At 41.5% G+C, this 57671-nt stretch carries 53 protein-coding genes and 1 other annotated feature (1 of these 54 only partly in view); of the genes, 47 read left to right on the top strand and 6 right to left on the bottom strand.

What is annotated here, in order from left to right; genetic code table 11:
• From yabA to ADH51_RS08690, 6 genes are all read left to right on the top strand, one after another.
• Positions 1-77, top strand: partial view of a DNA replication initiation control protein YabA gene (yabA, locus tag ADH51_RS08715; protein ID WP_002887582.1) — the end only. The gene continues 244 nt to the left of window position 1, outside the view; only the last 77 of its 321 coding nucleotides appear in the window; its start codon lies off the left edge, out of view; its stop codon occupies positions 75-77.
• Positions 78-79: 2 nt separating this feature from the next.
• Entirely contained in the window at positions 80-946 is an 867-nt protein-coding gene (gene rsmI, locus ADH51_RS08710; RefSeq protein WP_048676189.1) for a 16S rRNA (cytidine(1402)-2'-O)-methyltransferase, read from the top strand.
• Between the two features lie 136 nt (positions 947-1082).
• The gene (locus tag ADH51_RS08705) at positions 1083-2318 is read left to right on the top strand and encodes an ammonium transporter (protein WP_048676186.1); all 1236 of its coding nucleotides are present in this window, start codon (positions 1083-1085) and stop codon (positions 2316-2318) included.
• A 10-nt stretch (positions 2319-2328) separates the two neighbouring features.
• Positions 2329-2670: a P-II family nitrogen regulator gene (locus ADH51_RS08700; RefSeq protein ID WP_002886165.1), complete on the top strand. Its 342-nt coding sequence runs from the start codon at positions 2329-2331 to the stop codon at positions 2668-2670.
• Between the two features lie 90 nt (positions 2671-2760).
• Positions 2761-3417 carry a glucosaminidase domain-containing protein gene (locus ADH51_RS08695; protein WP_002886075.1) on the top strand — a complete coding sequence of 219 codons (657 nt, stop codon included), beginning with the start codon at positions 2761-2763 and terminating at the stop codon, positions 3415-3417.
• Between the two features lie 17 nt (positions 3418-3434).
• Positions 3435-4256, top strand: a complete 822-nt coding sequence (locus ADH51_RS08690; protein ID WP_002885966.1) for a Cof-type HAD-IIB family hydrolase — start codon at positions 3435-3437, stop codon at positions 4254-4256.
• Between the two features lie 18 nt (positions 4257-4274).
• Here the strand turns inward: ADH51_RS08690 and ADH51_RS08685 are convergent, their stop codons facing one another.
• Positions 4275-4781 (bottom strand): YgjV family protein, encoded by a 507-nt coding sequence (locus ADH51_RS08685; protein ID WP_037605533.1) that lies wholly within the window; start codon positions 4779-4781, stop codon positions 4275-4277.
• A gap of 225 nt (positions 4782-5006) precedes the next feature.
• On the opposite strand from ADH51_RS08685, the gene ADH51_RS08680 reads away from it, so the two are divergent.
• From ADH51_RS08680 to ADH51_RS08645, 8 genes are all read left to right on the top strand, one after another.
• Positions 5007-6083: an SH3 domain-containing protein gene (locus ADH51_RS08680; protein WP_048676183.1), complete on the top strand. Its 1077-nt coding sequence runs from the start codon at positions 5007-5009 to the stop codon at positions 6081-6083.
• A gap of 136 nt (positions 6084-6219) precedes the next feature.
• Positions 6220-7851, top strand: coding sequence for a Na/Pi cotransporter family protein (locus tag ADH51_RS08675; RefSeq protein ID WP_004183038.1), 1632 nt, complete (start codon positions 6220-6222; stop codon positions 7849-7851).
• Positions 7852-7935: 84 nt separating this feature from the next.
• The gene (nagA, locus tag ADH51_RS08670) at positions 7936-9084 is read left to right on the top strand and encodes an N-acetylglucosamine-6-phosphate deacetylase (RefSeq protein ID WP_048676412.1); all 1149 of its coding nucleotides are present in this window, start codon (positions 7936-7938) and stop codon (positions 9082-9084) included.
• 105 nt (positions 9085-9189) lie between these two features.
• Entirely contained in the window at positions 9190-10434 is a 1245-nt protein-coding gene (locus ADH51_RS08665) for a membrane protein (protein ID WP_048676180.1), read from the top strand.
• A 453-nt stretch (positions 10435-10887) separates the two neighbouring features.
• Positions 10888-11805, top strand: a complete 918-nt coding sequence (gene glyQ / locus ADH51_RS08660; protein WP_048676176.1) for a glycine--tRNA ligase subunit alpha — start codon at positions 10888-10890, stop codon at positions 11803-11805.
• A 282-nt stretch (positions 11806-12087) separates the two neighbouring features.
• Positions 12088-14124: a glycine--tRNA ligase subunit beta gene (gene glyS, locus ADH51_RS08655; protein WP_048676174.1), complete on the top strand. Its 2037-nt coding sequence runs from the start codon at positions 12088-12090 to the stop codon at positions 14122-14124.
• A gap of 33 nt (positions 14125-14157) precedes the next feature.
• Entirely contained in the window at positions 14158-14415 is a 258-nt protein-coding gene (locus tag ADH51_RS08650; RefSeq protein WP_002886085.1) for a DUF896 family protein, read from the top strand.
• Positions 14416-14584: 169 nt separating this feature from the next.
• Positions 14585-15976: an amino acid permease gene (locus ADH51_RS08645; protein ID WP_048676171.1), complete on the top strand. Its 1392-nt coding sequence runs from the start codon at positions 14585-14587 to the stop codon at positions 15974-15976.
• Positions 15977-16046: 70 nt separating this feature from the next.
• Here ADH51_RS08645 and ADH51_RS08640 read toward each other — a convergent pair whose 3' ends face one another.
• Positions 16047-16682 carry a hypothetical protein gene (locus ADH51_RS08640; protein WP_048676168.1) on the bottom strand — a complete coding sequence of 212 codons (636 nt, stop codon included), beginning with the start codon at positions 16680-16682 and terminating at the stop codon, positions 16047-16049.
• Between the two features lie 306 nt (positions 16683-16988).
• On the opposite strand from ADH51_RS08640, the gene ADH51_RS08635 reads away from it, so the two are divergent.
• The gene (locus ADH51_RS08635; protein WP_048676165.1) at positions 16989-18890 is read left to right on the top strand and encodes a beta-glucoside-specific PTS transporter subunit IIABC; all 1902 of its coding nucleotides are present in this window, start codon (positions 16989-16991) and stop codon (positions 18888-18890) included.
• A 36-nt stretch (positions 18891-18926) separates the two neighbouring features.
• On the opposite strand, the gene ADH51_RS08630 is transcribed toward ADH51_RS08635, so the two are convergent.
• The gene (locus ADH51_RS08630) at positions 18927-19685 is read right to left on the bottom strand and encodes a peptidylprolyl isomerase (RefSeq protein WP_048676162.1); all 759 of its coding nucleotides are present in this window, start codon (positions 19683-19685) and stop codon (positions 18927-18929) included.
• Between the two features lie 287 nt (positions 19686-19972).
• Between ADH51_RS08630 and ADH51_RS10140 the strand changes: the two genes are divergently transcribed.
• From ADH51_RS10140 to ADH51_RS08510, 23 genes are all read left to right on the top strand, one after another.
• Entirely contained in the window at positions 19973-21331 is a 1359-nt protein-coding gene (locus ADH51_RS10140; RefSeq protein WP_048676160.1) for a hypothetical protein, read from the top strand.
• Between the two features lie 334 nt (positions 21332-21665).
• Positions 21666-22172 carry a hypothetical protein gene (locus tag ADH51_RS10235; RefSeq protein ID WP_239682187.1) on the top strand — a complete coding sequence of 169 codons (507 nt, stop codon included), beginning with the start codon at positions 21666-21668 and terminating at the stop codon, positions 22170-22172.
• Positions 22173-22251: 79 nt separating this feature from the next.
• Complete coding sequence (locus tag ADH51_RS10335; RefSeq protein ID WP_048676153.1) at positions 22252-22449, top strand: hypothetical protein; 198 nt, start codon at positions 22252-22254, stop codon at positions 22447-22449.
• Positions 22442-23335 carry an ABC transporter ATP-binding protein gene (locus tag ADH51_RS08610; protein ID WP_048676150.1) on the top strand — a complete coding sequence of 298 codons (894 nt, stop codon included), beginning with the start codon at positions 22442-22444 and terminating at the stop codon, positions 23333-23335. Before ADH51_RS10335 ends, ADH51_RS08610 begins: the two co-directional genes overlap by 8 nt.
• Complete coding sequence (locus tag ADH51_RS08605; protein ID WP_048676147.1) at positions 23332-24072, top strand: hypothetical protein; 741 nt, start codon at positions 23332-23334, stop codon at positions 24070-24072. Before ADH51_RS08610 ends, ADH51_RS08605 begins: the two co-directional genes overlap by 4 nt.
• On the top strand, positions 24065-24643 hold the full coding sequence (locus ADH51_RS08600; RefSeq protein WP_048676144.1) for a hypothetical protein: 579 nt from the start codon (positions 24065-24067) through the stop codon (positions 24641-24643). Before ADH51_RS08605 ends, ADH51_RS08600 begins: the two co-directional genes overlap by 8 nt.
• A gap of 328 nt (positions 24644-24971) precedes the next feature.
• Entirely contained in the window at positions 24972-26210 is a 1239-nt protein-coding gene (locus tag ADH51_RS08595; protein ID WP_048676141.1) for a CD20-like domain-containing protein, read from the top strand.
• Between the two features lie 115 nt (positions 26211-26325).
• The gene (locus ADH51_RS08590) at positions 26326-27231 is read left to right on the top strand and encodes a LysR family transcriptional regulator (protein WP_048676138.1); all 906 of its coding nucleotides are present in this window, start codon (positions 26326-26328) and stop codon (positions 27229-27231) included.
• Positions 27232-27239: 8 nt separating this feature from the next.
• Positions 27240-27701, top strand: a complete 462-nt coding sequence (gene lspA / locus ADH51_RS08585; protein WP_048676135.1) for a signal peptidase II — start codon at positions 27240-27242, stop codon at positions 27699-27701.
• Positions 27685-28575 carry an RluA family pseudouridine synthase gene (locus ADH51_RS08580; protein WP_048676132.1) on the top strand — a complete coding sequence of 297 codons (891 nt, stop codon included), beginning with the start codon at positions 27685-27687 and terminating at the stop codon, positions 28573-28575. Before lspA ends, ADH51_RS08580 begins: the two co-directional genes overlap by 17 nt.
• Positions 28576-28795: 220 nt before the next feature.
• Positions 28796-29317, top strand: a complete 522-nt coding sequence (gene pyrR, locus ADH51_RS08575) for a bifunctional pyr operon transcriptional regulator/uracil phosphoribosyltransferase PyrR (RefSeq protein WP_002890254.1) — start codon at positions 28796-28798, stop codon at positions 29315-29317.
• 648 nt (positions 29318-29965) lie between these two features.
• Positions 29966-31243 (top strand): uracil-xanthine permease family protein, encoded by a 1278-nt coding sequence (locus tag ADH51_RS08565; RefSeq protein WP_048676126.1) that lies wholly within the window; start codon positions 29966-29968, stop codon positions 31241-31243.
• Positions 31244-31267: 24 nt separating this feature from the next.
• A complete protein-coding gene (locus ADH51_RS08560) occupies positions 31268-32194 on the top strand; it encodes an aspartate carbamoyltransferase catalytic subunit (protein ID WP_002890256.1) in 927 nt (308 codons plus the stop codon).
• 163 nt (positions 32195-32357) lie between these two features.
• Positions 32358-33446, top strand: coding sequence for a carbamoyl phosphate synthase small subunit (locus ADH51_RS08555; protein WP_002890257.1), 1089 nt, complete (start codon positions 32358-32360; stop codon positions 33444-33446).
• Between the two features lie 230 nt (positions 33447-33676).
• A complete protein-coding gene (gene carB / locus ADH51_RS08550; RefSeq protein WP_048676123.1) occupies positions 33677-36856 on the top strand; it encodes a carbamoyl-phosphate synthase large subunit in 3180 nt (1059 codons plus the stop codon).
• A gap of 367 nt (positions 36857-37223) precedes the next feature.
• Positions 37224-37979: a class I SAM-dependent methyltransferase gene (locus ADH51_RS08545; protein WP_048676120.1), complete on the top strand. Its 756-nt coding sequence runs from the start codon at positions 37224-37226 to the stop codon at positions 37977-37979.
• A gap of 64 nt (positions 37980-38043) precedes the next feature.
• Positions 38044-39297 (top strand): efflux RND transporter periplasmic adaptor subunit, encoded by a 1254-nt coding sequence (locus ADH51_RS08540; RefSeq protein ID WP_048676119.1) that lies wholly within the window; start codon positions 38044-38046, stop codon positions 39295-39297.
• Positions 39298-39307: 10 nt separating this feature from the next.
• A complete protein-coding gene (locus ADH51_RS08535; protein ID WP_263426207.1) occupies positions 39308-39994 on the top strand; it encodes an ABC transporter ATP-binding protein in 687 nt (228 codons plus the stop codon).
• Between the two features lie 9 nt (positions 39995-40003).
• The gene (locus tag ADH51_RS08530) at positions 40004-41212 is read left to right on the top strand and encodes an ABC transporter permease (RefSeq protein WP_013990981.1); all 1209 of its coding nucleotides are present in this window, start codon (positions 40004-40006) and stop codon (positions 41210-41212) included.
• A gap of 123 nt (positions 41213-41335) precedes the next feature.
• Positions 41336-41472 (top strand) — a sequence feature (ribosomal protein L10 leader region).
• A gap of 31 nt (positions 41473-41503) precedes the next feature.
• Positions 41504-42007: a 50S ribosomal protein L10 gene (rplJ, locus tag ADH51_RS08525; protein ID WP_003095623.1), complete on the top strand. Its 504-nt coding sequence runs from the start codon at positions 41504-41506 to the stop codon at positions 42005-42007.
• A 74-nt stretch (positions 42008-42081) separates the two neighbouring features.
• A complete protein-coding gene (gene rplL / locus ADH51_RS08520; RefSeq protein WP_004183006.1) occupies positions 42082-42450 on the top strand; it encodes a 50S ribosomal protein L7/L12 in 369 nt (122 codons plus the stop codon).
• A gap of 207 nt (positions 42451-42657) precedes the next feature.
• Positions 42658-44394 carry an ABC transporter ATP-binding protein gene (locus ADH51_RS08515; protein WP_048676116.1) on the top strand — a complete coding sequence of 579 codons (1737 nt, stop codon included), beginning with the start codon at positions 42658-42660 and terminating at the stop codon, positions 44392-44394.
• 12 nt (positions 44395-44406) lie between these two features.
• On the top strand, positions 44407-46194 hold the full coding sequence (locus ADH51_RS08510; protein WP_048676111.1) for an ABC transporter ATP-binding protein: 1788 nt from the start codon (positions 44407-44409) through the stop codon (positions 46192-46194).
• Positions 46195-46291: 97 nt separating this feature from the next.
• On the opposite strand, the gene queA is transcribed toward ADH51_RS08510, so the two are convergent.
• Entirely contained in the window at positions 46292-47335 is a 1044-nt protein-coding gene (gene queA, locus ADH51_RS08505; protein WP_048676108.1) for a tRNA preQ1(34) S-adenosylmethionine ribosyltransferase-isomerase QueA, read from the bottom strand.
• Positions 47336-47485: 150 nt separating this feature from the next.
• Here queA and ADH51_RS08500 point away from each other — a divergent pair, with 150 nt between their 5' ends.
• Complete coding sequence (locus ADH51_RS08500) at positions 47486-48187, top strand: glucosamine-6-phosphate deaminase (protein ID WP_048676106.1); 702 nt, start codon at positions 47486-47488, stop codon at positions 48185-48187.
• 148 nt (positions 48188-48335) lie between these two features.
• Here ADH51_RS08500 and ADH51_RS08495 read toward each other — a convergent pair whose 3' ends face one another.
• Both ADH51_RS08495 and ADH51_RS08490 read right to left on the bottom strand, forming a co-directional pair.
• Positions 48336-49631, bottom strand: a complete 1296-nt coding sequence (locus tag ADH51_RS08495) for a sensor histidine kinase (RefSeq protein WP_014634076.1) — start codon at positions 49629-49631, stop codon at positions 48336-48338.
• Entirely contained in the window at positions 49631-50341 is a 711-nt protein-coding gene (locus ADH51_RS08490; RefSeq protein ID WP_048676104.1) for a LytR/AlgR family response regulator transcription factor, read from the bottom strand. The genes ADH51_RS08495 and ADH51_RS08490 overlap by 1 nt, the downstream gene beginning before the upstream one ends.
• 154 nt (positions 50342-50495) lie before the next feature.
• On the opposite strand from ADH51_RS08490, the gene ADH51_RS08485 reads away from it, so the two are divergent.
• The 8 genes from ADH51_RS08485 (at position 50496) to ADH51_RS08450 (ending at position 57252) form a co-directional block, all read left to right on the top strand.
• Complete coding sequence (locus ADH51_RS08485; RefSeq protein WP_014634078.1) at positions 50496-51407, top strand: ABC transporter ATP-binding protein; 912 nt, start codon at positions 50496-50498, stop codon at positions 51405-51407.
• 1 nt (position 51408) lies between these two features.
• Complete coding sequence (locus ADH51_RS08480) at positions 51409-52131, top strand: ABC transporter permease (protein WP_014634079.1); 723 nt, start codon at positions 51409-51411, stop codon at positions 52129-52131.
• 189 nt (positions 52132-52320) lie between these two features.
• Entirely contained in the window at positions 52321-53304 is a 984-nt protein-coding gene (locus ADH51_RS08475) for a rhodanese-related sulfurtransferase (RefSeq protein WP_037602037.1), read from the top strand.
• Positions 53305-53482: 178 nt separating this feature from the next.
• Positions 53483-53680, top strand: a complete 198-nt coding sequence (locus ADH51_RS08470) for a helix-turn-helix transcriptional regulator (RefSeq protein WP_002885991.1) — start codon at positions 53483-53485, stop codon at positions 53678-53680.
• 13 nt (positions 53681-53693) lie between these two features.
• The gene (locus ADH51_RS08465; RefSeq protein ID WP_002885975.1) at positions 53694-54188 is read left to right on the top strand and encodes a DUF6773 family protein; all 495 of its coding nucleotides are present in this window, start codon (positions 53694-53696) and stop codon (positions 54186-54188) included.
• A 145-nt stretch (positions 54189-54333) separates the two neighbouring features.
• The gene (locus tag ADH51_RS08460) at positions 54334-55017 is read left to right on the top strand and encodes a VIT1/CCC1 transporter family protein (RefSeq protein WP_002890291.1); all 684 of its coding nucleotides are present in this window, start codon (positions 54334-54336) and stop codon (positions 55015-55017) included.
• Positions 55018-55146: 129 nt separating this feature from the next.
• A complete protein-coding gene (locus ADH51_RS08455) occupies positions 55147-55866 on the top strand; it encodes a 16S rRNA pseudouridine(516) synthase (protein ID WP_048676096.1) in 720 nt (239 codons plus the stop codon).
• Positions 55867-56112: 246 nt separating this feature from the next.
• On the top strand, positions 56113-57252 hold the full coding sequence (locus ADH51_RS08450; protein WP_048676094.1) for an amidohydrolase: 1140 nt from the start codon (positions 56113-56115) through the stop codon (positions 57250-57252).
• The last annotated feature ends 419 nt before the right edge of the window (positions 57253-57671 follow it).

Raw genomic sequence — 57671 nt, 5'->3', positions numbered from 1 at the left:
GTCCAGATTTTTATGGCCAACGTCGTGATAATAATGAAGCTTGTGGCTTCTGTGCAGAATTGTTGTACGGAGACTAAACATGCAGGTTCAAAAGAGTTTTAAGGGGCAATCTAGCTACGGTACCCTCTATCTGGTTCCCACACCTATTGGGAATTTGCAGGATATGACTTTTCGTAGTGTGCAAATCCTGAAAGAGGTGGATCTTATTTGTGCGGAGGACACGCGCAATACGGGTCTCTTGCTCAAGCATTTTGAGATTGAAACGAAGCAGTATTCTTTTCATGAGCACAATGCTTATGAGAAAATTCCAGATTTACTGGAGCGCTTGAAGTCAGGTCTTTCTTTGGCTCAGGTTTCTGATGCGGGGATGCCTTCTATTTCGGATCCTGGGCATGATTTGGTCAAAGCTGCCATTGCTGAGGATATTCCAGTGGTGGCCTTACCGGGAGCATCGGCTGGTATTACAGCCTTGATTGCCAGTGGTTTAGCACCCCAACCTCATATTTTTTATGGCTTCCTACCCCGTAAAAAAGGACAACAGATTGATTTCTTCAAGGAAAAACTGTCTTATCCTGAGACACAGATTTTTTACGAGTCACCTTACCGTGTGGCGGATACTCTTGAAAATATGCATGAGGTCTATGGCAACCGTCAAGTAACTTTAGTTCGAGAATTGACCAAGCTTTATGAAGAGTACCAACGAGGATCTATTTCAGAAGTTTTAGATTATATTGCTAGTAATCCTCTCAAGGGTGAATGTTTACTGATTGTGGCTGGAGCTTCTGAAAATGATAAGGAAGAAAATCTAACATCAAATGTTAACCCGGTAGAGGCTGTAGAAGCTTTAATTGCCTCTGGAATGAAACCTAATCAGGCTATAAAAACCGTTGCTAAAGAGCGAAAAATGAATAGACAAGAGCTTTATAACCTTTTTCATGGGGTTTAAGAGGCTCTTTTTTTGTGGCAACACAAGATGTTAGAAAAGAAAGAATTATCGAAAAATTCCGTAAATAAACTTGTATGCCTCATAATTTTGTGTTATATTATCTGACATAAAATAATTTACGCATTGGAGTGGTTTCATGGATACAGGTAGCAGTGCCTTTATATTGATTTGTTCTGCCATGGTTTGTTTGATGACACCGGCCTTGGCCTTCTTCTATGGTGGGCTTGGACGTCGTAAGAATGTTATCAATACCATGATGATGTCTATTCTTCCCTTAGCTATAGCTTCTCTCTTGTGGATTGTTGTTGGCTACTCGCTTTCTTTTGGCGGTCATGGAAATTTCTTCGGTAATTTCAGTCACCTTTTTTTAAATGGTGTGTCTGAAACGGCCTCAAGCCGTGGTTTAACCATTTCTGATATGCTGTTTGCTGCTTTTCAGATGATGTTTTCGATTATCTGTGTGGCGATATTGACGGGTTCAGTGGTAGGACGGATGCGCTTTACACCTTTAGCCATTTTTGTTGTCTTTTGGTTACTTTTTGTCTATTATCCATTTGCACATATGGTTTGGGATGAAGGGCTCCTTGCAAAATGGGGGACGATTGACTTTGCAGGTGGTGATGTGGTTCATATTACCTCAGGTGTATCAGCCCTAGTTTTAGCAATCGTTGTTGGTAAACGGCGTGATTTTGGCATTTTAGAACACCGTCCTCATAATGTTCCTTTTGTCCTATTAGGAGCGGGTCTCTTATGGTTTGGTTGGTTTGGCTTTAATGCAGGATCAGCCTTGGCTGCTAATGGTTTGGCAGTTCACGCGCTAGTAACCACTCATGTGTCAGCTGCTGCAGCCATGTTTTCATGGTTGGCAATTGAAAAACATGTCACAGGACATCCATCCTTGGTTGGTGGTTCAACCGGTTTGGTAGCAGGTCTAGTTGCAATCACACCTGGAGCTGGTTTTGTTTCAATTTGGAGTGCTATTCTAATTGGTCTTATGGTTAGTCCGATTTGTTTCTATGCTATTTCAGTCTTGAAGAAACGTTTTGCCTATGATGATGCTTTGGACGCTTTTGGTTGCCATGGTGTTGGAGGTATCTTTGGTGGTTTGGCCACTGCAATTTTTACGACACCAGATTTAGCCCTAGATAAGGCCAATATTGGTTTAATCTATGGAAAGGCGCATCTGTTTATAGTGACTATTTTAGCTATTATCTTTACAGCTATTTGGTCTGCTCTTGTGACCTATGGTATTATTAAAGTAATTGCTCATTATATGCCTTTGCGTGTTAGTGACCGTGATGAAGCTATTGGTCTTGATGACTGTGAACACAAGGAAACAGCCTATCCAACCTTTATGGGCTTAGATTCGTAGGAGAATACAGATGAAAAAAGTAGAAGCGATTATTCGTTCGGATAAATTGGAAGATTTGAAAAATGCCTTGACTGGTAGTGGTTTGGCCAAGGGGATGACTGTAAGTCAAGTTCTGGGTTATGGTAATCAACGTGGCTTTGCAGAGTTTGTTCGTGGACAGCGCATTGTTCCTACCTTATTAGCTAAGGTTAAGGTTGAAATTGTAGTTAAGGATATGGCGGTTGACGAAGTTGTTGATGCCATTCGGAGCGCCGTGGCGACAGGAGAAGTTGGTGATGGGAAGATTTTTATTGTTCCTATTGATGATGTTATCCGCATTCGTACTGGTGAACGTGGTGGAGACGCCATTTAATATAATGAAGGCTTAAACCGGTTGGTTTGGGTCTTTTTTAGTGAATTTTGATATACTTAGAGGAGTTAGTATGATTGAGGGGGTGACCAATTGGCAAAAGGAAAAAAGAAAAGTAAGTCTAAAGCTAGACCTAAGAAAACTAAAAAGAAACAGAAGTCTTTCTTGCTCTTTCCTAAATTTTTCCAAAAGTGGAGTCTGATTTTTATTGGCCTATTTGCCTTATTGGGACTCCTAGCTAGTTTAAATTTTCCAAGGTTGACTATGGAAAAGAACATGACATCTACGGATGAGACGACGGTTGCATTTATTGCCGAGATTGGTGAGACGTCGCGCTATTTGGCAGCTAGAAATGATCTTTATGCATCTGTTATGATAGCTCAGGCCATCTTGGAATCTGACTCTGGACAATCTACTTTGAGTCAGAAGCCGTCCTATAACTTCTTTGGGATTAAGGGGGACTACAATGGTCAAAGTGTGACCCTACCGACCTGGGAGGATGATGGTAAGGGCAATCCTTACTATATTGATGCGGCTTTTCGTTCTTATGGTTCTGTGGAAAATTCTTTACAGGACTATGTGGATTTCCTTGAGGGAAGCTACTATGTAGGGGTGCACCGTTCCAATACTAAGAATTATAAGGATGCGACAGCTGCCCTAACAGGGGTCTACGCTACGGACACAACCTACGGAGACAAATTAAACAGCATCATTGAACAATATCAGTTAACCATTTATGACACTTATTAGGGTCGAAGGAGAGTAAAATGAATCAGAACAAAGTGAAACTCATTGCAATAGATATGGACGGAACACTCTTAGATAGCCAAAAAGAGATTCCTGCAGAGAATATTAAAGCTATTCAAGAAGCAGCTGCGGCAGGTATCAAAATTGTCCTTTGTACAGGACGCCCACGTTCAGGCATTCTTCCGCATTTTGAGAAATTAGGACTGAGTGAAGAAGAGTACATTATCATGAATAATGGCTGTTCAACTTATGAGACAAAAAATTGGAAGTTGCTTCAATATGAAAGTTTATCTCGCTCCGAGATGGAAGAACTCTTGCAGGCTTGCGAAGACTTCCCAGAGGTGGCTCTAACCTTTACTGGTGAAAAAACTTACTATGTTGTGGGCGATGAGGTGCCTGAGCTAGTAGCATATGATGCTGGGACTGTTTTCACAGAAGCAAAAGCTAGGAGTTTGGAAGAAATCTTTGCGGAAGGGCAAGTGATTTTCCAAGCCATGTATATGGCTGATTCTGAACCTTTGGATGCCTTCCAAAATGCTGTGCAAGACAGACTTGATCAGAGCTATAGCACAGTTCGTAGCCAAGAATATATCTTTGAAATCATGCCACAGGGGGCAACTAAGGCCAGCGGACTTAAGCATTTAGCGGAAAAACTTGGAATTGCTCCAGATCAAATCATGGCTCTGGGTGATGCTGCTAATGACCTTGAAATGCTTCAATTCGTCGGTCAAAGTGTTGCCATGGGTAATGCTAGTGACGACATTAAAGAGTTGTGTAAGTATGTGACCTTGACAAATGACGAGGCAGGCGTAGCTCACGCTATTCGTACTTGGGCTTTATAAGAAAAAGACCTTTAGCTTCTATCTGCTAAAGGTTTTTCGATTTTGGATAATGGCAATGAGAGTGGTTAGTGTGATGGTAATATCAGTTATGGCAGCGGGGTAGGCCTGAATGGTCAAATCGTAAATCAGCCAGAGTAACATATTTTCAATAATGACCCAGCGAAGCCACTGAAGGTTTCGTGTGATGGCAATGGCTAAACTATAAGAGACTGAAGAGATGATTGGCAGATAGCCAATAAGTCCAAGTTGATTGAGATAGGTTCCTACAATGATTTGAATAACGATGAGGATGGTCAAGATAGTCTTGGTCATCTTCTTTTTGACCATCAAGCTATTACGTATGATGGAAATACTAATGGTTAAAGCACCGGTATAGCCACCCAATAAGAGGTTGGCAATAGCAGTAAAAATGTAGTCGGTAATTTGCCAGACGAGCATTTTATGTTTTGATTTTACAAAAGAGGAAATAGCGACACAGAGAGCTCCGATGGCTGAGAATACTTGTGCTAGAAGATAGATTGTCATGGTATAACTTTCAATTTTTTGTCTCTATTATATCACAAGGATTCAAGATATTTTCATCTCTATTTTAGGATTTACAAGGCTAATATGTTAGCGTTTACATTAGAAAATGATATAATAAAAGTGTAGAAGAGATTGTTCCCTTAAAAGTAGAGAGAACCTGATGTTTCCTTATAATATAGGCCCTATCTTTACTTTTTATGAAAGACTAGAAATGAGGAAATGATTATGAAAAACAAATTTTCCCAAGCAATCGTGCTTTCAATGGTTACCCTTTCCTCAATGGCTTTGCTGACGGCCTGTTCCAGCCATAAGGAATCGAGTTCAGCAGATAAGACGCCTAAGAGTAGCCAGGTGACCTCATCAAGTAGAGTTAAATCATCCAATAAAGATAGTGGTAAGACCAGCAAGCCTAGTGCTAAAGTCAAGGAGTCTTCTGGTTCAAATACTGAATCTTCAAGTGCACCAAGTAGCAAAAAGTCTTCTGCACCAAGTTCAAGCAGTAGTCAGGCTCAGTCATCATCTTCAAATAGTTCATCAGTTCCCTCAAGCAGTCAGTCACAGGCTCCTAAATCTTCAAACGAGAATCAATCTTCAGCGAGTCAATCCCAAGCGCCAAAGAGCTCAAGTGATAGTCAAGCTTCAAGTAGTCAATCTAGCAGCCAAGCTCAAGCTAAAACGGATACGCAAGTGACCACTGTAGATATGGATGTGAGTGCGGTAGCGCGTGGTCAGTTTGATAGTATTGCCGGAACTTGGAAGTCTAGTGATGGCAGTCGTCTGGTCTTTAACAATACTAGCCTAGTAGGAGATATTACTGCCCAAGGTCAAGCGACAGTTCACAATTATGTGCACCCGAAAGATAATTATCAAGAGGGTTCAGGTAAGTATGATGCCACCCTCTCAAGAGATAGAGGAGACACTTCTGGTATTGTTGGAGATATTAGCTTTGTCTCTAAAAAGGCAGCTATTTCTGGTCCAAGCTACGAACAGGATACCATTCAAGTAACCAGTACTGGTGGAACAAAGGTCTACTTAAAAGAATCAGATAATATGACGCTACCTAAAGACGTGACAGTTACTGACAATCAACTTCCAATTGATGGTGGCATAGCAGAATCTGGCAGCTACAAGCTTACCAAACGTACGGCTGTCAAAAATACTCCTAGTGATAAGGCTCCAGTTGAATTTTACTTAGAAGCAGGTGATCAGATTAACTTTGATATGAAGGTTACTCAAGATGGTCATAGTTGGATTTCTTACATCAGCTATAGTGGTGTTCGCCGTTATGTTCAAGTGGATTAATTGAGATATCTAGAAAGGTCAGATTTTCTTCTGATCTTTCTATTATTTTGGGGAAAGGTCTTGTTAATTCCTTAATAAATAGATACAATAGAAAGGTCGGTTTTACCGAAAAATTTTAAATAATGAGGACAAAAATGTGTCAGTAAATTGGCAAGATATTGCGTTTTCTTTCCTCGGTGGTTTGGGGCTTTTCCTCTTTAGTATCAAGTACATGGGAGATGGTCTTCAACAAGCAGCCGGAGATAAGTTGCGTTTTTACATCGATAAGTATACTAGCAACCCGTTTTTAGGGGTTTTGATTGGTATTGTCATGACGGCCTTGATTCAGTCGAGTTCAGGGGTTACCGTTATTGTCGTCGGTCTGGTTTCGGCAGGGCTTTTAAGTCTTCGTCAGGCTATTGGTATTGTCATGGGGGCAAATATCGGTACAACCGTAACTTCCTTCATGATTGGTTTCAAGCTTGGTGACTATGCCCTTCCAGTGATTTTCCTGGGGGCTGCGCTTCTCTTCTTTACAAGCAATAAGAAGCTCAATAACCTAGGTCGTATCTTGTTTGGTGTAGGGGGAATTTTCTTTGCCCTTAACCTTATGGGAGATGCGGTAGAGCCTTTGAAGTCAGTTACAGCCTTTAAGGACTACTTGGCAACCTTGGGTGATCGCCCAGTCATGGGGGTTATCATCGGTGCTGGCTTGACCATGTTGATTCAATCGTCAGCAGCGACTATCGGTATTCTTCAGAGTCTCTACTCAGGTGGTTTGCTTGACCTGCAAGGTGCCCTTCCAATCCTCTTTGGGGATAATATCGGAACAACAATCACAGCGGTTCTAGCAGCTCTTGGTTCAAACATTGCTGCTAAACGTGTGGCAGGGGCTCACGTCCTGTTCAATGTTATTGGGACGGTCTTGTGTTTGATTCTCTTGGTACCATTCACAGCCTTGATTCAATGGTTTAAGTCTGTACTTGGATTGACACCTGAGATGACCATCGCCTTTGCTCACGGTACTTTTAACATTGCAAATACTATTGTTCAATTCCCATTCATCGGACTCTTGGCTTACCTTGTAACTAAGATTATTCCTGGTGAGGACGAAATTAACAAGTACGAAGCGCTTTACTTGGACCGTTTGCTTATTACACAAGCACCAGCTATTGCCCTTGGTAATGCTAAGAAAGAATTGGTACACTTGGCGTCATACGCCATCCAGTCTTTGGAAGCTTCCTATGCTTTCTTTGCTAAGGGAGATGAAAAATACTTCGATAAGGTTGAGAAGTATGAAACAGCAGTTAATAGTATTGACGAAGAGTTGACAACTTACTTGATTGACATCTCTAATGAATCTCTTAGCGTTTCTGAGAATGAAGTGTTGGCAAGTGTGCTTGATTCTGTTCGTGACTTGGAGCGTATTGGTGACCTTGCAGTTGCAAGTGCAAACCTTTCACAACACATTCATAATAAGGGAATTGAATTCTCCGATACTGCCAAGGCTGAACTTGCGGATGTTTATAACCGTACTCACCGCATCGCCCTTGATAGTATCCGTGTGGTTGTAGATGATGACAAGGTACTTGCAGGTCAAGTTATCCTTCGTCATGAAGAGCTGGAAAAACTTGAAAAACAATTGCGTAAAACACATACCAAACGTCTTAACAATGGTGAATGTACTGCGCAAGCAGGTATCAACTATGTTGATTACCTCTCACATTACACACGTATCGCAGACCATGCGATTAATCTTGTTGAAAAGGTTACAGAAGGTGTGATTTAATAGAGAAAGTCGAGAAAAATTCTCGGCTTTTTTGATATAATGAAAGCGTATTAAGAATATAGAAAAATGATGAGAGGTGGTCCTATGACCTATTATATTTCAGCCAAACGTTTTTACTTTGAAAATAAAATCAAGGAAGGTGGCTACCTAGCGGTTGAGGATGGTCGTTTCGGTGATTGGTCGGAAAAGGTACCAGAAGGTGCAGAAGTACTGGATTACAGTAATTATCAGATTGCTCCGGGTCTTGTGGATACTCATATTCATGGATTTGCGGGGTATGATGTCATGGATAATTCTGAGGAAAGTCTTCTAGGTATGAGTCAAGCCCTGCTTTCAGCAGGTGTGACCTCTTTCTTACCGACAGCCCTAACAGCGCCATTTGAAGAGTTAAAGGCTATTTGCCAAACTACAGCTAATACGGTTGGTAAGGAGACTGGTGCCAAAATTCAAGGGCTTTTCTTTGAGGGACCTTATTTCACTGAAACCTATAAGGGGGCTCAAAATCCTAAATACATGGGCAATCCAAGAGTGGAACAATTGAAGGCATGGCAGGAGGCAGCTCAAGGAAAATTGATTAAATTGGCTCTTGCCCCTGAACGTGAGGGAGTAGCTGAATTTATCCAGGAAGCAACCAAGCAAGGTGTAACTATTGCTCTAGGTCATTCCAATGCCACATATGAAGAAGCGATGGCAGCAGTGGAAGCCGGGGCGTCCGTTTGGGTCCACGTCTATAACGGAATGCGTGGTTTTACGCATCGTGAGCCTGGTATGGTTGGGGCAGCCTTCGATAGTCCAGAAACGATTGGTGAGCTGATTGCAGATGGTCATCACGCGGTCCCTGCAGCTTGTAAGGTTCTTATCAAGCAAAAGACACCTCAAGGAGTTGCCCTTATTACGGACTGTATGTCAGCGGGAGGACGTCCGGATGGCGACTATATGCTAGGTGAACTTCCTGTCATCGTCGAAAATGGTACCGCCCGTCTCAAAGAAGGTGGTAATCTAGCTGGATCTATCCTTCAACTTAAAGACGGTGTCAAACATGTGGTTGATTGGGGACTTGTGACGGTTGCCCAAGCCTTACAAATGGCAACTAGTGTTCCAGCTAAATCGGTTGGGCTTGAAAAGATTTGCGGAAGCCTAAAAGCAGGTCTACCAGCTGATTTTATCGTCTTAGATGACTCCTTGGACTTACAAGCAACCTATGTTGATGGGAAAAAAGGTTGGGGAAAATAAGAGAATAAGTAGCACTTTCTTATGAAGGTGCTGCTTTTAATTGATTTTTACAAAGGTGTCAGAGTAGTGTAAAATAGAAATACTTTATATTTTACAGGAGGTAATATGTCAAAACGTATTTGGAGCATTGCTCTGGCCTATGTCGGTGTAATGATTGGTGCAGGAGTATCTTCAGGACAGGACCTCTTACAGTATTTTGTTAGTTTTGGAGCCTGGGGGTTGATAGGTGTCATAGTTCTAGGAGTTTTGCATGTTGGCTTTGGGCGACTCATGATTGCTTTGGGAAGTTATTACCGCTCAGACGATCACTCAGTAGTCCTGGCAGAAATCAGTCATCCTGTGATTTACCGTATTTTGGATATCGCTTTGATTATCACTTGTTTCCTGTTTGGTTTTGTGATGACAGCAGGTGCAGGGGCTAACTTAAACCAACAGTTCGGCTTTCCGATTTGGGTAGGTGCTTTCCTTTGTACAGCTCTGACTATCTTTGTGAGTTTCCTAGATTTCAAAAAAATCATCGGTGTTATTGGAGTTTTTACCCCTATGATTTTGGTTATGATTGCTATGATATTCGTGACCAATGTTCTAGGGCGTCACTGGGATTTTGCTGAGATGGATAAGGTATCGCAAACCATTCAATCTCCTTTTCCGAGTATTTGGCTGTCTGTGGTTAACTATTTTGCCGTTTGTGTTATGTCAGCCATAGCCATGGCCTTTGTGATGGGTGGCTCTATTCTCAAAATCAATGAAGCCGAAAAGAGTGGAGCCTGGGGAGGATTTATGGTTGGTGTGATTTTCTTTGTCACAACCTTGATTCTCTTTGCTAACAGTGATAAGATTGCTAGCTCAGATGTTCCTATGTTGGCTATCGCTAAGGAAGTGAACCCTATCTTTGCGACGCTCTACGCTTTAGTGATTTTTGGTTTGATTTTTAATACCGTCTTTAGTCTCTACTATGCCCTTGGTAAACGCTTTTCAGCAGGTAGTGATAAACGCTTCAAGTTCTTCGTGGCTGCATTTACCCTTGCTGGTTTCGCTATTTCCTTCATGGGCTTCCGTCAACTGGTAGCGGTTATGTATCCTATTATTGGTTATTTGGGAATGCTGATGTTGGTTGTGCTGGTTGTGGCTAGCTACCGCAAAAAAGCCAAAATTCGTAAGGAAAAGGAAATTCTAAATCATCTCTTGTCTATCGTTGAGAAGTCTTATGATCTCAATCAAGACTTAACCCATCAGGACAAGAAAAAGGCCAAAGAACTTCGAGAAGCCTCAATTATTGATAATGACATTCTCCGTGAAGATAGCCATGCACATGTTCGTCAGGAAATGGGGATCAGTAAGAAGGATTAGAATTTTATTTTACAAGTTTCCCTATTTCTGCTATAATACTGACAAGAAAGAAGGGCTTATGGCGTTTTTCTAGCGAGCTTGGGATAGTGAAAGCCAAGTAGAGCAAAGTAGGCAAGTGGCGCTTTCTCTCAGCAAAGAGCTGAGTACAACAGATAAAATGAAGTAATAAATTAGGGTGGAACCGCGTTTCTGACGCCCCTAGGTCAAACGACTTAGGAGCAGAGACACGGTTCTTTTTGTATCCTGAGTCATAAGAAACTTTATGAATAAGGAGTAAATAATGTCTAAAAAACTAACCTTCCACTGCGTCAGTGGCAGATATCTCCTTATAGTCGGACTGCCCCACGCTCAGCACTAGGGTGCCTGAGCTAGACGCAGTACTAACTCGTCTTGCCTCGTATAATCGACGAGGCATACTCATGTCGCAAGAAATTATAGAAAAAGGAGTAAATAATGTCTAAAAAATTGACTTTCCAGGAAATCATCCTTACTTTGCAACAATACTGGAATGACCAGGGTTGTATGCTCATGCAGGCTTATGATAATGAAAAAGGTGCGGGAACAATGAGTCCTTACACCTTCCTTCGTGCTATTGGTCCTGAGCCATGGAATGCGGCTTATGTAGAGCCATCACGTCGTCCAGCAGATGGACGTTACGGGGAAAACCCAAACCGTCTTTACCAACACCACCAGTTCCAAGTGGTTATGAAACCATCACCATCAAACATCCAAGAACTCTACCTTGAGTCATTGGAAAAATTGGGAATCAATCCTTTGGAACACGATATCCGTTTCGTTGAAGATAACTGGGAAAACCCATCAACTGGTTCAGCTGGTCTTGGTTGGGAAGTTTGGCTTGATGGTATGGAAATCACTCAGTTCACCTACTTCCAACAAGTTGGGGGATTGGCAACTGGTCCGGTAACTTCTGAGGTCACTTACGGATTGGAACGTTTGGCTTCTTACATCCAAGAGGTAGATTCTGTTTACGATATTGAGTGGGCTCCAGGCGTTAAATACGGAGAAATCTTCCTTCAACCAGAATATGAACACTCAAAATACAGCTTTGAAGTTTCTGACCAAGATATGCTTCTTGAAAACTTCGAAAAATTTGAAAAAGAAGCAGGACGTGCTTTGGAATTGGGTCTTGTTCACCCAGCCTATGATTACGTTTTGAAATGTTCACACACTTTCAACTTGCTTGATGCTCGTGGAGCAGTATCCGTTACAGAACGTGCCGGTTATATCGCCCGCATCCGTAACTTGGCCCGTGTCGTAGCCAAAACCTTCGTCGCAGAACGCAAGAAACTCGGTTACCCACTTCTTGACGAAGACACACGCGCCAAACTCCTAGCAGAAGAGGAAGAATAAAAAAGAGTTACAAGAATGGAAAATGGGCAAACAAAGTGAGCCCACATGGCTACCCAGAGGCAAGTCGAAGACTTGCTAAAGGGATAGGCACCGCCGTACTGGTATATGGGGATTTTTGAAACGTTAGGTTCAAAAATCAGTTGGCTAAATCCACTTTGAAGAGACTGTTGGAAATCGCTGTCAAGGAGACATAAGATTTCCCTACAGCCTCACAAAGTTAGTTAGCGACGTCCCCAGTACCTAAGGTGCCTATCAAAAAGAAGAAGATGTAAAGGAAAAAACATGACAAAAAACTTATTAGTAGAACTTGGACTTGAAGAGTTGCCAGCCTACGTTGTCACACCAAGTGAAAAACAACTCGGTGAGAAAATGGCAGCCTTCTTGGATGACAACCGTCTTTCATACGAAAGCATTCAAACCTTCTCAACGCCACGCCGTTTGGCCGTCCGTGTGATTGGTTTGGCTGATCAACAATCGGATTTGACCGAAGATTTTAAAGGACCTTCTAAGAAAATCGCTTTGGATGCAGATGGAAACTTCTCAAAAGCGGCTCAAGGATTCGTCCGTGGGAAAGGCTTGACGGTTGATGATATCGAATTCCGTGAAGTCAAAGGTGAAGAGTACGTTTATGTCACTAAGCACGAAGCTGGAAAACCAGCTAAAGAAGTTTTGGCTGGCGTTCCAGAAGTGCTTGCTTCATTGACCTTCCCTGTCAGCATGCACTGGGCTAACAACACCTTTGAATACATTCGCCCAGTTCACACCTTGACAGTTCTTTTGGGCGATGAAGCGCTCGACCTTGATTTCTTGGATATCAAGTCAGGTCGTGTGAGTCGTGGACACCGTTTCCTTGGACATGAAGTGGAAATTACTAATGCGGATTCTTATGAAGAAGACCTTCGTACCGTTTACGTGATTGCGGATAGCAAAGAACGTGAAAACATGATTCGTGAGCAAATCAAAGCCATCGAAGCAGAACAAGGTGTTCAAGTTCAAATCGAAGAAGGACTTTTGAATGAAGTCTTGAACTTGGTCGAATACCCAACTGCCTTCATGGGAAGTTTTGATACTAAGTATTTGGATGTTCCAGAAGAAGTCTTGGTGACCTCAATGGAAACGCACCAACGTTACTTTGTTGTACGTGACCTTGATGGTAAACTTAAACCAAACTTCATCTCAGTCCGTAATGGTAACGCTGAGCACTTGGAAAATGTTATCCGAGGAAATGAAAAAGTATTGGTTGCACGTCTTGAAGATGGTGAATTCTTCTGGCGTGAAGACCAAAAACTTAAGATTGAAGACCTCGTTGCTAAATTGGCGAACGTAACCTTCCATGAAAAAATTGGTTCTTTGTCTGAACACATGGCCCGCGCTGGTGTCATTGCAGCGTCACTAGCTGAGCAAGCTGGTTTGACTGCTGAAGAAACGGCAGCCGTCGCTCGTGCAGCTGAAATCTACAAATTTGACCTCTTGACTGGTATGGTCGGAGAGTTCGATGAATTGCAAGGAATCATGGGTGAAAAATACGCCCTTCTCGCTGGTGAAGATGCTGCAGTAGCGACAGCTATCCGTGAGCACTACCTTCCTGATTCAGCAGATGGTGCCCTTCCAGAGACTAAGGTTGGTGCTATCCTTGCGCTTGCAGATAAATTGGATACCCTCCTTTCATTCTTCTCAGTTGGCTTGATTCCATCAGGTTCAAATGACCCTTATGCGCTTCGTCGTGCAACACAAGGGATTGTTCGTATCTTGGATGCCTTTGGTTGGCACATCCCTATGGATGAGTTGATTGACAGCCTTTACGGACTTTCATTTGATAGTCTTTCATATGATAATCAAGCAGAAGTCATCAACTTCATCAAAGCGCGTGTGGACAAGATGATGGGACGCACTTCAAAAGATATCAAAGAAGCCGTTCTTGCTGGTTCAAACTTTGTCGTGGCTGATATGCTTGAAGCAGCTGACGCCCTCTCAGAAGCTGCTAAGGCTGATGGTTACAAAGCAGCTGTTGAGTCACTTTCTCGTGCCTTCAACTTGGCAGAAAAAGCAGATGCTGCAGTAGCAGTCGATGCCAGTCTCTTTGAAAATGATCAAGAAAAAGCTCTCGCTAAAGCGATTGAAGAGCTTGAATTGACTGGTTCAGCTAGTGATAAATTGGCTCAACTCTTTGCTCTTAGCCCAGTCATCGATGCTTTCTTTGACAATACTATGGTTATGGCAGAAGATGAAGCGGTTAAAAACAACCGTTTGGCCCTTCTTGCAGGTCTTGTAGCGAAAGCTAACGCTGTTGCAGCCTTCAACCAATTGAACACAAAATAAGTACCTGGTAACAGGTAGAAAGTAGGTTTTATTATGACACCTGAAAAAATCGCTCGAATCAATGAGCTTGCTAAAAAGAAAAAAACAGAAGGTTTGACTCCAGAAGAAGAAGTGGAGCAAGCAAAACTTCGTGAAGAATACATTGAGGGCTATCGTCGCTCAGTTCGTCACCATATCGAAGGAATTAAAGTGGTTGACGAAGAAGGTAACGATGTGACACCTGAAAAACTACGCCAAGTGCAACGTGAAAAAGGCTTGCATGGTCGTAGCCTTGATGATCCTGAATCATAATAACGATGTACAAGGGTTTGGAATTTTTCCAAGCCCTTGTTTTGAAGTATAAAATTCTGAATATTCTGTATAAAAATTGACCAATTATTTCAAAAATGGTAAAATATAAGTTATGTTAAAAAATGGCATGATTAAATGAGTCGTGCTCAATAGAATTGGAGTGAAAAAAATGTCGCAAAATCAACATCATAAAGACGACGACAACCAAACTGAGAATGGGATGGTGCGTGGTCTTCAAAACCGTCACGTCCAGCTGATTGCCATCGCTGGTACAATCGGTACAGGTCTCTTCCTTGGGGCGGGGCGTTCCCTTTCCCTAACAGGACCTTCAATCATCTTAGTATATATACTAACTGGTATCTTCATGTATCTTATGATGCGAGCGATCGGTGAGATGCTCTATATGGATCCTGACCAGCACACCTTTATCAACTTTATTACCAAATACCTTGGTAAGGGCTGGGGATTCTTCTCGGGTTGGTCTTACTGGGTATCACTGATATTCCTCGGGATGGCAGAAATTACGGCCGTATCAACTTATGTCCAATATTGGTTCCCGAGTTGGCCTGCCTGGCAGATTCAGATTGTCTTCTTGATTATCCTGAGCTCGGTTAACCTGATTGCGGTTAAGATTTTCGGGGAAGTGGAGTTTTGGTTTGGGATGATCAAGATTATCACCATTCTTGCTCTTATCGCAACAGGTATCTTCATGGTAGCAACCAACTTTGAAACGCCTGCTGGACATGCTAGCCTTGCCAATATTACACATGGCTTCCAGATGTTCCCTAAAGGTTGGGTAAGCTTTGTTATGACCTTCCAAATGGTCTTCTTTGCCTACCAAGCCATCGAATTTGTAGGGATTACAACATCGGAGACAGCAAATCCACGTAAGGTCTTACCAAAGGCAATCAAGGAGATTCCGATTCGTATTGTCATCTTCTATGTGGGTGCCCTCATTGCCCTCATGGCTATCTTCCCATGGCAAAAACTTCCAGTTAATGAATCACCGTTCGTAACGGTCTTCCAAATGGCTGGTATCAAGTGGGCAGCAGCCTTCATTAACTTTGTTGTCTTGACAGCAGCGGCGTCATCATTGAACTCAACGCTTTACTCTACAGGTCGTCACCTTTTCCAAATTGCTAAGGAAACACCAAATAGTAAAGTCATGAAAGCTTTGAAGCTAGATACTTTGTCACGTAATGGTATTCCTTCACGTGCCATCATTGTTTCAGCCATTGTAGTATGTGTTTCAGCCTTCATCAATGTCTTGCCTGGTGTATCTGATGCCTTCGCTTTGATTACCGCATCATCATCAGGGGTCTACATTGCCATCTATATCTTGACTATGCTTGCTCATCTCAAGTACCGTAAATCTCAAGAGTTTATGGCAGATGGATTCCTTATGCCAGCCTACAAGATTCTTAATCCATTGACTATCCTTTTCTTTATCTTCGTCTTTGTTTGTCTCTTCTTGCAAAAGTCAACAGTTGTCGGAGCTATTGGAGCAGCCATCTGGATTGTCGTATTTAGTATCTATAGTAACTGGAAACACAGTAAATAAATCAATTTAGCTCACCTTTATGGTGGGTTTTTTGTTGCAAAAAAAGGACACAAGGTGTCCCAGTGATTAGTTATGCAATACTTTCTTGGTTTCCGTGGTGAAAGAAACTACCTAAGAGGCCCTTGCTACGATGGAAAATAGCAGGCTTATGATCGTTGTGTGAACGACCATTAACATCAAGTTTAGCCCATTCAAGAGCCTGGTAGGCATTTCGGTCTGAAACTGTAGATGTTCCAATATAGCTATAGATGCCTGCCTGAGCAAGAATAAACCCTTGCAGTTGGCGAATATGCTCATCATTGAGGGCTTCGGAAAAATGAATCTTCACGGTCTTATAAGTTAAAGCTTGGACAGACTCGACGATTGGTGACTCTGCTAAGAGGTGCAAAAGTTCTTGATGCTTAGTAAAGTACTTATCATAGTCCATTGGAAGAATGATAGTATGGGCAATCCAATCTTCCAAGTTGGCTTTGGCTTTTTTACTGAGACCCCTTACTGTAATACTGAGATCATCTATATTGAAAGGAAGCTGATCGATGTGAGCAGTGTTTGAACCATATGCCTTTCTGAAAAGCGGTGTACTTGATAGAATATGTCCAGTAGGAGAAATAATAGCCAAGGCAGTTTCCTTGGTTTGGTAACCAAGCTCGTGGCATTCCATGCTAGCGTATGTGTCTTTAAATTCAATAATTGCTCTTGTTTTCATCGTGTAACTCTCTTTCTGTTAGTTTATAAACTAACAATAGTTTATCATGACTTATAATCTTGGTCAAGATTTTACCTTCAAAAACAAAAAATATTTTTGTAAGGGTTTGCAAAAATTTTTGAACTCTGATAAGATAGAATCACAGCAAAAGGATTGTTACTGGTCAGCAGGCAAAACCTAGATAAATACGAAAAACTAATGGGAGTAGTGTATGCTCATCCCAATTGGTTCTTGGTATTTATTTAGGTTTTTTTCGTTGAAAAAGCCTCAAAGAAAACTAGAATCCTAGACAAGAAAGGAGCCCTTATGGCTAAATATACTGAATTAGCTGAGGACATTCTCAAACACGTTGGTGGTAAGCAAAATGTCAATAGCTTAAAACATTGTGTGACACGTTTGCGCTTTGATTTGAAAGATGAGTCTAAAGCAGATGATGACTACCTTAAGAACCGTGATGGTGTTGTTACTGTTGTTAAGGCAGGTGGTCAATATCAGGTGGTTATCGGTAACCATGTCCCTGATGTTTATGCGGAGGTTCTCCAAGTTGGCGGTCTTCCAGCAGGTGGTAGTCTTGATATTGATGAAGGTGATGCGCCTAAAGGGAATCTTTTTGACCGCTTTGTATCTTTGGTTTCAAGTATTTTCCAACCTTTTCTTGGACCTTTGGCTGCAGCCGGGATTATCAAAGGAATAGTTGCTATCATGGCAGCTTGTGGCTTGTCAGCTGCAACGAGTCCTATGTATGTCATCTTTAATGCAGCAGGAGATGGTTTCTTCCAGTTCTTGCCAATCTTAATTGCTTTGACATCTGCTCGTCGTTTCAAGGTTAATGAGTTTACAGCTATTGCGATTGCAGCGGCACTTGTTTATCCTGATATTGCTACGCTGGTGACTGCTCTTCAGAAAGCTGGTCAAGGTCATGTTCTAGGAGTTATTCCATTTGCGCTTCCTGCAGGTGGCTATCTCTCAACTGTAATGCCTTCTATCTTGGCCGTTTGGGTGGCTTCATACATTCAAAAATTCTTTACCAAGATTACTCCAGATGTCATTAAAGTCTTCGTAGTGCCTTTCTTTACATTACTCATTACTGTCCCATTAACATTCTTGGTGGTAGGACCAGTTGCCAATACTTTCTCTGATGGATTGACAAGCCTTTTCCAAGCAATCATGAATTTTAGTCCGATTGTCTTTGGTCTTATACTTGGTATTTTGTGGCAAGTCTTGGTTATGTTCGGAATGCACTGGGCACTTGTTCCCCTTGCTATCTTAGATGTGGCAACAAACGGAAGTTCTACTATTCTTTCAGCGGCTATCCTTCCATGTTTCACGCAAACAGGTGTGTTGGGAGCTATCATGCTTAAAACGAAAGAAGAAAAAGTCCGTACCATCTCTATGCCAGCCTTCATTTCATCTATTTTTGGGGTTACAGAACCTGCTATCTATGGGGTAACCCTTCCAATGAAAACGCCATTCTACATTTCATGTGGTGTTTCAGGACTTATGGGGGCTGCCATGATGGCCCTAGATATTAAGACGTATTCAATAGGTGGTCTGGGTGTCTTTGTCTTCCCAAGCCTTATTGGACCTGACGGTAATCTTTCTAAAGTTATCATTGCCATTATCATTGCCATTGTGGGTGGTGTTCTTGCCTTCCTTATCCAACTCTTTGTACGAGTACCAAATCTATACGGTGGTGGAGTAGCTAAGGTTGAAGAAAAAGCTGAGGAAGCTGCACCTGCTCCTAAAGAAATTCAACAAGAAATCATTGCTAGCCCACTCATCGGGAATGTCGTACCACTTGACCAAGTGCCTGACCAAGTCTTTGCTTCAGGAGCTATGGGTAAAGGTATCGCTATTGATCCTACCGATGGTGTTGTTGTTGCACCAACTAAGGCAACGGTGAATTTAGTCTTTCCTACTGGTCATGCGATTGGTTTGACAACTGAAAATGGTGCAGAGCTTCTCATCCATATTGGTATGGACACTGTTTCTCTTGCTGGAAAAGGGTTCAAGACCTATGTGGAAGCAGGGGATGTCGTAGAAGCGGGTCAAAAACTTATAGAATTTGACCTAGCAACTATCCGAGACGCTAAATTACCAGTTATCACACCAGTCATTGTAACCAATACAGCTGACTTTGATGATGTCTTAACAACTAAAGAAGCTCGTGTTAACACTGGTGATTATCTCCTTACCGCTGTTAAATAAAAAAGAAATCCGAGAATCAACTTCTCGGATTTTTGTTTATTTGAATTTGTAGTCTTTAACGACTTCAACGGAATTAACCGTTACATTCTCTTTTGGTTTACTGTTGTCATCGACTTCAAGGTTAGCGATGGTATCAACGACATCCATGCCTTTGATGACTTGTCCAAAGACAGTATATTTAGTATCACCAGCTGGGTAACCGCCTTTTTTGTAGGCGTCAATGATAGGTTTTGGATAGCCGGCATTTCCTAGTTGCTTGCTTTGATCGTCCTTGTTTTGAACAATGTAGAATTGGCTGCCGTTTGAATTTTTAGCACCAGTATTGGCCATAGCAAGTGCGCCACGGATGTTGTATAGGAATGGTGTAGGCTCAACAGCGAACCCTTTCTTCCAGATAGATTCTCCGCCAGTACCGTCACCCTTAGGGTCACCACTTTGAATCATGAAGTCCTTGATTACACGGTGGAAGGTAAGCCCATCATAGTATTTGTCCTTGGCATGCTTCAAGAAGTTTTCAGAAGCCTTAGGAGCAAGTGTAGGGAAGAGTTTGACTGTGATATCCCCCTTTGAAGTGTGGAGGATAACTTCAGCTTCGTCCTTACCAACCTTGTCTGACAACTGTGGAAAGGCATTTTTTCCAGATTTTTGAGCCTTTTCTAATTGTTTAGTGAATATCTTGTTATCAACGTAGGCATCTCCACGAACGGCGCGTGAGATGTTCTCTCGATAAGCAAAACCTAGTCCGGCGATAATAAGTACAATAATTAATGGAATGTACTTTTTAATGTTTTTCATATATAACTCCTTTGGTGCATTATACCTACTATTGTAGCAGAAAAAAACCTTTTGGGAAACGGTTAACAGAGGTCTTTAAATATGGTAGAATGGAACTATCAACAAGAAAATGAACATGGGACTAGATATAGGGAAAGGTTGCCTCAAGTTGTAAAGTGAGGTCGGACTTTTTAAGGGACATATGCTACTTGCTCTTATCAGAGAGAGGTGTCTAGATCCTGACTATAGAAAACTTCACCAAGTCGAAGGGACCTCTTGTTTAGATTTCTTGATAAAAGGAGATTTTTATGTCAACTAAAGCAGAATGGGCTGAACTCTTTGAGTCGGTACATGGGCGTAAGCCTAGCCCCCAAGAATTTTTGGATGCTAAAGCAGCTGACTTTGATACAAGTGCTTTGGCTGCTCAAGCAGCATCTGTAGAAGCACCAGCTAATGAACCTGTCGCTGAAGAAGTGCCAGCAGCACAAGTCGTTTCAGATACTGAGGAATTCGCTCAAGATGACGACATCGCTGATGTTGCTGAAACAGCTGAAGATGCTGTCGCAGAACAAGCAAGCAGTGTATCACCATTTGGAACAGCAGACTTTTCGGAAGCACCTGCGCAACAACCAACACCACAATTTGATTCAAGCATGTTTGAAAAGGCCTCTATCCCTACAGCTCAAGGATTTGGAACTGTACCTAATCCAGTCGATAGCTCAGCGGATAAACCACTCTTCAACCTTATTTTGCCAATCGTTGCGATTGCTCTTGCAGTAATCTTTGCCATCTTGGCATGGTTTGTCGGTCCTGCTTGGCTCTTCATTATTTTGACAGTGCTTGCAGTTGCTGTAGCAGTGGTTTCACTTATCTTCAGTCTTAAATCAAGCAAGAAATTGCTCTCAATCATCGCAACAGGTGTTGCTGGCCTTATGCTCTTTGTGTCTATTGGTGGTTTGATTTTCCAAATGTCTCAAAATTCTAGTGATAGCACAAGCTCAAGCAAGACATCAAAAGTTGCTGATAAAGATGATGATGACAAAAAAGATGATGACAGCGATTCAAAATCAGACTCAAAAGGTGATAGCACTGACGTCAACGATTACATTGACAAAAATGCTAAATTTGACTGGAATGAATCTAAGTTCAAGAAGTTGAAAGCAGGTAAGGATACCGTTAAGTCTATCATCAAGACTTATGGTAAGGCTTCTGATGCACAAATCTCTGGCGATGAGATGAAGTTGAATTACTCTGGTAAAGACTATGGTGAAAGTGTTTACCTAAACTTTAAGAAACAATATGACGGTACATTTATCTTGTCATATGCTTCAGGTAGATTCCCTCAAGATAAGGTTGAAGTTGATCGCTCTTACAAAGCTGACTGGACAAAAGAACAGTTTGATGCTCTCACTAAGGGTGATTACACTGATCCATCAAACGGTACGAAACTTGAAGATATCGTTAAGGATCACCCTAAAGCTTCAAGTGCAGAATACACAATCTCAACATCTCGTCAAGGTGAATTCAAAAAAGAAATGAGCATTTCTTATAGTGACTATGAGGCTGGAGATGGTAAACTCAAGAGTGTTTACTTGTCATTTGATACCAAAGAAGATGACGATACGTTCTACCTTACTTATAAATCAGGTCCAGATGGCGAGGATTAATTAAGGAACAGGAGGGGAGACCTTCCTGTTTTTTCTTGATAAAAGGAGAAAACTATTGAGATTTTTAAATTATACATTCGAGCAAAGTCAGTCTCTTGTCACTAAGGAGACCGTAGAAAAGCTCAATCAAAAAGGAAGCTGGAAACGATTTATTGGCTTGTTTATTACTTCAATTGTTATTTATTTCTTCTCTATTATCACACCCATGTTTATAAAAGGATTGACGCTTGATCAAAATCTAACATTTTCTTGGATTCAGTGGCCTATGATTCTCTTGTATTTAGTCATGTATCTGGTCTATCTGCTCTTTTCAATAAAGCACAGAAGAAGCCCGATGAAATTAAAATTTTGCACCTACTTTTACATGGTGGTCTTACTCGCTATCTTTACAGTATGTGCTGGTATAATGATGATGACACGACGAAATATTGTCAGCATACTATCGGGTGCTATGTTTCTTCTTTCCATTTATTACTTGATTCGAACGGTTCCCCGTAAACTGACAGAAGCCGTTCAAAATCAGACAGAGTTTAGCCCCATGGTAGCTCTTATAACTGAAAAGATTTCAGATGGCTTGGTCTTTTTAGGTGGGACAGGGATTACAGGTGCCCTTGTGCTGTTTGACCGCTCCACTGGAAGTGACACTAGAGGGAGCATTGATGCGGTGTTGATGCCTATCATGCCTGCCATATTTGTCTTTGCGACTTATGTCTTTTCCATTGATTTGCTACGAGGTTATTACCTTTTTAAATATTCTGAACAATATAGAGAGCAATTTGGCTACTCAGCTAAGGACTGGTATGGCGAGAAGTCGAAGGAGTATAGGAGGATGCAGGGTTAAGTTGTGGTTAAAGTAATGTATGAAATTGATGGCAAAATGCTTGAAGTTAAAACAATTTTAAACCGTATTGGAGGATAAAATGGAAAAACAAATTAATGAAAAAATTCGTGAGATTGCTCAGAGTATTAATGAAGAGGGGAAAAATGAGTATATCTACAATCTCTATATTCCAAAGCAATATAATTTTCCTAATAATACTGAAATTATAGATATTGAAAAAATAATTGAACAAATTAAAGGGAATCTTCCAAATCAAGGGGTAATCTTAAATGACTAACATAACATTTTCACAAGTTCAAAAGAGTTTTCACAAGAAGTTGGTGTTAGACATTCCTGATTTTCAAGCGGATTCAGGTGAAATCTTCTCCATCGTTGGTGGCAATGGTGCCGGGAAGTCGACTTTTATCAAGCTCTTGGCAGGGATTTTTTTGCAGGATAAGGGCGAGGTTCGTGTTCATGGCGTTTCTAATCGCTCCAAGAAAATCCACTCGCTGGTCAAGTTTGTCTTGGAGAGCGGACAGGGATTGTACAGTTATTTGACAGCTATGGAAAATCTTCATTATTTTCTAGGATTGAATGGGATTGCCTTGTCTCATATCAAGGCAGAGGTGGATGTCTTGTGTGACCAGCTGGCTTTTACCCCTTATAAGGACACGCTGGTTTCAGAACTGTCCCAGGGCAACCGTCAGAAATTGACCTTAATCTTAGCTTTAGTACAGAAACCGAAAGTACTCTGTTTGGATGAGCCGACTAATGGGCTAGATTTGCTGGCAAAAAAACAGCTGATGACTCTTTTACAGGATTATGCTCGTCACCATCAAGCCAGTATTTTTATCACCAGTCATGATGCTAGTTTTATCGAGAAGGTCAGTACTCGGGTGGTGGTAATTCAGGAGGGGCGGCTTTATCGTGAAGGAACCTTTGAGGAGATTTTTGGTAATGTCCACCAGCATGAAGTCTATCACTTGCTGTTAGATAAGAGTGCAGAAAGTGTACTGAAACAAAGATTCCCTGAGCTGGACTACAAGGTGCTTGATGGTGGGATTTCGGTAGAGACCAGAAATTCAGACCTTAATCGGCTATTGCTAGAAGAAACGGAAGTCTTGCAGTTCGCCCGAGAACCTGCCTCTTTGGAAGATTTGCTGTATGAGGTGCTCAAATGATGCTAGCAGCGATTGGGCGAGAGTTTAGTCGCCAACTCAGTGAATACAAACAGTTCAAAGTCAATCTTCTCTTTGCCAATCTGGGAATTTTCTTTCTGGTTACGGGTTTTCTGAACTATTTTGACAGTCAGCAAGATACTTTTGAGCTGTTTATCTTGCTTTTTACTTGGTATTTTTCTAGCCACAGTATCACTCATCCGACCTATTTTATCGAAGATGAGATTGCAGACCGCACCATTATCAACGTGATTCAGAGTCGGAGGAGCATCTTTGGCATGCTTTTTATCAAAATTATCGTACAGATTTTGTTGGACTTGGTCAAGGCCATTCCTTTGTTTTGCTTGGTTGCCTTGGTTCAGCAGATTGCCTTTCCTACTGACTGGGTCGATACATTTGTTACCTTTCTTCTGTCCTTTGTGGTTATTGCGTCCCTTTATGGTCTAGGCTTTCTCTTTGCCAGTTTTTCCTTTGTCTTTACAAAAATTTCCAGTATTACTAGCCTCCTTGCTTACGGGATTCTCTTTTGGGTTGGTTTTCAGGAACAATCGAGTCATTTGATTGCTACTTTAACTCGTTTCTTGCCTTTCCATCTCTTGGTGAGTTTTATCCGCCAGCCAAGTTGGTTCGTTCTTTTATTATTACTGGGATACGGTTTGATTTACTGGCTCTTGGGTTACTTGTGCTTTCAAACTTGTTTGACCTATGCCAAAAAGAAGGGAAGTTTGTTCCATGTATAATGAAGTGAAGCGATTTTATCTCTTTCGCAGGAGACGCTGGGCGGATACCCTGTTTGACACCCTCTACCACGTCATTTTCATTCTTGGTTTTTATAGCCTTTTGAGGGGAAATTCTGACTTTCAGTTGTCCTATTTCTATTATTATTTCATCTTGACCCATGTGGTTTCCTTGGGAAATGAAGAGTTGGAGTACGAGATTCGGTCTGGGCAATCTTTTGGCACCCAGTATGCTTTGCAATCAGTGTATAGAATTTACCTGCAACGAGCAGTGGTTTACTTTGTTTGGTTGTCTTTGATCTTCTGGATTGCTCTGCTTTTGATTCATCAGGGTTTACCAACTCACTTTTCTTTGAAGGTCATCAGTTTCCAAGGACTGTTCGTGGTACTGATTGGTTTCCTGATTTTCCTCGGCTATTATCTTGTCATGGTTCGACTGACTATCCGCTTCCAACGAATTTCAGTCTTGGTAGATTTTCTAAACACCGTGCTCTTATTCTACTCAGGACTCGTCTTTCCAGTGGTGAGTTTTGGGAATTTGAAGAAATTATTTGATGGGATTATAAGAAATTAAGGATTCTTTTTCAATGCAGAGTCCTTTTTCTATTGAAATCTTCTTTTAATTCCTATCCTCTGAGACGGTGAAGGTGATATACTCCCACTTACAGTGGACAGTGAAAATACTATAATTCACTAGAAGTGAACTGCCCCAAAAAGTGTGACAGAGAAAATCAAACTTTAGGATGCAGTTTTTTTTCGACTTTCATCCATTTTCTATGAGATAGCTTGTCACTTAAGCACCTAAGGCAGTCTAAAAAAATTATCTCTTATATCCGACCTTATTTTCATAAGACCAGATTAAAGTATGATAAAATAAAGAAAAAGAGATAAAGGAGTCAGCTATGGCAACTAGAGAAGAATGGGTGCGTCACTTTGAGGACGTCAATGGTCGTAAACCAAGTCCTGAGGAGTTTATGGAAGCTAAGAAAGAGGGCTTTGTCATCGCTTCGGAGGAACCAAGTGCCCAAGTGTCTGAGCAGGTTGAGTCTCAGCAAGTGGATAGCTCTGAAACTACTGAAGAGGTGTCTGCTGACTCAGTAGCAGATACGCAACTAGACGAAGTTCAGGTGACATTAGAGGAGGAAGCTCCTAATCACATGCCTGAGTTGAATCTGGAGAAAGAGCAAGAAAAAGAAACTCCAAAGACAAGTCAGATACCTTTGGAAAACCCTTATTACAAGCCAAAAGTAACCAAGAACAATGCTTTTGTTAATATTGCTTTGCCAATCATTATTCTAGTTTTGGGGATTCTATTTGTCATTTTGTCTTGGACACTTCCTATCGGTTTTGTCTTTACCTTCCTTGCTTTCTTCCTTATCATTTTGGCTATTGTGACTTTGGTTTTGAGTCTGAAATCGACACGCAAGGCACTATCTATTATTGCCCTAGTCATGTCAATCATCTTCTTTATGACTTCGCTTGCTGGAGCAGGTTATCAAGCGGTGAAATATGTCATGAACCATGCTGAACAGTTCCAAAGTGACGGTCGCAACAGAGCTTATCAGTACATTGATGAGAATTATAAGTTTGACTGGACTGAGGATCAGTTTAAGGAGTTGAAGGTTGGTACTTTGACATTGGACGAGGTCTTGGATGCTCACGGTAAGGCGACTGATGCCGAGTATAGTGATGCTTACGAGGAAGATAAACCAGATTTACTAGATCTTACCTATAGAAAAGAAAATACAGATGGAAACAACTATGTTCGTTTGACTTTTGAGATAAAAGACGGTGTCTATGTTTTGAAATCTGCCTCAGCAACCTTCGACTATGATAAGGTCAAAGAAGTCGATGACTATCATAGCAACTGGACAAAAGATGACTATGAAAAGTTGTCTGTAGGTACACAAGCTGATTTGCTTAAGGGGACACGACTTTCTGAAGTGGTTGAAAAACACCCAGAGGCTAGCTTCACTTATCATGAAATGACACAAACTGAACAGGGCGATCTCACTCAGTCAGTGAGTCTTAGCTACCGTGATTATAATCCAGAAAATGGTAAGGTAGATACTGTTCGTTTGACCTTCGACTATGACAAACGTGAAAACGAGTACTTCTTGACAGATAAATCAGACGAATAGGACTACTTTGTTAGTCATTCAAGCTCAGGGTTGCCTGGGCTTTTTAGTATCAACAAAAGAGGATAAAATCTGGTATAATAAAATTGATTGATTTTTCAAGAAAGAAGTGTCACAGATGAACATACAACAACTACGTTATGTCGTAGCCATTGCCAACAGCGGAACCTTCCGTGAGGCAGCCAGCAAGCTCTTTGTGAGCCAGCCTAGCCTATCAGTGGCTATCAAGGATTTGGAGCAGGAGCTGAATTTTCAAATTTTCACCCGTACAACGACGGGGGCTGTCTTGACCAGTCAGGGTATGACCTTTTATGAGCGTGCGCTTGAGGTGGTACGCAGTTTTGATAGTTTTGAAAATCGCTATCTCAATGCTTCTGAAAAGGGTAACCAGTATTCGATTGCCAGCCAGCACTATGACTTTTTGCCACCTTTGATTACGACTTTTTCAGAGCGTTACCCTGATTACAAGGATTTCCGTATCTTTGAGTCTACGACCATTCAGATTTTGGATGAGGTAGCCAAGGGACACAGTGAGATTGGGATTATCTATTTGAATCGTCAAAATAGCAAGGGAATCCAGCAAAATATGGACAAGCTTGGGCTTGAGGCTATTGATTTGATTCCGTTTAAGACGCACATTTATCTCCGTAAGGGGCATCATCTGGCTAAAAAAGAAAGTCTGGTCATGGAGGACTTGGCGGCCTTGCCTACGGTGCGTTTCACTCAGGAGAAGGACGAGTACCTTTACTATTCTGAGAACTTTGTGGATACGTCAGATTCGTCTCTTATGTTTAACGTGACAGACCGTGCGACTTTGAACGGTATCTTGGAACGTACGGATGCTTATGCGACGGGGTCTGGCTTCTTGGATGCACAAAGTGTGAATGGGATTACGGTGATTCCGCTTGAGGATAATTTGGATAACAAGATGGTTTATGTCCGTCGTAAGGGGATTAACTTGTCGTCTTGTGCTCTCAAGTTTGTCAATGTTATGTTTGACTACTTTGATACATACAAACCATAGGAGGATTTATGCGTAAGGTTGCGATTCCTTTGGCTATTCTAGCTCTGATTGGTTTGGATCAGTGGGTTAAGCATTGGGTTGTGGCAAATATTGCCCTTAACCAAGTTATCAAGGCTATTCCTGGACTTTTCAGCTTGACCTATCTACAGAACCGTGGTGCTGCCTTTTCGATTTTACAGGATCAGAAATATTTCTTTGTGATTTTGACGGTTCTAGTGATTGGTGTGGCTCTGGTTTATCTGGTTAAGAATTATCAGAAGAGTCTTTGGCTGGTGCTATCTTTGGTTTTGATTATCTCAGGTGGTATTGGTAACTTTATTGACCGTCTGCACTTGGGTTACGTGGTTGATATGGTTCAGCTTGATTTTATTGATTTTGCGATATTTAACGTGGCAGACTCCTATCTAACGGTGGGCGTGTTGCTCTTGATTTTAATCTTATGGAAAGAGGAAAATGGAAGTCATCATTAAAGAGGCGGGAAACCGTCTGGACAAGGCTTTGGCAGATTTGACAGAATTGTCACGTAGTCAGGCCAATGAAGCAATCAAGGCTGGGACAGTCTTGGTTAATGGTAAGTCGGCAAAGGCCAAGTATGCGGTTAAAGAGGGTGATGTCATCACCTATGAATTGCCAGAAGAAGAGGTCTTGGAATACAAGGCTGAAGATATTCCTTTGGATATTATCTACGAAGATGCGGATGTGGCAGTGGTCAAAAAACCTCAAGGGATGGTGGTCCATCCCTCAGCTGGTCACACGTCTGGTACCTTGGTCAATGCCTTGATGTATCATGTCAAGGACCTTTCGTCTATCAATGGTGTGGTTCGTCCAGGAATTGTCCACCGTATCGATAAGGACACGTCAGGTCTCCTTATGATCGCTAAGAATGATAAGGCCCACAATGCTTTGGCGGCGGAGCTTAAGGATAAGAAGTCCCTTCGTAAGTATGTGGCTATCGTGCATGGCAATCTGCCTAACGATCGAGGCGTGATTGAGGCTCCGATTGGGCGCTCAGACAAGGACCGCAAGAAGCAGGCGGTTACAGCTAAAGGAAAACCTGCAGTTACACGATTTACCGTTCTTGAACGTTTTGGCAACTATACGTTGGTAGAGCTGCAACTGGAAACAGGTCGCACGCACCAGATTCGTGTGCACATGGCTTATATCGGTCACCCGGTGGCGGGAGATCCTCTTTATGGGCCACGCAAGACCCTCAAGGGCCATGGCCAATTTCTACATGCCAAGACCCTTGGTTTCACGCATCCTACGACTGAAGAATTGGTCGAATTTACAGCGGAAGAACCTGCTATTTTCAAGGAAACCTTGGATAAGTTGAGAGAAGTTTAACAGTTATTAAACGGATAGTCTTTCTTGGGAGAGGCGTCCGTTTTTTTCTTGTAAAAGAGTCTGAAATTTGCTATAATTTACCTAATTAAATAAGTCCTTTAATCACTGTCCAGAGAGGCAGGCAAGGAGCCATGAGAAGTGTACGGGTGAACTGTACTCATATTTTTGTGTATCTCCTTGTTTTCGAGGGGATTTTTTTGTATTTAGAAAGGTTCTTTTTATGAAGAAAAAAGAGATCGTCGATGACGTAACCATGAAACGTGCCATTACACGTATCACTTATGAGATTATTGAGCGTAACAAAAATCTCGACAAGATTGTCTTGGCTGGTATTAAGACACGTGGTGTTTATATTGCTCAGCGTATCCAAGAGCGCTTGAAACAGTTGGAAAACCTTGATGTGCCATTGATTGAGCTTGATACTAAGGCTTTCCGTGATGATGTTAAGGCTGAACAAGACACATCTGTTTTCCCTATTGAAATTGATGGAACGGATGTTATCCTTGTGGATGATGTGCTTTACACAGGTCGTACTATCCGTGCAGCTATTGACAATATCGTTAGCCATGGGCGTCCGGCGCGTGTTGGTTTGGCTGTCTTGGTTGACCGTGGTCACCGTGAATTGCCAATCCGTGCGGACTATGTTGGTAAAAATATCCCAACAAGTGAGTCAGAAGAAATCGAAGTTTTGGTGACAGAAGTTGATGGCAAAGATAGTGTCAACATTATTGATCCAAGCTAAGTTGGCTGACAGATAGGGTGAAACGTCCTTTGTATCTTGTTAATTGAACACGGGCTAAGAGCTGTGTAAAATAGATAAATCTTCCTAGAAGCTAAAGCTTCGGCGTCAGATTTCCTAATTTTACTTTGCTCTTTATACGCCCTTTGTATCTTGTTTAATTGAACACGCCCTAAGCCTTGTGCAAAAAAGATAAATATTCTTAGGAGCTGGCGCTCCGTCATCATATTTCCTATTTTTGCTTTAGGCTTTATACGGGCTTTGTATCTTATTAATTGAACACGGGACTCATTTCTTAGGAAAAAAGATAAGTCTCCTAGCACTCTTTGGAGTGCCTTGTCGACTTCCTATTTTTCTACAGAAATGTTTAGCTACGCTAAAACGTCCCTTTGTATCTTATTTAACTGAACACGGGCTAAGAGCTGTGTAAAATAGATAAATCATCCTATAAGCTAAAGCTTCAGCGTCAGATTTCCTAATTTTACTTTGCTCTTTATACGCCCTTTGTATCTTGTTAATTGAACACGCCCTAAGCCTTGTGCAAAAAAGATAAATATTCTTAGGAGCTGGCGCTCCGTCATCATATTTCCTATTTTTGCTTTAGGCTTTATACGGGCTTTGTATCTTAATTTTAAGGAGTCCTTTGATATCGTGAATAACGTAAAATATGATGTGAATGATATGCCAAAACCTGGTTTATTGGTTGGTTTGTCATTCCAGCACTTGTTTGCCATGTTTGGTGCGACGGTGCTTGTGCCGATTTTGGTTGGGATTGATCCCGCTATTGCTCTTTTCTCATCTGGTTTGGGAACTTTGGCTCACTTGACGGTGACCAAGTACAAAATTCCAGCTTACATGGGGTCTAGTTTTGCCTATATTGCGGCTATGCAGACACTTATGAAGACTGATGGCATTGCGGCCGTGGCTCAAGGTGCCATGGCAGGTGGTTTGGTTTACTTGCTTGTGGCTCTGATTGTTAAGTATGCGGGTAAAGACTGGATTGATAAGGTCCTTCCACCAATTGTGGTTGGCCCTATTATCATGGTGATTGGTTTGAACCTTGCGGCTAATGCAGTCAATGATGCGACAACTTTAAATAAAAGCTATAGTATCTATGCTCTCTTGATTTCTATGGTGACCCTCTTTGCGGTTATCCTCTTTAACATGTATGGCAAGAAGATTATCGGTGTTATCCCAATTTTACTTGGTTTAATTGTGGGCTATATTTTCTCAGCGGTTCTTGGTTTGCTGACAGGACATAGCTTTATCAATTTCTCAGAGGTAGCAGCGGCACATTGGATTCAGGTTCCAAACTTTGACATTCCATTTGTGGATTATAGCTTCAAGCTCTATCCAAGTGCGATTTTGACCATGGCTCCGATTGCCTTTGTGACGATGACTGAACACTTTGGTCACGTCATGGTTCTAAACAGTTTGACTGAGCGTGATTACTTTAAAGATCCAGGTCTTGACCGTACCCTTACTGGTGATGGTTTGGCACAGATTATCGCTGGATTCTTTGGAGCTCCTCCGGTAACTTCTTATGGTGAAAATATTGGGGTTATGGCCCTCAGTAAGGTCTACTCAGTTTACGTTATTGCGGGCGCAGCAGTGATTGCGGTCTTGATGAGCTTTATTGGTAAGCTATCAGCACTCTTGCATTCTATTCCAACTCCTGTATTAGGAGGATTATCTATTGCCCTCTTTGGGGTTATCGCTGCTAGCGGTTTGAAAATTTTAGTTGAACATAAGATTGATTTTGATAATAAAAAGAATCTCTTGATTGCTAGTGTTATCTTGGTTTCTGGTATCGGTGGTTTGATGATTGACCTTGGTGGTCTTCAAATCACGGGTGTGGCAAGCTCAACTATTCTTGGTATCTTGCTCTATCAAATTTTGCCAGATCCTAAAAAAGGTAGTAAAGATTAGTCAATCAATTTAAAAGGAAAAACTATGGCGATTGCAGATGGAAAAGTGTCACTGAAACATTTGGTGACCATGGAAACCCTCACGAATGAAGAGGTCTTGGGCCTGATTCGTCGAGGTGGAGATTTTAAAAATGGCAGAGCTGATTTCCAGCTGGATCGACAGTATTTCGCTGCCAATCTCTTTTTTGAAAATTCAACACGAACACACAAGTCCTTCGAAGTGGCCGAGAAAAAACTTGGCTTGGATGTGATTGAGTTCGATGCTGGAACTAGCTCGGTAAATAAGGGTGAGACCCTCTATGATACCATTTTGACCATGTCTGCCTTGGGCGTTGACATCTGTGTGGTTCGCCACTCGGAAGTCGATTACTACAAGCAGTTGATTGATAGTAGGACCATCCAGACCTCTATTGTCAATGGTGGTGATGGTTCAGGGCAACACCCAAGTCAGTGTTTGCTTGACTTGATGACCATTTACGAAGAGTTCGGAACCTTTGAAAATCTTAAGATTTGTATTGCAGGTGATATTACGCATTCGCGTGTCGCTAAGTCCAATATGCAGATTCTCAAGCGTTTGGGTGCTCAGCTTTATTTTGCTGGTCCTGCAGAGTGGTACTCGAATGAGTTCGATGTCTATGGTCAGCATGTGGCTATTGACGACGTCATTGAGGACTTGGATGTGCTCATGTTGCTTCGTGTTCAGCACGAACGTCATGGGGACGATAAAGGATTTTCAAAAGAAGACTACCATGCTCTCTATGGTTTGACTGAAGAACGTTATGCCAAGTTAGCTGATCAGGCGATTATCATGCACCCTGCTCCGGTTAATCGTGATGTGGAGATTGCTGATAGCCTGGTTGAGGCGCCTAAGGCTCGTATCGTTGCTCAGATGCAAAACGGGGTCTTTGTCCGTATGGCAATTATTGAAGCTATTTTAAATGGCAAAGCGTAAACTACGTTAACCGATTCCTGAGAGAATCAGACGAAAAAGAACATGGGCTAAATCTTTGAAAAGAGACAAATCTTCCTAGAGGCTAGAGCTTCTTTGTTAGATTTGAAATTCATTCAGATGTTTAACGCCCTTTGTATCTTAGTGAAAGGAACAATTTACTATAATGGCAAAACGTTTACTTATTTTGGAAGACGGCACTATTTTTGAAGGTCAGGCCTTCGGTGCTGATGTGGATGTGACGGGTGAAATCGTCTTTAATACTGGTATGACAGGTTATCAAGAATCTATCACAGACCAGTCTTACAATGGTCAAATTTTGACTTTTACTTATCCACTTGTTGGTAACTACGGCGTTAACCGTGACGACTATGAGTCAATTAAGCCAACGACTAAGGGTGTTGTTGTGTCAGAGGCTAGCCGTCGTGCCAGCAACTGGCGTAACCAAATGACCTTGGATGAGTTTTTGAAAGCAAAAAACATCCCTGGTATCTCTGGTATTGATACACGTGCCTTGACTAAGATTATCCGTCAACACGGTACCATGAAAGCGACTTTGGCTAATCCTGGTGACAGTATCGAGCACTTGCAAGATCAATTGCGTGCGACTGTTTTGCCAACCAACAATATTGAGCAGGTATCAACTAAGACAGCCTACCCAGCACCAGGTGTTGGTAAAAATATCGTTTTGGTTGACTTTGGTCTCAAGCACTCTATCTTGCGTGAGTTTTCAAAACGTGACTGTAACGTGACTGTTGTGCCACATGATATCACTGCTGAAGAAATTCTCCATCTTAATCCAGATGGTGTGATGTTGTCAAACGGTCCAGGTAACCCTGAAGATGTACCGTATGCACTTGATATGATTCGTGGCATTCAAGGCAAAATTCCAATTTTTGGTATTTGTATGGGTCACCAGTTGTTTAGTTTGGCGAATGGTGCCAAGGCCTACAAGATGAAGTTTGGTCACCGTGGATTTAACCATGCGGTTCGTGAAATTGCGACTGGTCGTGTTGATTTCACCAGCCAAAACCATGGTTATGCCATTGACCGTGAGACACTTCCAGATTGCCTCATGGTAACACACGAAGAAATTAACGATAAGTCAGTTGAGGGTGTTCGTCACCGTGACTTCCCTGCATTCTCAGTGCAATTCCACCCAGATGCAGCACCTGGTCCACACGATGCTAGCTATCTCTTCGATGAGTTCTTGGAATTGATTGATGCTTTCCAAGCTGAAAAAGCACGTCGTTAATTGCAACTGTCTAGTGACTATAGTGGGGTGTGACTCTTGTTCGCCTCAGTCTACTACCTTATTTAATGACAACCAGAGAGTTGTCAAATAGAAAGGAGAAGATACAGGTTCACGGAAGTGAACACGCCCTAAGGACTGTGTGAAAAAGATAAACGGTGACTAGACGCTTAGGCGTCGTCGTCACGTTTCCTATTTTCACTGGGTCCTTAACGGGCTTTGTATCATAAATTATGCCTAAACGTTCTGATATTAAAAAAATTATGGTTATCGGGTCTGGTCCTATCATCATTGGTCAGGCTGCTGAGTTCGACTACGCTGGTACGCAAGCTTGCTTGGCCTTGAAAGAAGAAGGCTACAGTGTTGTTCTTGTTAACTCTAACCCTGCGACTATCATGACTGATAAAGAAATCGCTGACAAGGTTTACATTGAACCAATTACGCTTGAGTTTGTCACACGTATTCTTCGTAAAGAGCGTCCTGATGCCCTCTTGCCAACACTTGGTGGACAAACTGGTTTGAACATGGCAATGGAATTGTCAAAAGCTGGCATTCTTGATGAGCTTGGAGTAGAGCTTTTGGGAACAAAATTGTCTGCCATTGACCAAGCCGAAGACCGTGACCTCTTCAAACAATTGATGGAAGATTTGGAACAACCAATTCCAGAATCAGAGATTGTAAATACGGTTGAAGAAGCAGTTGCCTTTGCGTCAGAGATTGGCTACCCAGTTATCGTTCGTCCAGCCTTTACCCTTGGTGGTACTGGTGGTGGTATGTGTGCCAACGAAGAAGAACTTCGTGAAATCGCTGAAAATGGATTGAAATTGTCACCAGTAACCCAATGTTTGATTGAACGTTCTATCGCTGGTTTCAAAGAAATCGAATACGAAGTTATGCGTGATGCCGCAGACAATGCTCTTGTGGTATGTAACATGGAAAACTTTGACCCAGTTGGTATCCACACAGGGGACTCAATTGTATTTGCTCCAACGCAAACCTTGTCAGATATTGAAAACCAAATGCTTCGTGATGCCAGCTTGAAGATTATTCGTGCCCTTAAAATTGAGGGTGGTTGTAACGTACAGTTGGCTCTTGACCCTAATAGCTTCAAGTACTATGTTATCGAAGTAAACCCACGTGTGTCTCGTTCATCAGCCCTTGCCTCAAAAGCAACTGGTTACCCAATCGCCAAATTGGCAGCCAAGATTGCTGTTGGTTTGACACTTGATGAAATGATTAACCCAGTCACTGGTACAACTTACGCTATGTTTGAGCCAGCTCTTGACTATGTGGTTGCTAAGATTCCGCGTTTTCCATTTGATAAATTTGAACACGGTGAACGTCGTCTTGGTACTCAGATGAAAGCGACAGGTGAAGTTATGGCTATCGGTCGTAACATCGAAGAGTCACTTCTTAAAGCCTGCCGTTCACTTGAAATCGGTGTTTACCACAATGAAATGCCTGAGCTTGCGGACGTCACAGACGACGCCTTGGTTGAAAAGATTGTCAAAGCTCAAGACGACCGTCTCTTCTACCTTTCTGAAGCCATCCGTCGTGGTTATACTATTGAAGAATTGTCAGAGTTGACTAAGATTGATATCTTCTTCCTCGACAAATTGCTCCATATCTTCGAATTGGAACAAGAATTAGCTACTCACGTAGGCGATGTTGATGTTTTGAAAGAAGCTAAACGTAACGGTTTCTCTGATCGTAAGATTGCTGATCTTTGGAATCAAACAGCTGACCAAGTTCGTGCGACACGTTTGGAAAATAACATTGTTCCTGTTTACAAGATGGTTGATACCTGTGCGGCTGAGTTCGAGTCATCAACACCATATTTCTACTCAACTTACGAGTGGGAAAATGAATCAATCAAATCTGATAAAGAATCTGTCATCGTTCTTGGTTCAGGACCTATCCGTATCGGACAAGGGGTTGAGTTCGATTATGCGACAGTTCACTCTGTGAAAGCTATCCAGGCTGCAGGTTACGAAGCCATCATCATGAACTCTAACCCTGAGACGGTTTCAACAGACTTCTCAGTTTCAGATAAACTTTACTTCGAACCATTGACCTTCGAAGACGTGATGAACGTTATCGAATTGGAACAACCTAAGGGTGTCGTGGTTCAGTTTGGTGGTCAAACAGCCATCAACTTGGCAGAGCCATTGTCTAAAGCTGGTGTGAAAATCTTGGGAACACAGGTTGCTGACCTTGACCGTGCCGAAGACCGTGACCTTTTTGAACAAGCCCTTAAAGACCTCGATATCCCACAACCACCAGGACAAACAGCGACAAATGAAGAAGAAGCGGTTGAAGCAGCTCGTAAGATTGGCTTCCCAGTTCTTGTTCGTCCATCATACGTTTTGGGTGGACGTGCCATGGAAATCGTTGAAAATGAAGATGACCTTCGTTCTTACATGCGTACAGCCGTTAAGGCAAGTCCAGACCACCCAGTCCTTGTTGATAGCTATATCATTGGACGTGAGTGTGAAGTGGATGCCATCTCTGATGGTAAGGATGTCTTGATTCCAGGTATTATGGAACACATCGAACGTGCAGGGGTTCACTCAGGGGACTCAATGGCGGTTTACCCACCACAAACTCTCTCTAAGAAAATCCAAGAGACTATCGCTGATTATACTAAACGCTTGGCTATCGGTCTTAACTGTATTGGTATGATGAACATTCAGTTCGTTATTAAGGACGAAACTGTCTATGTTATCGAGGTTAACCCACGTGCCAGCCGTACGGTACCATTCTTGTCTAAAGTGACTGATATCCCAATGGCACAAGTTGCTACAAACTTGATTCTTGGTAAATCATTGGCTGAACAAGGTTACAAAGATGGTCTTTACCCAGAAAGCAAGCATGTCCATGTTAAAGCACCAGTCTTCTCATTCACAAAATTGGCTAAGGTAGATAGTCTCCTTGGACCTGAAATGAAATCAACTGGTGAAGTTATGGGGACAGATGCGACTCTTGAAAAAGCCCTCTATAAAGCCTTTGAAGCTTCTTATCTCCATTTGCCAACCTTTGGTAATGTCATCTTTACAATTCATGATGATACGAAAGAAGAAGCCCTTGATTTGGCTCGTCGTTTCGATGCTATCGGTTACGGTATCTACGCGACTGAAGGAACAGCTAAGTTCTTGAATGAACATGGAGTTCACGCAACGCTTGTTAACAAATTAGGTGAAAATGACGACAACGACATTCCAGCCCTTGTTCGTACAGGTAAAGCGCAAGCTATTATCAATACGGTTGGTAACAAACGTACTTATGACGAAGATGGAGCAGCAATTCGTAGCTCTGCTATTGAAGCAGGAATCCCACTCTTCACAGCGCTTGATACAGCAGATGCCATGGTGCGTGTGCTTGAAAGCCGTAGCTTTACAACAGAAGCTATCTAATTTTAAAACAGAGTCTCAGCATTGCTGGGACTTTTTTTATTGAAGACACAGTTTTCTTTTGAGACTTTTCTTGGGTGATGGCAGACGTCAGCGATCTTCTTCGTAGTTCCATGACTAAGATTTGAGCCGAACGTCTCAAAACTTCCGAACGCCTGAGACTAATTGCTTCAGGCGTTTTCATCACTGCCAAAAGTCTCGGTCTAATCTGACTAGGTTCGCAAAATCTATTTCATATTTAAAAATAGTTTAATTATGTTCTGAATCTCAGCCTTGCTAGGGCTTTTTCTTACACAAATGTAAGTTAGAAAGATAAAAATGAAAGCTAAGACCATGGTTTTGTTTCCTAAGATTCTGCTATACTAGAAACATGATTATTACGACATCTTTACGGGAAAACGAGACCTTGATTGCGCGTGCCCAAGAACTAGCTCTTGAGTTAGGAGCTGACTACCAGCCTCGTCGCAAGTTGTCCTTGGCAAAATGTTTAGAGCGCTTTGGACCTTTCTATCTCCTATATAAAGACAGATTGTCTTTTATCAATTCGGATGCTAGTGAGTTGACCTTCCATCCAGATACGGCTGCTCTCAGGATTAAGGCTCCCCATGACGCTTTAGTCAGTCTTTTAGGTAAGTCTCCCAAGGCTATTCTTGACACGACCATGGGTCTGGCTTCTGATAGCCTAGTGATGGCAGCAACGGGAAATAGGGTGACAGCCCTTGAGAGTCAAGATGTGATTTTTCAGGTGGTTTCTCGTGGTCTTGCCTCTTATCAGACGGATGATAAGCAGCTTGAAAAGGCCGTGCGTTCTATTAAAGCTATTAAGAGCGATAGCTTGTCTTTTTTGAAGGTTCAAGCTGACAATTCCTTTGATATCATCTATGCCGATCCGATGTTTTCAGAGATTATCAAGGAATCAGAAAATCTACAAGCTATCAAACCTCTGGCCAATGGTAGCCGTCTGACAGAAGAATGGCTAAAAGAAGCTAAACGTGTTGCGCGGGAAAAAATTATCATCAAGGCACATTTTCGAGATACCGTTTTTGAAGAACTTGGTTTTGAACGCCAGGTTCGACCCAATCAAAAGCTGCATTATGGTGTCATGGATGTAAGCGAAGACCATTGACACTGAAAGTTAAAAGTATTACAATTGTTTTATTTATGTGATACAAAAAAGAAAAGAGAGACATATGCGAAAGAAAATCAGTCCAAAGTTATTTAAAAATAAAAAAAGAGTTTGGATCATTGGAGGAATTGGCTTCCTTGTCCTTTTGGTCCTAGGCTTTAACCTTTTTGCAGGTGGTGGCAAGAAAGATAAGGCTTCTGAGTCCCCTACAGCAAGTAAGGTAACTAAGGGGCAGCTAGCCTCGTCGACCCTTCTGACTGGCATGGTGAAGGCTCAGTCGGAACAGTATGTTTATTTTGACAATACCATTGGACGCAATGCCACTGTAACAGTCTCTGTGGGTGAGGAAGTTAGCGTCGGTCAGCAACTGGTCCAATACGATAGCACCTCAGCCCAAGCGGCTTATGATACGGCTAGTCGTGCCTACAATAAGGCAGTTCGTGACCGTAATTATTTCCAACAGTATGGGACGGCTCCTGGGGCTTCAGCACAAACAAGTAGTGATTCGGATGAGGATGATTCGACAACTACCGTTAGTCCTCAACAGCGTCAGCAAACCGAGGCAAGTAATTACCAAACCTTGCAAGATTATAATGATGCCATTGCCAATGCAGCATCAGAGCTAGAAAAGGCACAAGATGTTCTCAACCAAACAGTGATTGTTTCAGATGCTAATGGAACAGTCGTAGAAGTTGCGGACTCTGTGGACCCTGCTTCAAAAGAGAGCCAAACCCTAGTTCATGTGACAAGTGAAGGCCAATTTGAGATTCAAGGGACCTTAACAGAATATGACATTCCAAATATTTCAGTGGGGCAAAAGGTCAAGATTACTTCCAAAGTATACCCAGACCAAACTTGGACAGGGAAGGTCAGCTATGTTTCCAATTATCCTAAGCAAAATGCCAACCAGTCAACGGGGACATCTGGCAACTCAGGTCAGTCAGGTTCTCAGTATGAATACAAGGTTCAATTGACTAGTCCAATCGGAAAACTGAAGCAAGGTTTTAATGTATCACTTGAAGTGACAAAAGATGATGATGCCTTGTTGGTTCCTGTAACTGCTGTGACCAAGAAAGGCTCTGACAACTATGTCTGGGTTTACGATGATGAAACTCAGAAAATCAAGCAAGTCAAGGTCAAACTTGGCAATGCGGATGCCAAGCAACAGGAAATTGCTTCAGGACTTAAAGAAGGTCAAAAAGTTATCACCAAGGCAGATAAATCCTTTAAGGATGGCGAAACCCTAAAAGATGTGACGGATGCTGATAGCAAAAAATCAAAAGACACTAGTGGAGGCGAGGTGGAGTCTAGTGACTAAGCCAGCTCTTATGGTTTTAAAGGGGATCACCAAGTCTTTCAAAAATGGTCAAGAGTCCCTGCAGGTCCTCAAGGGTATTGATTTGTCAGTTGAAGAAGGGGACTTTGTGGCAATCATGGGCCCTTCTGGTTCAGGGAAGTCAACCCTTATGAATATTATCGGTCTTCTTGATCAACCGACTACAGGTTCCTATCAACTCGAGGGCGAGGATGTGGCTGAACTCTCTGAAAATCGCCTAGCCAAGGTAAGAAATGACCAGATTGGCTTTATCTTTCAACAGTTTTTTCTCTTGCCAAAGTTAAGCGCCCAAAAGAACGTAGAGCTTCCTTTGATTTATGCAGGGAAATCTCCACGTGAACGTAAGCAAAGGGCACAACAATTCTTGGAAAAAGTTGGCTTGTCAGACCGTAGCCATCACCTACCATCGGAGCTGTCTGGTGGACAGAAGCAGAGGGTTGCCATTGCGCGTGCACTGTCTAACGATCCGGCAATCATTTTGGCGGATGAACCTACAGGTGCTCTTGATACCAAGACAGGGATGCAGATTATGGAACTCTTAACCCAGCTGAACCGTGAGGGAAAGACTATCATCATGGTTACTCATGAGCCAGAGATTGCAGACTATGCCCGACGTAAGATTGTCATCCGCGATGGGGAAATTACCCAGGACACGACGGACAGCGTTCGGATTGACTAGGAGGTAAGAATGGAAAATTGGAAATTTGCTCTTAGTTCTATTCGTTCACACAAGATGCGCTCCTTCCTGACCATGTTGGGAATCATCATTGGTGTTGCTGCGGTAGTACTTATCATGGGGCTAGGAAATGGAATGCGTCAGAGTGTTACCGATAGTGTGACTGGTGACAAGGATACAGTTCAAGTCTACTATGAAGCCAAGGGTGAGGAGCTAGATCCTGCCTATGCAGATTTGGCACAACCTACCAAACCGGTTAAAGAAGTTTGGTTGGAGCAAGTGGCTAGGCAGACGCCTGGTATTGATAGTTATTTTGTGACTAACAGCCTAACTTCCTCTATCTCCCTACAAAAAAAGACTGTTAAGAATGTTAATATCACAGGTGCCAGTCAGGGCTACTTTAAAGCTAAAAAGTTAGAGATGTTGACAGGACGTTCCTTGGAAGACAATGATTATAAAAACTTTTCACGAGTTATTGTCATTGATCAGATGGTGGCTAAAAAACTCTTTAAGACGAATGAGGATGCCCTTAACCAAGTGGTTACTATTGGGAACAATGATTATCGTGTGATTGGTGTTTATAAGAATAAAGACACAGCAATCGGTGCTTATGGTGAAATTGGAACAGCTCTTGTGGCCAATACCCAGTTAGCGGCTGAAAATAACACTGATGCTATTGGCCAGATTTTTTTCCATGTGACCGATGTGAAAAATAGTAGTAGCGTTGCTAAGGATGCTGCTAAACGCTTGACCCAGTTGGCCCAAGATGACAATGGAGAATATAAGGCAGCAGATATGAGTTCGGCCCTAGATCAGGTGAACACGATCTTTGGAACCATTACCACCGTTGTCGGAGCTATTGCTGGGATTTCATTATTAGTTGGCGGAATCGGTGTTATGAACATCATGTTGGTTTCGGTAACTGAGCGGACACGAGAGATTGGTCTTCGTAAGGCCTTAGGTGCTACACGTCGTAAAATCTTGACCCAGTTTTTGATTGAGTCGATGGTTCTGACCATTCTGGGAGGTTTGATTGGGCTAGGCTTTGCAGCCCTAGTCGTTGGACCAATTGGGAATGCCATGGACCTTAAAGCGACGGTTTCTCTTGGTGTAGCCATGGGAAGCATAGCCTTCTCAGCAGCTGTAGGGATTATCTTTGGTCTCCTACCGGCTAATAAAGCTTCGAAACTCGATCCTATCGAAGCCCTTAGGTATGATTAGAAATAACCTCTTGAAATCTTTAGATTTTGAGAGGTTTTATGGTCTTCAAAAAAAGATAGAGAAAAAAATAAAAAAAATTGCATTTTTTTCTTGACGTCTGATTTAGGTCATGATATTATAAATAAGGTTTGAAAAAACTGACCTAAGACAGTTGGGGAGCAAGACTCGTAAACATCCAACCGAGGCACAAAACGTAACTATTTTTTTGTAACGTATTGTACTTTCGTGTCTAGGTTTAGGTACGATTTTTTTGTGCCTAGCCCAAAAATAAAAACGGAGGTAAAACTACTAATGAGTGAAGCTATTATTGCTAAGAAAGCTGAACAGGTTGCTATCGTCGCTGAAAAAATGAAAGCAGCAGCATCTATCGTTGTTGTTGACTCTCGTGGACTTACAGTTGACCAAGATACAGTTCTTCGTCGTAATCTTCGTGAATCAGGCGTTGAATTTAAAGTTATCAAAAACTCTATCTTGAGCCGTGCAGCTGAAGAAGCAGGTCTTGAAGACCTTAAAGAACTTTTTGTTGGTCCATCTGCAGTAGCATTCTCAAACGAAGATGTTATCGCACCAGCAAAAGTTATTAGCGAATTTGCTAAAGACGCAGAAGCTCTTGAAATCAAAGGTGGTGTTGTTGACGGTGCGTTCACTTCAGTCGAAGAAATCAACGCTCTTGCATCACTTCCAAACAAAGAAGGTATGCTTTCTATGCTCCTTTCTGTACTTCAAGCGCCAGTGCGCAACGTTGCATACGCTGTCAAAGCGGTTGCAGAAAGCAAAGAAGACGGTGCTGCATAAGCCCATCTTCACAACTCGTAGCCTAAGCTACGTTTAAAACACTATATTAAAAAACACATTTGGAGGAAATCACAATGGCATTGAACATTGAAAACATTATTGCTGAAATTAAAGAAGCTTCAATCCTTGAATTGAACGACCTTGTAAAAGCTATCGAAGAAGAGTTTGGCGTAACTGCTGCTGCTCCTGTAGCTGCTGCTGCAGCTGGTGCTGCTGACGCTGGTGCTGCTAAAGATTCATTCGACGTTGAATTGACATCTGCAGGCGACAAAAAAGTTGGCGTTATCAAAGTTGTACGTGAAATCACAGGCGAAGGTCTTAAAGAAGCTAAAGCTATCGTTGACGGTGCACCATCAGTTATTAAAGAAGGTGTTGCTGCAGCTGAAGCTGAAGAAATCAAAGCTAAACTTGAAGAAGCTGGAGCTTCAGTTACTCTTAAATAATAAGGTAACGACTCAAGTCGCTTAATAAAGAAACCAGGGCATCAGCTCTGGTTTTTTCTATTGCTTTTAATATTTTCATTTGTTAGAATGTAGGTAATGTGCGTGCTTGTCACGCCCTTTTTCTGTGCCTTTTTCGGCTTTAGTGGTTGTCAATAACTATAAAAATCCTAAAGGCATGGTAAATGCTAAAAAGAAAAGGAGAAATTTATGGCTTATATTTGGTCTTATCTCAGACGTTATCCTAAGTGGCTAGCAATGAATTTTACAGCGGCTATTTTGTTTGTTATTGCTAACCTGGGTCTGCCGACGGTTCTTGCCAGAATGATTGATGAGGGAATAAACCGTGGTGATGTTGATAAGCTTTACGCTTATGCTTGGGTCATGTTTGGTGTAGTTTTGACTGGGATTGTTGGTCGTATACTTCTGTCCTATGCAGTTGGTAAGTTGACCACTACTATGGTGCAAGTCATGCGTAATGACATTTATGCTAAGCTTCAGGAGTATTCCCACCACGAGTATGAGCAGATTGGGGTATCCTCTTTGGTGACTCGTATTACATCAGATGCTTTTGTGCTTATGCAGTTTGCGGATCAGGTTCTTAAGCTAGGGGTTATCACTCCTTTGATGATGGTTTCCAGTGTCTTTTTGATTTTGACGACAAGTCCATCTTTGGCTTGGATTGTGGCAATCTCCTTGCCTTTCCTAGCCGTAGTAGTCTGGTATGTGGCGGTAAAAACGCGTCCGCTTTCTGAGAAGCAACAGGCAACTCTCGACAAGATTAACCAGTATGCTCGTGAAAATCTGACTGGACTTCGTGTCATCCGTGCTTTCGCTAGAGAAGATTTTCAAGAGAAGAAGTTCGCTTCTGAAAATGCTGTCTATGCGGATAATTCAAACAAACTTTTCAAATTGACTGGTTTGACCGAGCCACTTTTTGTGCAAATCATCATCGCCATGATAGTGGCAATTGTTTGGTTTGCTCTTGAACCATTAGGTTCTGGGACTTTGGCTATCGGTGACTTGGTTGCCTTTATTGAGTACAGTTTCCATGCACTATTGTCCTTCCTCTTCCTAGCTAATCTTTTTACCATGTATCCTCGTACAGCGGTGTCTAGTGAACGTCTGCAGGAAATTATGGACATGCCGATTTCTATCAATCCAAATGAAGATGGCGTGACAGAAACCGAGACTAAGGGATATTTGGAATTTGACAATGTTACCTTTGCCTATCCCGGTGAAACTGAGAGTCCTGTCCTACACAATATTTCCTTCAAAGCTAAACCAGGTGAAACCATTGCCTTTATTGGGTCTACGGGTTCAGGGAAATCATCACTTGTACAGTTGATTCCACGCTTTTATGATGTAACACTTGGACGCATTCTTGTTGATGGTGTAGATGTCCGTGACTACAATCTTAAGGCTCTTCGTCGTAAGATTGGCTTTATTCCACAAAAAGCCCTACTCTTTACAGGGACTATCGGTGAAAATATCCGTTATGGTAAGGAAAATGCCAGTCATGAAGAATTGAATCAAGCTACTGATGTGGCTCAAGCCAAGGAATTTATCGAAAGTAAGGAAGAACGCTATGATTCTCACTTGGCTGAGGGTGGTAGCAACCTTTCTGGTGGACAGAAGCAGCGTTTGTCAATTGCACGTGCGGTGGTTAAACGTCCTGATCTTTATATCTTTGATGATTCCTTCTCTGCCTTGGACTACAAGACTGATGCGACCTTGCGCCGTCGTCTAAAAGAAGTGACTCAAGATGCGACAGTCCTGATTGTTGCCCAACGTGTGGGAACTATCATGGATGCTGATCAAATCATTGTTTTGGATGAAGGTGAAATCGTTGGTCGTGGCCGTCATGAAGAGCTTATGGAAAGCAATGACATTTACCGTGAAATTGCTAATTCACAATTGAATCAAACGAGTCTTACGGAAGACTAGAAGGAGGTCAAAATGAAGAATAATAAAAAGAAAATAAGTCATTCCTCAAGTTTTGGCCGCCTTTGGTCCTACTTGCAGGCTTATCGTTTCCCACTTTACCTAGCTATTTTCCTGAAAATTGTTAGTGTTATCATGAGTGTCCTTGAGCCAGTGGTCATTGGTTTAGCTATTACCGAGTTGACTAAAAATACGCTGGCCATCATCAAAGGTGTGGAAGGCGCTCATATCAACGTCTCCTATGTTGGTTTGGTTTTGGTTGTTTATCTCTTGCGTGGTCTTATTTATGAGTTGGCTGCCTACTATTCCAACTATTTCATGACCAATGCCGTGCAAGCGACGGTTCAAGATATGCGAAATGAGATGACCGAGAAAATCAATCGTACCTCAGTGTCATACTTTGATAAGCACCAGTTTGGGGATCTCTTAGGCCGCTTTACCAGTGACGTCGAGACAGTATCAAATGCCTTGCAGCAGTCATTCTTGCAGGTTGTTAATGCCGTCTTTACTCTAGCCTTGGTTATTGGAACAGTGCTTTACCTTAATCTTCAATTGGGAGCTATAGTTGTCATCACTATTCCGATTACTTTCTTTGGTGCCCGCTACATCATGAGTAAGTCTCAGCCCTACTTTAAACAACAAGCTGATGCTCTAGGTACTCTTAATGGTTTTGTTCAGGAAAATCTGACTGGCTTCAATGTACTTAAGCTTTTTGGGCGTGAGGATAGATCCTTGGATGATTTAAAAAAAATCACGGAAGATCTTCAGAAGGTGGGCTTTAAGGCCAATTTCATTTCAGGACTTATGATGCCGGTTCTTAACGGTTTATCTGACTTGACCTATCTCATTGTTGCTGTTCTAGGTGGTTTGCAAGTCTTGGCTGGTCACTTGACGATTGGTAATATGCAGGCCTTTGTTCAGTATGTTTGGCAGATTAACCAACCCATTCAGAACTTGACTCAGTTGGCTGGACAATTGCAGAGTGCTAAATCTTCCTTGGACCGTATTTTCCAACTCATGGATGAACCAGACGAGGCTAATGATGCTACTGAGGTGCTTGAAGGAGATTTGACTGGGCAAGTTAGCTTTAAGCATGTGGATTTCCAGTATGTGGCTGATAAACCTTTGATTCGTGACTTTAATCTTGAGGTTAATCCTGGAGAAATGGTGGCCATTGTCGGTCCTACCGGTGCCGGAAAATCAACCATTATCAACCTCCTCATGCGTTTCTATGATGTGACTGCTGGTTCTATTTCGGTTGACGGTCACGATATCCGTAACCTGTCACGTCAGGATTATCGTAAACAGTTTGGTATGGTGCTTCAGGATGCTTGGCTTTTTGAAGGAACTATCAAGGAAAATCTTCGCTTTGGTAATCTTGAGGCGACTGACGAGGAGATTGTTGAAGCCGCTAAGGCAGCCAATGTGGACCACTTTATCCGTACACTACCTGGTGGTTACAACATGGAAATGAACCAGGAATCAAGTAATATCTCACTAGGACAAAAGCAACTTTTGACCATTGCGCGTGCGCTTTTGGCTGATCCTAAAATCTTGATTTTGGACGAAGCAACCTCATCGGTTGATACCCGTCTGGAACTCTTGATTCAAAAAGCCATGAAGACCCTCATGCAAGGTCGAACAAGCTTTGTCATTGCCCACCGTCTGTCAACTATCCAAGAGGCAGACAAGATTTTGGTTCTTAAAGATGGTCAAATCATCGAACAAGGGAACCATGAATCCCTCCTTGCAGATAAAGGTTTCTATTATGACTTGTATAATAGTCAGTTTGCGGAGAAATAAACAAAAAATCCATCAGTTCACAACTGGTGGATTTTTTCTGAATGTGGAGATTAATAAAAAAGACTTCTCCTTATGGGGAAAAGTCTCAAAATCAATATTATTTCTCAGCACGTCGTGTGACGAACATGGCATCTCCGAAACTGAAGAAGCGGTAGCGTTCTTGGACGGCGTGTTTATAGGCATCAAGAACGAATTCACGGCCAGCAAAGGCTGAAACCAACATCACCAAGGTTGATTTTGGAAGGTGGAAGTTGGTTGAGAAGGCATCTACGACTGTGAATTGATAACCTGGTTTGATAAAGATATTGGTCCATCCTGAGTCGGCTTGGAGTTGACCATCGTATTTATTGCCGATTGTTTCCAGTGTTCGGATAGAGGTTGTTCCTACTGCAATGATGCGTCCTCCAGCGGCTTTGACACTATTGAGTGTATCGGCAGCGTCTTGGCTGAGGGTGTAAAATTCTGAGTGCATCTCATGTTCGTCGACATTATCGACAGAAACAGGTCGGAAGGTTCCCAGTCCAACGTGAAGGGTGAGGTAGACCAATTTTACGCCTTTAGCTTCAATCTTTTGAAGTAACTCAGGAGTGAAATGGAGTCCAGCTGTTGGAGCAGCGGCAGAGCCATTTTCCTTGGCATAGACTGTTTGGTAACGGTCGCGGTCTTCCAATTTTTCATGGATATAAGGTGGTAATGGCATCTCACCCAAGCTTTCCAAAACCTCAAGGAAGATACCGTCGTAGTTAAATTCTACGATTCGTCCACCGTGATCTAGTTCCTCAGTAACAGTGGCAGTCAAACGGCCATCACCAAAACTGACTTTAGCACCTACTTTAAGGCGTTTGGCTGGTTTGGCTAAAACTTCCCATTGATCCCCTTGGGTATTTTTCAAAAGGAGAAATTCCACACGGCCGTGGGTATCAGGCTTTTCACCATAGAGGCGGGCAGGAAGCACGCGCGTATTGTTCATGACCAAGGCATCGCCAGGGTTAAGCTGGTCAATGATGTGGTCGAAGTGGGTATCAGTCATTTCCTTGGTTACAGGATCAATGACCAAGAGTTTAGAGGCATCACGTTGTTCCAATGGGGTTTGGGCAATCAGTTCCTCTGGTAGTTCAAAATCAAAATCGTTTGTATTCATTTGTTTCCTCGTTTAAAAATTTTCAGCCTTTTTATTATATCACGATATAGGATGACAGTCATTAAAGGAGTTGAGTGAAAGCGCTTGACAAAAGTGTTAAAAAAAGAGATAATAAAGAAAATGGTATATACCAATATCGAGGTGAATAGAATGAAAAAGATTTTAGTTAAGAATCAAGTTGAGGGAGGCCAAGTTGCCTTTGATCTTCTTAAAGAGAGCCTTGTAGCAGGTGCTCAAACATTGGGCTTGGCGACAGGTAGTTCCCCTATCGCCCTTTACCAAGAGATGGTTGAAAGTGACGTGGATTTTTCGAAACTTTACAGCGTCAATTTGGATGAGTACGTCGGACTAGCACCAGACCATGAGCAGAGCTATCATGCCTTTATGAAGGCTCAACTCTTTGATGCCAAGCCATTTAAGGAGAGCTTCTTGCCTGACGGTATGGCTGAGGATTTGGAGCAGGCGGCTAAGGATTACGATGACGTCTTGGCACAACATGCCATTGACCTGCAAATCCTAGGCATCGGAAGTAATGGGCACATTGGTTTTAATGAGCCAGGTACGCCTTTTGATAGTCAAACTCATGTGGTCGACTTGACTGACAGCACCATTGAAGCCAATAGCCGTTTCTTTGCTAGTCGTAATCAAGTTCCTACTAAGGCTATTTCAATGGGAATTGCTTCCATTATGGCTGCTAAGAAGATTATCTTGTTTGCCTATGGTGACAAGAAGGCAGATGCCATTTTCAAGATGGTCAAGGGTCCGGTGACAGAGGAAGTACCAGCTAGTGTCTTGCAAAATCATCCAGATGTGACTCTTATCTTGGATGAGGCAGCTGCTGCGAAATTGTAAGATAATACATAAGTCAAAAAGATGCGAGTATAGAAAAAAACAGGTTGAGCTAATGCTACTCAACCTGTTTATTAATGAATAAATATAATATAGATTTTGACCTCAAATATTTACGTTACCTAATTATTACTCATTTTTCATCAATTACCTAAAGTTCTTTAGTCGGAATAGTCCCTATTTTTATTGGTAATAAAATCTCTATTTGATATTGTCCATCTTTTATAAAGCGTTTGATATTACCTTGATATTCTTTAACAAGAGCATCGATATTTCGCAAGCCCCAGCCATCTTTTTGACGAGACTTACGAGTAGATTTTTCTTTCTCATCAAAATTATTTCTAATATTGATAAAAAGATTTTGTTGAAAGTATCGGATATTAATTGATAAGCTTCTTTCTTTATTTGGTAGTCTGAGACAAGCTGCAATACTATTGTCTAGGCAGTTTCCTAATATAACAGCTAAAATATCTGGCTGAATAGATAATTCTTGTGGTACAAAGCAATCAATTTCCATTTTTATCTCATCTTTTAAATGATGTAGTTTTTGATTTAGTAAGAAATTAATAGTTTGATTTTTAGAGTAGAAAGTTTGTTTACCTACTATACTATCTGTTAATGAATAAAGATAATCTTTTGCCTCTTCAGGATTTTTCTCTAAAAGCGATAAAAGAGTCAAATGTTTATTTTTTAAGTCATGCCGAAGGCTTTGGAGACGTTGATACTCTTCTTGAGATTGTTGTATTTCTCGAACTTGAAACTGTAGCTGTTCTTTTTCCAATTGATTTTGGTAATATTGCTGCTGTTGACGAGCAAGGTACAGATTAAAATAAAGAGAGGAAAGAGTCAATACAATGAGAGATGAGAGAGAAATGATTGAAAGGTAATCTGCTCCAAATACCCCTCCTTGAATAGCAGATATTGTAAAAGCAAAGAAAATAGATAAAAGAGGCACGATAAACTGATAAAGCCAGTTCCCCTTAGAAGTAGCAATACGAAGCCTTTGATGGGACAGAAGAAGCTTTCGTAAAATAAGAGTTATTCCTGTAGACAAAAAGAAACTTATTCCGAGATACAAACTAATAGCTTCTAAATTTTTTGATAGTTCCCCTAAAGGTAAAATTAGTTGGATTCCTTGGTTTAGGACAGCCCCTGCTAACAAACTTAGGCTAGTTTGTAAAAGAATCCAAAAGGAAGACTGGCGAATAGGATAATCAAAATTGAGGCCGATTAGATAGTATTCTAAAATGTTTAGAAGGAGATTACTGACCAAAAAAACACGACTCTCAGAGAATAGGAACACGAGTTCCCCATGAAAAATCAATATGAAAAAAAGGGCTATTAAAGGCTTCTTTTTCATATTGATTTTAGAGAATGGTCTATAAAATAAAATACTTGCTAGAAATAAATCGTACAAGATACTGATTATTCGTAATCCTACTAACATTAAAAATGCCTTTCACTTAGATATCTGTAATACTTTTCTTTAAAAGAAAACTGAAACTTTCTACTAATTGGGAGTAGGTGTTCTTCAGCCCCATTTAGTAAAATAGTAACTGTTTTTGAATCAAAGTCTTTGATGTATTTGGGGTTTAAAATATAGGAAGCATGAATTTGAATAAAATAATTAGGGAGTTTTTCCAAAATCTCTTTTGTTTTTAGTAGAGACTTGTAGGTACCTGTTTTTGTGTATATAAATACTGAACGTTTATCTTTTTCAAAAAATACAATATCGCTCGAAGGGACAGAATAATTGTGTTTACCAAATGAGAAGGTAAAAAGTGCTTGGCCTATATCCAAAAAACGCAAAATACGATCCAATACTTTCGTTAACTTTTGAGATTCTATCGGTTTTACGATATAGTCAAAAGTCTGAACTTCGAAGACTTGCTCCATATAATCACGATAACTTGTCACAAAAATAATAGGAATGAAAGGATTAAATTTTCTAATCTTCTGTGCTACGTCAATTCCATTGATTCCTGGCATATTAATATCCAAAAAGACACAGTGGATGTCTGGCGTCAGCTGATTTAACAGTTTTTGTGGATTTGTATAAAGTTTTGTTTCTAGAGGAAATTTATCATAAGAAAGTAAATAATGTTCTAATTGGCTAGCATCTCTATCAGAGTCATCACAAATAGCAACTTTTAACATTGAAAACCTCCTCACTCATTTCTGTATGTTAATTATAACGTTAAAATGGTCAATTATGACATAATCATAAGACTCTCTTAAGGTTATTATACAATAACCCTATCAAAAATGAAGTATGCTGGGAAATCTTTTCTCAATACGGAGAAATAAAACTATGACCTTTGAGACGCTCACCATTGAAAATCTAACAAAATCATTTGATAAACAACATTTTGCTAATAACCATATCTTCTTAGAGATAGAAGCTGCAAAAATCACAGCTTTTTTAGGACATAATGGTGCTGGTAAATCAACCCTTTTAAAGCAAATGATTGGCTTTATTAAGCCTGATAAGGGAGATGTTCACTACGGAGATATTTCTTTTATACATAACCGTAAACAAGCTCGAACAATGATGAGTTATATGTCACAACAGTATGCACCACTTGACAAGTTAACTGTTGAGCAAAATTTAGAGATGATTGGAAGAATGAGAGGGTTAAGCACCTCAGAACTCCAAAAAGAAATTGATTACCTTCTAGCAGATCTAGAAATAGTAGAATACCGTGATAAACAAGGGAAGAATCTTTCAGGAGGTCTAAAACGGCTTACATCTTTTGCGATGGCATTAATTGGCTCTGCTGATATCATGCTTCTTGACGAACCAACCAACGATGTTGATCCTGTACGTCGTGAGAAACAGTGGCAATTATTACAAAAGCTGGCTTATAAAGGACACACTATTATCATTGTTACCCACAATCTACTAGAGGTCGAAAAATATGCGGATAATTTTGCTCTTTTTAACCATGGTAAATTATTAAAATCTGGTCCAGTGCACCAAATGTCTTATAAAAATCATTATCAAATTTCTTTCAATTTTGTTAGTAAAGAATTTGTAAGTCTATTCGAAAATTTTACGATAGTCAATGGTTGTGTTTGTCAGATGGAAATTGAGGAAAGTGAATTAACCCGAATACTCATTCAAGTCAAGGAAGGTCTAGAAAAAGGGATTATTTCAAACCTTTCGGTTAAGATGAAAACATTATCTATTTCCGATCTCTATAAAGAGGAGCTTGTTAACTGATATGACTCAATTTTTTTACTTACTTCGTTGGAACTTTCTTCGACAAAAAAATCTATTCATTCTATTCACACTAGCTCAAGTGCTTTTGTCCGTTTCACTTCTTTTTGGGTATCCGTTGGTAATTGGTAAGATGGATACAACAACTGCTTACTATCTTGCCTCTGGATCAGTTTTAATGGGAGTTATTTCTATTGGCTGTACGATTTCATCTCCTGTTATAGCCAATGCCAAGTCAGAAGGTCATGTGGACTATATTCGAGCTTTACCTATTCCTAGGATTCTAATTTCTTTAGCTGACCTGTGTATATGGTTAATTGCTATTTTACCAGGTGTATTCTTCTCTTTTTTATTAGGCTGTCTTCGCTTTTCTGTACAATTAAATTTGTCAATTTTGTCTGTTTTTGTGATGTTGCTTATTTGCCTAACAATGATTAGTCTAGGATTTTCAATTGCTTATATATTTTCCCAAAATATTGTCACGCTAATGTCTCAGCTTATTTTAATGATTGGTCTTATGTTTTCACCTATCATGTATCCGGCAAGTCGTCTTCCAGATTGGCTAGATCAACTTTATTATCTACTTCCATTTGTCCCTTCTGCGAATCTTCTTAGAGCTAGCTTTTATAGACATGGAACTGTTTCGCTTGTAGATATAGGAGTTCTTATTTTTTGGATTTTTCTTACACAGTTGCTTATCTTAGGAACACTACAAAAAGAATTGTAATGCTATCTTTTGAAAAACAATCTTACGAAACTCAGGTTGAGGCATTTGGTGCTCAGCCTTTTTCTTTTGTGAAAAGTCACTTCCAAGCAAATCAATTGCCTAGCCCTCTTTGATAGCGCTATAATAGTTAAGTTGACTTTGACTATCAAACAACAGATATAGATATTTCATAAAGAAAGAGGATATACAATGGCAAAACCTATTCGAGTATTGCTTTATTATAAATACCTTCCCATCGAAAACGCTGAGCAATTTGCGGCTGACCACTTGGCTTTCTGTAAGTCAATCGGTCTGAAAGGACGCATCTTGGTCGCTGACGAGGGAATTAATGGAACGGTTTCTGGGGACTACGAAACCACTCAAAAATACATGGACTACGTTCACAGCCTTCCAGGGATGGAGGACCTCTGGTTCAAGATTGATGAGGAAGAGGAGCAAGCTTTCAAGAAGATGTTTGTTCGCTACAAGAAGGAAATCGTTCACCTTGGTTTAGAGGATGATAACTTTGACAGCGACATCAATCCGCTTGAAACAACGGGTGCTTACTTGTCACCAAAAGAGTTTAAAGACGCCCTTCTAGATGAGGACACAGTTGTCCTTGACACACGTAATGACTATGAGTATGACCTTGGTCACTTCCGTGGAGCCATTCGTCCAGACATTCGCAACTTCCGTGAATTGCCACAATGGGTCCGTGACCATAAAGAAGAGTTCATGGACAAGCGCGTGGTTGTGTACTGTACTGGTGGTGTACGCTGTGAGAAATTTTCAGGTTGGATGGTCCGTGAAGGCTACAAAGATGTTGGTCAATTGCACGGTGGTATCGCGACTTACGGAAAAGATCCAGAGGTTCAAGGGGAGCTTTGGGATGGTAAGATGTATGTCTTTGACGAGCGTATTGCCGTTGACATCAACCATGTAGATCCTGTCGTTGTCGGTAAGGATTGGTTCGATGGGACGCCTTGCGAACGCTATGTCAACTGCGGTAACCCATTCTGTAACCGTCGTATGCTTGCTTCAGAGGAAAATGAAGACAAGTACCTTCGTGGCTGCTCACATGAATGCCGTGTTCACCCACGCAACCGTTATGTCTCTGAAAATGGTTTGAACCAAGAAGAAGTTGTCGAACGTCTTGCGGCAATTGGTGAAAGCTTGGATGTAACACCTGCTTAAGTTTAAATAGTGAAGAAGCTGAGAGAGTTCTCGGCTCTTTTTTTGCAATTTATTTCTAAAATAATGACATATATATATTGCAAATGGAAATATATAGTGTATAATTAAGATGAAAACAGATGGTGAACCTAGTCAATTTCGACGATAATATCAGATATGATGAAAAAGGAGGGGGCATGTGGCAAAGAATTTACGCTTAAAAGCAGCTCGAGCAGAGCATGATATGACCCAGGGTGACTTGGCAGAAGCGGTAGGTGCAACAAGACAAACCATAGGGTTGATTGAAGCTGGAAAGTACAATCCCAGCCTAGGTTTATGCATTGCCATTTGCAAAACACTGGACAGGACCTTGGATCAACTGTTTTGGGAGATTTAGGAAGGAAGTAAAGATGATGAAATTTAAGCTTGTTAATAATAAAGTTACAGATGAACGCGAAAAAGCTCTAAATAATAAAGTTGGTGCCGAATGTTTTTACATAATGATTGCAGGGACACTTGCATGCTTGGTCTATAGCTCCTTCTTTAACAAGGGGGTCATCACCTCTAATTACTTGGCCTTTCCAATGTTGATAGCATGGATTTGGTCTATTTATAGATCTGAACGACTTAGTGTTAACACATTTGGGGGTTCTGGAATGACAGTCTTAGGTTGTTTACTGGTGACTGGGCTTATCACCCTTATGATAATGTCAGCTAACTATCGGTTCAACCACAATGTCTATCATAATAATCCCCTGGATCCTAGATATCTCATGACTTGGCCAGTTACTTATATTTTGTATATTCCCTTTGTCTTTTTTATGAATTGGGCTCTCACAGCACTTGGAAGATATGAGAAAAGACGTCTTGAAAAACAGCTGGACGATTTGGAGAATGAAGAATAAATAGTGATAGAATCAGACCGTTCTTTTTGGTCTGATTTTTTATTGGGATGACATAAGACTCTCTTTTTCAAGCTTCTTATTTGTAATCATTCTAAATAACTGCTATAATACTTTTTAGAATCATTCTAAATAAGGAGTAAGAGAATTGGAAGATAAGAATTTTGCAGAACGTTTAAATATTTTGAGAGCTGGTGTTTTGGGTGCCAATGATGGTATTATTTCCATTGCGGGAGTGGTTATCGGTGTGGCCAGTGCGACATCTAACATTTGGTTCATCTTAATTTCTGCCTTGTCAGCGATTTTTGCCGGTGCCTTTTCGATGGCAGGTGGCGAATATGTCAGTGTGTCAACGCAAAAAGATACTGAGGAAGCTGCTATCGCTAAGGAACAAGCCCTCTTGGACCGCTCTCCTGAGGCGGCTAGAGAGAGTTTGTATCAAACCTTCCTCAGTCAGGGGGATTGTGAAACGGCAGCTGAAGTTAAGGTTAATCAAGCCTTCAATAAGAATCCGATTAAGGTCTTAGTTGAGGAAAAATATGGGGTGGATTTAGATGAAATTACGAATCCATGGCATGCTGCTGTATCTAGTTTCCTGGCTTTTTCAGTTGGTTCCTTGCCACCAGCACTAGCTATCATGCTGTTCCCAGAGCCTTACCGTATTCCTGTAACAGTGGTCGTGGTTGCCCTTACCTTGCTCTTGACTGGTTATATCAGTGCCAAGCTCGGAAAAGCACCTGTTAAACAAGCGATGTTGCGTAACTTGACAGTAGGACTCTTGACCATGCTTGTGACCTTCTTGGTCGGGCATATCTTCCACGTAAATGTGTAAGTCTTAATAATGTGATAAGTCTATCTTTTAAGGTAGACTTTTTGTTTTATCCAGAGTTCTTTTGATACCTTTCTTATGTCCTCCTTTTTTAGTCTGCTAGACCAGGCTTATCCGTGGTACAATAAGGTTATGCGTTTAGACAAATTATTAGGACAGGCGGGCTATGGTTCCCGCAATCAGGTCAAGAAGCTCATTCGTAGCCGTCAAGTTTATGTAGATGGTATCTTGGCGGATCGAGATAATCTAAATGTGGATGCTAGTCTTCAAACCATCACGGTTTCTGGTAAGGAACTGGAGCATACGCCAGAAGTTTACTATCTCATGAATAAACCAGCAGGTGTAGTGTCAGCTCGAAAGGACAAGAAGCACCAAACAGTCATTGATTTGATTAAGCTTGAAGATCAGCGAGACGGTCTCTATCCTGTGGGCCGATTGGATAGAGATACGGAGGGTTTGGTGCTGATTACCAACAATGGGCCTCTGGGCTTTGCCATGCTTCACCCCCGCTATCATGTAGCTAAGACTTATTATGTTGAGGTCAATGATGTTCTTGGGCCTGATGCACCTGCATTTTTTGAGTCGGGTGTTGTCTTTGAGGATGGTACTATTTGTAAATCAGCTCAGCTAGAAATTCTAAGTTCTGCGAGTGACAAGAGTAGTGCTCACATTACGATTTCGGAAGGTAAATTTCATCAAGTGAAAAAGATGTTCTTGGCTTATGGAGTCAAGGTGACCTATCTTAAGCGGATTTCTTTTGGAGCATTTAAGCTTGATGAAGGGATAGCAGTAGGTTCCTACAGAGCCTTAACGGAAGCGGAAAAAGTGATTTTGTGTACTTATTTGGGCTAGTCATTTCTTCTTATTAAGGTATGATAGGAACTTTCAATCTCCTGATAGGTCCATCCTATCACTAGGCTTAATACTGTAAGGCCCATAATGACGGACTTTTCTAGGGGTATAAGTAAAACTTATGACATTCTATAAGTTTTTTTAATTTTTCAAGCCTTGTTTCTGGTGGTATGATGGTATCAATTCGATTGAGAACTTAAGTAAGTCAGGGCAATGAGCAGGTCTAATCAGAGAGGGAGGTTCATTATGACAGAAGCATTTTATGATCATTTAGCAAAGACGCGTCATCAGATTCACCAACATCCAGAGGTTTCTGAGGAGGAGCATGAGACGACAGTCTTTTTGAAAGGTTATTTGAAAAATCTAGGTATTGAGCCTTTAAATTATCCCTTGAAGACGGGACTCATCGCTGAGATTGGGTCAGGTTATCCGATTATTGCTTTACGTGCTGATATTGATGCCCTACCGATTAAGGAAAAGACAGGACTTCCTTATGCCAGCGATAATGGGGCTATGCATGCTTGTGGTCATGACTTTCACCAAACCTCTCTACTTGGAGCCGCTCAGCTTTTAAAAGAAAGAGAAGCAGAGCTTAAGGGGACCGTTCGATTGATTTTCCAACCAGCCGAGGAAAATTTCCAAGGGGCCTATCAGGTCATTGAAGCGGGTGGCCTTGACGGTGTGTCAGCTATCATCGGTTATCACAATAATCCTCACTTGAAACCTGGTCAGATTGGTCTTCGTTCAGGTGCTATCATGGCTGGTGTGGAGCAGTTTAGGGTTGATGTTAAGGGTGTTTCTTCCCATGCAGCCCGCCCTGATTTGGGTGTGGATACGGTCTTGGTCACTACGACTATCATCAACAATTTACAGCAGATTGTAGCTCGTACGGTATCGCCCTTTGAATCAGCAGTATTGTCAGTTACTCATATCGAAGTTGGAAATACTTGGAATGTTCTTCCAGCAGCAGGCTTTTTCGAAGGAACGATTCGTACCTTTGAGCCTAAGGTTCGTGAAGATGTCATTGCTCGTTTTGAAAAGGTCGTTCAGGCGACAGCAGACCAGTTCGGTGCTCAAGTTGACATTACTTGGGGCAATTCACCTTACGTGACCTACAATGACCAGACGCTTACACCTCTCATCTTTGAAAATTCTAAGGCCTTCGCAGAAGTGATTGAAACCTTGCCATCAACAGGGGGCGAAGACTTTGCGGCTTATCAAAAGGAAATACCAGGAGTCTTTGCCTTTATTGGCTCAAATGGTGAAGATAATGCACCAGACTGGCACCATGATGATTTCCTTGTGAAAGATGAGGCCTTGCCAGTAGCTGTTAATTACTATGTGGAAAACGCCCTCTTCCTACTTGACTATTTTAAGGAGCAATAAAAATAACCATTCCCTTAATCGGTATTACTAGTAATGAAAAACCTGTCGAAGAAGGAAGCCCCATTTATAGGTGTTCAGTGGCATCCCGAGTTCCTCTTGGGGCATAAGCAATTGAAAGACCAAGGACTCTTTGATTATTTTGTTAAGAGTTTTAAATAAGGTTTTAGGACTTTACATTGGTCCCACTTTTGAAATTGAAAAGGAGGACGTTCCTAAGGAGAAATATTCTTTTGATCATTTAGTTTACACTTAAGAACCCAGCCGCTTGGTTGGGTTCTTTTGTCATATTTTAGAAGCAAAATTTCAGGACTTAAAAAGGGGTGAGAATTTTTCACTTGCTATTTTTGAGCTTTTTAGATAAAATGAAAGCGTTATCATTTCAAAAATAGATAGGAAGTGGTTAAGTCATCTTTATGATG

It is taken from the genome of Streptococcus sp. 449_SSPC, assembly GCF_001073005.1.
Taxonomy (GTDB): domain Bacteria; phylum Bacillota; class Bacilli; order Lactobacillales; family Streptococcaceae; genus Streptococcus; species Streptococcus salivarius_F.
Note: the sequence above shows the minus strand (reverse complement) of the source record. Positions and strands in the feature narration are given on the sequence as shown.

Coding starts and splice junctions, on each gene's coding strand:
- ADH51_RS10235 (WP_239682187.1), top strand. CDS start 21,666: ATGAAATTAAAATTTTGCACCTACTTTTACATGGTGGTCTTACTCGCT.
- ADH51_RS08650 (WP_002886085.1), top strand. CDS start 14,158: ATGACACCTGAAAAAATCGCTCGAATCAATGAGCTTGCTAAAAAGAAA.
- rsmI (WP_048676189.1), top strand. CDS start 80: ATGCAGGTTCAAAAGAGTTTTAAGGGGCAATCTAGCTACGGTACCCTC.
- ADH51_RS08535 (WP_263426207.1), top strand. CDS start 39,308: ATGGTTTTAAAGGGGATCACCAAGTCTTTCAAAAATGGTCAAGAGTCC.
- carB (WP_048676123.1), top strand. CDS start 33,677: ATGCCTAAACGTTCTGATATTAAAAAAATTATGGTTATCGGGTCTGGT.
- ADH51_RS08555 (WP_002890257.1), top strand. CDS start 32,358: ATGGCAAAACGTTTACTTATTTTGGAAGACGGCACTATTTTTGAAGGT.
- ADH51_RS08510 (WP_048676111.1), top strand. CDS start 44,407: ATGAAGAATAATAAAAAGAAAATAAGTCATTCCTCAAGTTTTGGCCGC.
- ADH51_RS08560 (WP_002890256.1), top strand. CDS start 31,268: ATGGCGATTGCAGATGGAAAAGTGTCACTGAAACATTTGGTGACCATG.
- ADH51_RS08630 (WP_048676162.1), bottom strand. CDS start 19,685: ATGAAAAACATTAAAAAGTACATTCCATTAATTATTGTACTTATTATC.
- ADH51_RS08640 (WP_048676168.1), bottom strand. CDS start 16,682: ATGAAAACAAGAGCAATTATTGAATTTAAAGACACATACGCTAGCATG.
- ADH51_RS08540 (WP_048676119.1), top strand. CDS start 38,044: ATGCGAAAGAAAATCAGTCCAAAGTTATTTAAAAATAAAAAAAGAGTT.
- ADH51_RS08690 (WP_002885966.1), top strand. CDS start 3,435: ATGAATCAGAACAAAGTGAAACTCATTGCAATAGATATGGACGGAACA.
- ADH51_RS10140 (WP_048676160.1), top strand. CDS start 19,973: ATGTCAACTAAAGCAGAATGGGCTGAACTCTTTGAGTCGGTACATGGG.
- ADH51_RS08530 (WP_013990981.1), top strand. CDS start 40,004: ATGGAAAATTGGAAATTTGCTCTTAGTTCTATTCGTTCACACAAGATG.
- ADH51_RS08450 (WP_048676094.1), top strand. CDS start 56,113: ATGACAGAAGCATTTTATGATCATTTAGCAAAGACGCGTCATCAGATT.
- ADH51_RS08665 (WP_048676180.1), top strand. CDS start 9,190: ATGTCAAAACGTATTTGGAGCATTGCTCTGGCCTATGTCGGTGTAATG.
- ADH51_RS08645 (WP_048676171.1), top strand. CDS start 14,585: ATGTCGCAAAATCAACATCATAAAGACGACGACAACCAAACTGAGAAT.
- queA (WP_048676108.1), bottom strand. CDS start 47,335: ATGAATACAAACGATTTTGATTTTGAACTACCAGAGGAACTGATTGCC.
- pyrR (WP_002890254.1), top strand. CDS start 28,796: ATGAAGAAAAAAGAGATCGTCGATGACGTAACCATGAAACGTGCCATT.
- ADH51_RS08600 (WP_048676144.1), top strand. CDS start 24,065: ATGTATAATGAAGTGAAGCGATTTTATCTCTTTCGCAGGAGACGCTGG.
- ADH51_RS08455 (WP_048676096.1), top strand. CDS start 55,147: ATGCGTTTAGACAAATTATTAGGACAGGCGGGCTATGGTTCCCGCAAT.
- ADH51_RS08515 (WP_048676116.1), top strand. CDS start 42,658: ATGGCTTATATTTGGTCTTATCTCAGACGTTATCCTAAGTGGCTAGCA.
- ADH51_RS08610 (WP_048676150.1), top strand. CDS start 22,442: ATGACTAACATAACATTTTCACAAGTTCAAAAGAGTTTTCACAAGAAG.
- rplL (WP_004183006.1), top strand. CDS start 42,082: ATGGCATTGAACATTGAAAACATTATTGCTGAAATTAAAGAAGCTTCA.
- ADH51_RS08495 (WP_014634076.1), bottom strand. CDS start 49,631: ATGTTAGTAGGATTACGAATAATCAGTATCTTGTACGATTTATTTCTA.
- ADH51_RS08680 (WP_048676183.1), top strand. CDS start 5,007: ATGAAAAACAAATTTTCCCAAGCAATCGTGCTTTCAATGGTTACCCTT.
- nagA (WP_048676412.1), top strand. CDS start 7,936: ATGACCTATTATATTTCAGCCAAACGTTTTTACTTTGAAAATAAAATC.
- ADH51_RS08595 (WP_048676141.1), top strand. CDS start 24,972: ATGGCAACTAGAGAAGAATGGGTGCGTCACTTTGAGGACGTCAATGGT.
- ADH51_RS08490 (WP_048676104.1), bottom strand. CDS start 50,341: ATGTTAAAAGTTGCTATTTGTGATGACTCTGATAGAGATGCTAGCCAA.
- rplJ (WP_003095623.1), top strand. CDS start 41,504: ATGAGTGAAGCTATTATTGCTAAGAAAGCTGAACAGGTTGCTATCGTC.
- ADH51_RS08580 (WP_048676132.1), top strand. CDS start 27,685: ATGGAAGTCATCATTAAAGAGGCGGGAAACCGTCTGGACAAGGCTTTG.
- glyS (WP_048676174.1), top strand. CDS start 12,088: ATGACAAAAAACTTATTAGTAGAACTTGGACTTGAAGAGTTGCCAGCC.
- ADH51_RS08545 (WP_048676120.1), top strand. CDS start 37,224: ATGATTATTACGACATCTTTACGGGAAAACGAGACCTTGATTGCGCGT.
- ADH51_RS08465 (WP_002885975.1), top strand. CDS start 53,694: ATGATGAAATTTAAGCTTGTTAATAATAAAGTTACAGATGAACGCGAA.
- ADH51_RS08605 (WP_048676147.1), top strand. CDS start 23,332: ATGATGCTAGCAGCGATTGGGCGAGAGTTTAGTCGCCAACTCAGTGAA.
- ADH51_RS08635 (WP_048676165.1), top strand. CDS start 16,989: ATGGCTAAATATACTGAATTAGCTGAGGACATTCTCAAACACGTTGGT.
- ADH51_RS10335 (WP_048676153.1), top strand. CDS start 22,252: ATGGAAAAACAAATTAATGAAAAAATTCGTGAGATTGCTCAGAGTATT.
- glyQ (WP_048676176.1), top strand. CDS start 10,888: ATGTCTAAAAAATTGACTTTCCAGGAAATCATCCTTACTTTGCAACAA.
- ADH51_RS08700 (WP_002886165.1), top strand. CDS start 2,329: ATGAAAAAAGTAGAAGCGATTATTCGTTCGGATAAATTGGAAGATTTG.
- ADH51_RS08500 (WP_048676106.1), top strand. CDS start 47,486: ATGAAAAAGATTTTAGTTAAGAATCAAGTTGAGGGAGGCCAAGTTGCC.
- ADH51_RS08480 (WP_014634079.1), top strand. CDS start 51,409: ATGACTCAATTTTTTTACTTACTTCGTTGGAACTTTCTTCGACAAAAA.
- ADH51_RS08685 (WP_037605533.1), bottom strand. CDS start 4,781: ATGACAATCTATCTTCTAGCACAAGTATTCTCAGCCATCGGAGCTCTC.
- lspA (WP_048676135.1), top strand. CDS start 27,240: ATGCGTAAGGTTGCGATTCCTTTGGCTATTCTAGCTCTGATTGGTTTG.
- ADH51_RS08705 (WP_048676186.1), top strand. CDS start 1,083: ATGGATACAGGTAGCAGTGCCTTTATATTGATTTGTTCTGCCATGGTT.
- ADH51_RS08590 (WP_048676138.1), top strand. CDS start 26,326: ATGAACATACAACAACTACGTTATGTCGTAGCCATTGCCAACAGCGGA.
- ADH51_RS08475 (WP_037602037.1), top strand. CDS start 52,321: ATGGCAAAACCTATTCGAGTATTGCTTTATTATAAATACCTTCCCATC.
- ADH51_RS08485 (WP_014634078.1), top strand. CDS start 50,496: ATGACCTTTGAGACGCTCACCATTGAAAATCTAACAAAATCATTTGAT.